We start from the raw sequence: 56,486 nt of genomic DNA, 5'->3' as shown, positions 1-56,486 counted from the left end.
ACCCGCGCGGGCTTCGAGCGCGTGTCGTTCCGCAACTATTCCGGCGGCATTGCCGCCCTGCATTCGGGCTGGAAGCTTTGAGGCACCACAGTTTGCAGCAGCAGGGTAGGCGATGAGCAGCGTCGGCGCCGCCTTTCGGCTCGCACGGGCCGGCTGGGTGCTGGTTCGCGAAGGCGTGATCGCAGCATTGCCTGGCGACGAACTCGGCGGCCTGCCGAAATTCGGCTGGCGCATGGCCCGGCTCTTCACCCGCCGCCGCGCGCTCACTTATGAGCGCAGCGACCGGCTGGCCAAGGCGGTGGTCCGGCTCGGACCCTCCTACGTCAAGCTCGGCCAGTTCCTGGCGACGCGGCCTGATGTCGTCGGCAACGACATGGCGCTCGACCTCGCCATGCTGCAGGACAAGATGCACACTTTTTCGCAGGCGGAAGCGGTGGCGGCGATCGAGGGCTCGCTCGGGCGCAAGATCGGCGAACTCTATACGCAGTTCGGCGGGCCGGTCGCGGCGGCCTCCATCGCCCAGGTTCATCCCGCGCAAGCCATGCATGACGGTGTCGATACCAAGGTGGCGGTGAAGGTGATCCGGCCTGGCGTGCGCCGCCGCTTCTTCCAGGATCTCGAAAGCTATTTCCTCGCCGCTCGGCTGCAGGAGAAATACATCCCGTCGTCGCGCCGGCTGCGGCCGGTCGAGGTGACCGAGACGCTGGCGCAGACCACCAAGATCGAGATGGATCTTCGCCTCGAGGCGGCCGCACTTTCGGAACTGGGCGAAAACACCAAGGACGATCCGGGCTTCCGCGTGCCGTCGGTCGACTGGGAGCGCACCGGGCGCGATGTGCTGACCATGGAATGGGTCGACGGCGTCAAGATGAACGACATCGCCGGCCTCGCGGCGGCGGGGCACGATCTGAAGGCGATCGCCACCAACCTGATCCAGTCGTTCCTGCGTCACACGCTGCGCGACGGCTTCTTCCATGCCGACATGCATCCAGGCAATCTGTTCGTCGAGGCCAATGGCAATATCGTCGCCGTCGATCTCGGCATTGCCGGACGGCTCGGCAAGAAGGAGCGCCGGTTCCTCGCCGAAATCCTCTACGGCTTCATCACGCGCGACTATCTGCGCGTCGCCGAGGTGCATTTCGAGGCCGGCTACGTGCCGCGTCAGCACAATGTCGCGGCTTTCGCGCAGGCCATTCGCGCGATCGGCGAGCCGATCCATGGCCAGCCGGCTGAAACCATCTCGATGGCGAAGCTTCTGACGCTGCTCTTCGAGGTCACCGAACTGTTCGATATGGCCACGCGGTCGGAACTGATCCTGTTGCAGAAGACCATGGTGGTGGTCGAAGGCGTCGCGCGCACGCTCGACCCGGCCTTCAACATGTGGAAGACGGCCGAGCCGGTGGTCGGCCAGTGGATCGCCGGCAATCTCGGCCCGAGCGGCCTGCTGATGGACGCGCGCGACGGCGCCAAGGCGCTGCTGGCGCTGGCCCGCCAAGCGCCCGATCTTGCCGCCCGCACCGAACGGCTGTCGCGCGAGATCGATTTTATGGCCGAACACGGCCTGCGCTTCGACGAAGCGACATCGCGCGCCATCGGTAAGGCCGAAGCGCGCTACACCCGCTCCGGCCGCATGGCGCTGTGGGTCATCGCGCTGACGCTGGTGTATATCGCGTGGAAGCTGCTCTGATCGCTTGCAACGCTAGCAACTGTGGTGCTAGCGTTGCAGTCGCGCTATTGATGTCGCGGAGCAAGTCATGGGCACCATTACTGTCCGCAATCTAGCTGACGACGTGAAGCAGAAATTGCGTGAGCGCGCTGCGGCGCGCGGGGTGTCGATGGAGGAAGAGGCGCGTGATGCGCTTGCCAAAAGCGTGCTGTCGGCGGAAGCCGGCATGCCCGAGAGCGAAACCCTCCATGCAACAATCCGCCGCCTGGTTGAGCCTCATGGAGGTTTTGACAACGATCTGTCCCAGCGAGGTCAATCCACAAAAACGCACAGCACCCTCGACGGCAAGCGCATCCTGCTGATCATCGGCGGCGGCATCGCCGCCTACAAGGCGCTGGACCTGATCCGCCGGCTGCGCGAGCGCGGTGCGGCGGTGCGCGTCGTGATGACATCGGCGGCGCAGGAGTTCGTCACCACGCTTTCGGTCGGCGCGCTTTCGGCCGACCATGTCTTCACCGAACTGTTCGACCGCAGTGACGAGCACGATGTCGGCCATATCAGGCTGTCGCGCGAGGCCGACCTTCTGGTGGTGGCGCCGGCCACCGCCGACCTGATGGCCAAGCTCGCCAACGGCCATGCCAACGATCTGGCCTCGACGGTGCTGCTCGCCACCGACAAGAAGGTGCTGATGGCGCCGGCGATGAACCCGAAAATGTGGTCGCATGCCGCGACGAGCCGCAACCGGGCGACGCTCGCCAAGGATGGCATCGCCTTCGTCGGCCCGGCCAAGGGCGAGATGGCGGAAAGCAACGAGGCGGGCGAGGGCCGCATGGCCGAGCCGCTGGAGATCGTGGCAGTGATCGAGGCACTGCTCGACAGCAGGCCGAAGCCGCTGGCCGGCCGCAGGATCATCGTCACCTCGGGGCCGACGCATGAGCCGATCGACCCGGTGCGCTACATCGCCAACCGCTCTTCGGGCAAGCAGGGCCATGCGATTGCGGCAGCGCTGGCAAGACTGGGCGCGGATGTACGCCTGATCTCCGGTCCGGTCAGTATTGCCGATCCGGCCGGCGTTGTGACGACACATGTCGAGACCGCGGCCGAGATGAAGGCGGCCGTCGAACAGTTGTTGCCGGCGGACGCCGCGGTCTTCGTAGCTGCCGTCGCCGACTGGCGCACCGCTGGCACGGCCGGCGAGAAGATCAAGAAGGTGGCGGGCCAGGGCCCACCGGCGCTGCAAATGGTCGAAAACCCCGACATTCTCGCCAGTGTCGGTCATCACGGGCAACGGCCGGGGCTGGTTGTCGGCTTCGCCGCCGAGACGCAGGACCTGATTGCGAATGCCGAGGCCAAGCTGAAGAAGAAGGGCGCCGATTTCATTGTCGCCAACGATGTCTCGCATGAAAGCGGCGTCGGCCCCACCGGCGTCATGGGCGGCGACCGCAATAAGGTGCGCATCGTCTCGAAGGACGGTGTCGAGGAATGGCCTGAGATGGGCAAGGGCGAGGTGGCGGCGCGGCTCGCCGCGCTCATCGCCGAGCGTTTGCAAGCCTGAGCGGCCGCCGGTTCCGCAATCGGGCAGGCCATGGTCTTGCAAGCAGCCTTGTGGCCGAGGGCATTTGACGCCGACAGCGCCGGCGGAATGCTGTCGCCAAATTCTCGATCGGCCGTGCCCTCAGCCTGGCGCCAGTTGCGGCCGGCGTGCCGCCAAAGCCATCTTCAACGCCGCCAGGCAACCGACAATGCCGAGTGGCACGAAGGCCAGGTACAGCCAGCCGGCGACGTGCGCTGCTGCCTCGCGGTTCAGTCCGTCCGAAAAGCCGCTGGCATTGGCGATGATGCCGGCCATGGCGGCGCCCACGGCGTAGCCGATGCGCTGCATGGTCGGCACGGCGGCCGAGGCGATCGTCTGCTCGCCGTCGCGGGCCGAGGCGACGATGATGCGGGTCAGGAAGGGCCATGACACGCCGAAGCCACCGCCTTGCAACAAAGCGCAGAGCAGGATCAGCGGGATCGAGCCGGCGGGGATGGCATAGGCGAAACCCGCGAGGCCGGCTGCAATCATCAGCGCGCCGATGACGAGGATCTGCCGTTCGCGCTGCAGCGGCGCATTGGCGACGGCGATCGACAGGATCGACCAGGCGATCGATTCGGCGGCGATGATGTAGCCTGTGGTCAGGATCGGGATGCCGTGCAGCGTGGTAAGCAGAAGCGGCCCGTAGATGGAAAAAGAGACTGTCGCCACCGAGAAGGCGGCAACCATGGTCATGCCGCTGCCGACCGGCGAGCGCCATGAGAACAGGCCCGACGGGAACAGTCGCGATTGCGGCTTCATGGCGTCGACGAAAACGAACAGCGCCAGGCCGGCGAGGCCGAGGGCCAGCAGCAGCGACGAGCGCAGCAAGGCGACGTCGACGCCTGCGGTGGCGATCAGCACGACGGCGATGGCGAGGCAGCCAAGTGCTGCATAGGGGAAGGGCGGCGATGTGCCGGCGGCGGCCTGCGGCTTCGCCGCTTCCGGCGTGTTCAGGACGATGAAGCTTGCCGATGCCATGGCAATGCCACCCAGCACGAAGACGCCGAAGGCCCAGCGCCAGGACAGGAGCTCGACCATGATCGCGCCGAGCATCGGGCCGCTGAATGCGGCGACGCCCCAGATCGCCGACATTATGCCGAACAGCTGTGGCCAGATGCTGCGGTTAAACAGCCGCTCGACCGAGACGAAGGCCAGCGACACCAGCGCACCGCCGCCGAGACCCTCGACCAGACGGCCGCCAAGAAACACCGGCATGGACGGCGCGGTGGCGCAGATCAGTGCGCCCACGGCATAGAGCAGGGCGGCGACCGTGACGTTGGAGCGTAGAGCGACATAGCTGACCAGCCGCCCGGCCGCTGCGCCGGCGACAATGGCGCCGAGCTCGTAGACGGCCAGCGACCAGCCGACGAACTGCACACCGGCGAGGTCCCCGACCATGGCCGGCATGACCGTCGCCACCATCGTCTCGTTGGTGGCGTGCAGCAGGATGCCGAGGCTGATGAAGCAGAAGCGCGCGAGGTCGCCGCTTGCCCACAATGCCCGCCAGTCGACCTTGTTGCTGGTGATTCCAGTCATTCTTTTACCCTGCCTTTGCATATCTCGATGCCGGCGCATGGCGCCAGAAGCCAGTCAGGCTTTCCGGCGGGGCCATGCGCGCTGTTTCAGTCAGGCGAGTTGTAAAACCTCAAGCGCAGTTGAGCTCAAGTGGCTTTTTATCGAAGTGCAAACGGTCGAGATTGGCCGGAAGCCTCTCCGCTTGATGCGCCGGTCAGTTCTCAATGCTGCGCAGCTGAAACTGGCTGACGCCGATCGCAATGTTGATACCGGTCTGCGTCTGCAGGCTGAGCGGCTGCAGGGTGAAGGCCTGCGAGGAGCCGCCGACCAGGAGATTGGCGCCGGCGCCGACCGCCGCGGTCACTTCGGCGCTGGCGCCGATATAGTCGCCGGCCAACGCGCCGGGCGCATAGATGTTCCTCAGCGGCGTCAGCACCAGCCATTGCATGACGGTCTGCTTGGTGGTGCCGATGTCGAGCCCGTATTTGTTGACGGCGCCGAAATAGGCTTCCGGCGAAAAGCTCTTGTCGGCCGGCGTGAAGGTGCAGCTCAGATCCTTGCTGGAGCCGAAGATGAAGCCGGTGCCGCCGCCGATGGCGCAATCGAGCACACCGAGTTCGATACCCTGGCCTTGCGCTTGGGCCTGGGCGGTACAGATGATGGTGATAGCGGCGGCGATGGCTGGTTTCAGCACGGCGGATCCCCCAAAAAGCATGCGGCGCGAAACAGTAACCTGTTCCGCGCCGCGCGTAGAGGGATCAGTCGATCCTTATTTGCCCATGCTTATTTGAACGAGTGGATCAGCTCCAGGGAGGTCACGGCGACCGCTACATTGACGCCGGTCTGCGCCTGGACGCTGAGCGGCTCCAGCACAAAGGCGCCGTCCAGCCCGCCGACCAGCAGATTGCCGCCGCCGCCGGTCACCACGCTCGCCTCGGCGTTGACGCCGTAATAATGGCCGGCAAGGTCGCCCTCGTCATGGCCGCGGGTGGCGGCCAGAACCGCCCACACCAGCTGGCCCTGATGCGTCTGGCCGAGATCGACGCCGAGCTTGGAGATCATCCCCGTGTATTTCTCGGACGGCCCATGGTGATAAGGGCGGAACGTGCAGTCGACGCCCTTGTTCGACGTGATGACGTAACCGACGCCGCCGTCGATGGTGCAATCGAGCGTGCCGAGCTGAAGCTTGCCGGCGCTGGCGGGAACGGCAAGCAGCGTCGTGGCAAGTGCCGCGGCACAGATGATTTTCTTGATCATGGGTCAGTCCTTTCGAAAATGCCTTCAACAACGGTTGAATGGCCCGGAGCGTTCCGCTGAAAACTTGGCGCGATCAAGGCAGGGGTTAACGCTTTGCCCCTGGTGGTTAAGATTGGGTGATAGTGGGGTTTTCTGGATACGCAATCTCAAGGGGAAGCGCTCTGCGCTTTCCCTTGGGAGAAACCGCTCACGCGGCGCACTGCATCAGGAATAGAACGTTGTTATAAAAGGCCGCCGATGGCGGCGCGCCGGCTGCATCTCAGCCGGCGGTGGCGCCCGATGTGCGCGACAGGCCGTCCTTGGCCGGCTGGTAGGTCGGGTCGAGATGGACGGCTTCGCGGTAGGCCTTCGAGGCCTTGACCTTGTCGCCGCGGCGCTCGTAGATCAGCGCCTGGTTGGACCAGGCTTCGGCGTTCTTGCCGTCGAGCTTGATGGCCATGTTGAAGTCGGAGAAGGCGTTGTCCTCGTCATTCATGGCGAGATAGGAGAGGCCGCGGCCGTTATAGGGTTCGGCCGCGTCCGGCGCCAGGGAGATGGCGGTCGAGAAATCCTCGATGGCAAACTTGTGCTGGCCCTGGCTTTGATAGATCAGGCCGCGATTGTGATAGGCGCGGGCATCCGTGGTGTCGAGCTGGATCGCCTTCTGGAAATCGTTGAAGGCCTGCTGGGTCTGGCCGGCCTTGCGATAGAGGTTGCCGCGGCCGATATAGGCGGCGTCATAATTTGCATTGATCTGGATCGAGCGGTTGTAGTCGGCAAGGGCGGCCGCCTGGTTGCCGAGGAAGCGCTGGATCAGTGCCCGGTTCGAATAGGCCTGGTAGAAATTCGGGTTGAGCTGGATGGCGGTGTCGAAATCCTTCAGCGCCGCCTGGTACTGGCCGCCACGGCCATAGGCCGAGCCGCGCACATTGTAGCCTTCCGGATCCTGCGGATTGCGCTGGATCACCGCCGACAGCGAGGAGATGTTCTCGCTTGAGCCTTGCGCCTTGTCGATGTTGTTGAATTCGCCGGTCGGAACGCTCTGGCAACCGGCAAGCACCAGGCCGGACATCAGGGCTGCCGCCAGGGCCAAACCGCGCATTGTGGTTTTGCGCTCTACGCCGATTGCGTTCATGTCTGCCCTGTCCTCACTTCAGCCGCGCCGTCCAGGTCCCCCTCCGGGCCGGGTCACAGATTGTCGTAACAAAATCTAGAACGCCGTTTGCGCGTTCAAGGGAACGGCCTCCAACAGAATGGCGGCGCTCCAAACAAAAAGGTGGCGGCGATTCCGCATCGCGCCACCTCAGAGTATCCTTCGAAAAGGACGAAAAATTGGCGTCAGAACCGCGGCGGACGCGGAGCACCACCAGGACCACCGGCGGCGCCGGCAGCAACCGGGCGCGGCGTCATCGGCAGCAGGCCTTCGCGCTGGGCGCGCTTGCGGGCCAGCTTGCGGGCGCGGCGAACGGCTTCGGCCTTTTCACGGGCGCGCTTCTCGGAAGGCTTCTCGTAATGGCCGCGCATCTTCATTTCGCGGAAAATGCCTTCGCGCTGCATCTTCTTTTTGAGAGCGCGAAGCGCCTGATCAACGTTATTGTCGCGGACGAGTACCTGCACGGGCAATCCTGTCTTTCGGGTTTGATATCAACAGGCAAGTGACCATAGCCACATGCCTCCGCGGCGCTTTACACCACGAATTGTGGCGGCTGATAGCAGAATCAGGCCGCGCTGTCCACACTGGAAATGAAGGACAACCGCCAATTTGCCACGGCAGCCCCGAGATAGGGCGCCAACTAGGCGCTGGCCAGATGGAGCCGTGCGAAATCCTCGAAGAATTCGCCGTAATCGCAGGTAATTTCCTCGCCGGCTGATATATCTCGAGTGGCGGTGGCGCCGCCATATTGCGAAAAATCCGTGTTCGGCCGCTCGGCGTGGTTCATGAAGCGGCCATTATCGACTTCATAGACCATGAAGCCGGGACGGTCGGGGCTCGGATAGGCATAGCGGTCGAGCAATTCCTTGAGGTGCGGCGGCGCCGCCTCGTATTTGTCCGTCGGGATCAGCCGGTCGAAATCCGGATCGAGCCGCCAGATCGAGGCGCCCTTCCTGATCGGCTCGGCGGCGAACACGCCGACGCCTTCGATTGCGCTCTGGGCGACATAGGTCCTGATCAGCAGCATGTCCGTCCTCCTCACCCGAAACCGAATCGCCAAATCGCGTGGAAAAAGCAAGTCCGGTTTCGGGTTCTATGGCTGATCGGCGCGGGCGATGACCCGCGAAATGCTTCACGTCCGGGTGATCGAGACGCCGCCATCGGCAAACAGCGCCGATCCTGTGGTGAAGCTCGACGCATCCGATGCCAGGAAGAGCGCAGCGCGGGCGATCTCTTCAGGCACAGCGACACGTTTCAAGGCATGCAGGTTTTCCACGAAAGCGCGTGATTCCGGCGTCTTGAATGTTGCCGACGGGGTGTCGGTGCCACCCGGCATCAGCGCGTTGACCCGCACGCCCCTGGGGCCGTATTCGGCGGCCAGTACCTGCGTCAGGCCGATCAGTCCGGCCTTGCTCGCGGCATAGCTGGTCATGCCCGGCATGCCGACTGTGTGACCGACGAAGGTCGAGGTGAAGATCAGCGATCCGCCGCCGCGTTCGACCATCGCCGGCACCTGGTATTTCGCGCCGAGAAAGGCGCTGGTCAGATTGGCGTCGAGCGTCTCGCGCCATCCGTCCAGCGACAGTTCCGAAATCGGACCCATCGTTCCGACGGAGCCGACATTGTTGAAGGCGATATCGAGCCCGCCGAATTTTTCGACGGCGAGATCGACGAGGGCTTTTGCATAGGCTTCGTCGCGGACATCGCCGGCAAGCGCGACTGCCGTGCCGTCGGCGTCCTCGATTTCGACGACCAGCGCATCGAGTTCGGCCTGGCGGCGGGCGGCGATGACGACCCTGGCGCCTTCTTCGGCGAAGAGTTTTGCGGTGGCGCGGCCGATGCCGGAACTGGCGCCGGTGACGATCGCTATTTTATTGGTGAGTGCGAACATTTTTTGCATCCTTTCATCGCGCCGGCTGTGCCGGCACCCGGGATGTTGATCGCAGTTCGGGACGGTGCTAGCCACCCGATACGTGCTCGACTTGCTGAATGGCTTCGCAGCGGCACAAGCGCCGCGCGCCGGACTATTGCTTCAGCAGCCAGCCGAGGCGATCGAGCGAAAATGCGTAGCTGATGGCGATGAGCAGCGTGATGACAACGCCCGTGGTTGTGTGACCGGCGGCATAGAATCCGGCTGCACCGCCAAACAGGATGGCCAGTTCAAGCACCAGCCTGACTGCGCCTGGTACAGGAACCGGCGCGCGTCCGGACCGGCTCGGATCGCCGCGCACCGCGAAGGTTCCCCACAGCGCAGCTGCAATGAACGGCAAGGCCAAGGCGAAGAGCCAGCGCCACCATCCGCCGGAGAGGCTCCAGCCGGCAAAGCCGAGGCCAAGCAAGGCGGCAAGTTCCAGCAGGAAACGCAAGGTTAGATTCCACCAGGCGTTGCCCATATCCGTCCTCCAGAGTCTCGCGATCGCCAGTGTGTCCGAACGCAGCCATGCCTGCCAGCCCGGGCAGGTCTTTTCCACCGCGGCGCAAAACGGCAAGCGCCGTCGCAAACAGCGCAAGGGTGGAAGCGCCGTTTCGCTAGTGATACACCTCGCGCGCCGGGGCTGCGTAAAATACCCCATCGCCATTTGCGAGGCTGGAACGTTGAAAAAATATTCGGTATTCGCCATCGCCCGCGAGGCCATGCGCGGCCACAAGGGCTGGGAGGAACAATGGTCCTCGCCGGAGCCGAAGAAGGAATATGACGTCATCATCGTCGGCGCCGGCGGTCATGGCCTGGCCACCGCCTACTATCTCGCCACCGTGCACGGCATCACCAATGTCGCGGTGCTGGAAAAGGGCTGGCTAGGCGGCGGCAACACCGGGCGCAACACCACCATCATCCGCTCCAACTACCTTTACGACGAGAGCGCCGGCATTTACGACCATGCGCTGAAGCTGTGGGATGGGCTCTCCCAGGAACTCAACTACAACGTCATGTATTCGGCGCGCGGCGTCATGATGCTGGCGCACAATGTGCACGACATCCAGGTGCTGAAGCGCCATGTCCATGCCAACCGTCTCAACGGCATCGACAATGAATGGCTGACGCCTGAGCAGGCGAAGGAATTCTGCCCGCCGCTCAACATTTCCAGGCAGGCGCGCTATCCCGTCGTCGGCGCCGCCTTGCAGCGGCGAGGCGGCACGGCGCGTCACGATGCGGTGGCCTGGGGCTATGCGCGCGGCGCTTCGGCGCGCGGCGTGCACATCATCCAGAATTGCGAGGTCACCGGCGTCAAGCGGGCGGCCAATGGCGCGGTCATGGGCGTCGACACGACGCGCGGCTTCATCGGCGCCAAGAAGGTCGGCGTGGTGGCTGCAGGCCACTCCTCGGTGATCATGAACATGGCGGGCGTGCGCATGCCGCTGGAAAGCTATCCGCTGCAGGCGCTGGTGTCGGAGCCGGTCAAGCCGGTGGTGCCTTGCGTGGTGATGTCGAACACGGTGCACGCCTACATCTCGCAGTCCGACAAGGGCGAGCTGGTGATCGGCGCCGGCACCGACCAGTATGTCTCCTATTCGCAGACCGGCGGCCTGCACATTTTGCAGCATACGCTGGACGCCATCTGCGAGATGTTCCCGATCTTCACCCGCATGAAGATGCTGCGCTCGTGGGGCGGCATCGTCGACGTGACGCCCGACCGTTCGCCGATCCTGGCCAAGACGCCGGTATCAGGCCTCTATGTCAATTGCGGCTGGGGCACGGGCGGCTTCAAGGCAACGCCCGGCTCAGGCCATGTCTTTGCCCACACGATTGCCAAGGACGATCCGCATCCGATCAACGCGCCCTTCACCATCGAGCGCTTCCGCACCGGGCGCCTCATCGACGAGGCAGCAGCGGCGGCGGTGGCGCACTGATGATGGTGGAACTGGCTGTAGCGGTGCCGCTGGTGCTGGCGGGGGAGCAGGACCTGTTCCATTTTCCGTCACCGGACGAGGTGCGGACGCAGCCGATCAGCCGCGCCGGCAACGAAGCCAATTGGCCGTTTTCGATCGACGCCGGCATTCTGGCATGCGTGTGGAGCGGTGGCCAGAAGGTGGTCATCTTCATGGAGAACAGGCCCTCCGATCTCGGCGAGGACGACACATTCGATGCGCGCAGCGTCATCGTAACGACCGATCCGTTTCAGCTCACGATCGGCAACATGGCGTATCGCGAGCTGTTTCGCCCCGCCGCAAGTGTAGAGGAGCGCATTCGGCTCGTCGCGCCTTTTGCGGCGATGGGCCAGAGGCTTTGCAACCAACCGGCCGGCGCGCATGTCGGCCACGGCGAATTGTAGGAACGAACGATAATGCTTCTCATCCGCTGCCCCTATTGCGAGGAAGAGCGCCCGGAGCTCGAGTTCCGTAACGCCGGCGAGGCGCATATTGCGCGTTCGGCCAACATGGCGGGCGAGAGCGACGACGACTTCGAAAAGTTCTTCTTCATCCGCTCGAACCCCAAGGGCATCATCTATGAGCGCTGGCGCCACATCCATGGCTGCGCGCGTTTCTTCAACGCGGTGCGCGACACCGTCACCGACAAGTTCGTCATGACTTACAAAGCCGGCGAGCCGAAACCGTCCAAGCTGCCCAAAAACTCCAACGAAATGGCTTCCAAATGAGCGGCGCGTTCCGCATTCCGAGCGCCGGCCGTCTCAGCCAGGCCAAGACCGCGCGGTTCTCTTTCGACGGCCAGTCTTACACCGGCATCGAAGGCGACACGCTGGCCTCGGCGCTGCTTGCCAATGGCGTGCATCTGGTGGGACGTTCGTTCAAGTATCACCGTCCGCGCGGCTTCCTGTCGGCCGGAGCGGAAGAGCCAAATGCGCTGGTCGAGGTCAAGCGCGACGCGGCACGCAAGGCGCCCAACATCCGCGCCACGGTGCAGGAGCTCTATGACGGGCTCGTCGCCAACTCGCAAAACCGCTGGCCGTCGCTCGCCTTCGACGTCGGCGCGGTCAACGATCTGGCATCGCCGCTGTTTTCGGCCGGTTTCTACTACAAGACCTTCATGTGGCCGAAGGCGGCCTGGAAGAGTCTCTACGAGCCGAAGATCCGCGCCGCGGCGGGTCTCGGCGTTTCGCCCGACAAGCCAGATCCCGACCATTATTCCTCGCGCTATGCGCATTGCGACGTGCTGGTGCTGGGCGGCGGTGCGGCCGGCATCGCGGCAGCGCTTGCCGCTGCCGAAACCGGCGCGCGTGTCATCCTCGTCGACGAGCAGGCCGGCTTCGGCGGCAGCCTGCGTTTCGAGAGCGGCGCCAGGATAGACGGCCATGACGGCTTTGGCTGGGCGCAAGCAGCGGTAGCCAAGCTTGCCGCCATGGACAATGTCCGTGTGCTCTCGCGCACGACGGCGTTCGGCTATTACGCGCAGAATTTCGTCGGCCTGGTCGAGCGGGTCAGCGACCATCTGCAAAACCCCGGCCACGATTTGCCGCGCGAGCGCCTATGGCAGGTACGCGCCAAGCGCGTGGTGCTGGCGACCGGCGCCATCGAACGCCATATGGTGTTTGCCGACAATGACCGGCCCGGCATCATGCTGGCCTCGGCGGCGCGGACTTATCTCAACCAGTACGGTGTCGCGGTCGGCAAAAATGTCGGCGTCTACACCGCCAATGACTCGGCCTACTCCGCCGCGATCGACCTGAAGAAGGCCGGCGTCAACGTGGCGGCGATCGTTGACCTGCGCGACCATCCGACCGGACCTGTGATCGACGAGGCGAGGGCGCTCGGGATCGAGGTCAATTTCGGCCGCGCGGTGATCCGCGCCGGCGGCAAGTTGCGCGTGACCTCGATGACGGTGCAGCCGAAGAATGGGGGCGGCGAGCGCACCATTCCGGTCGACGCCATCCTGATGTCGGCCGGCTGGACGCCGTCGGTGCATTTGTTCTCACAGTCGCGCGGCAAGGTCGCCTTCAATGACGAGACCAAGCGCTTCGTGCCGGGCATCTATGCGCAGGACTGCGTTTCGGTCGGCGCCTGCAACGGTACGGATGGGCTCTCGGCGTCGATCGACGAAGCCTATGCGGCCGGCGCCAAGGCGGCGAAGGATGCGGGCGGCAAAGTGGCCAAGGGCGTTAAGCCGAAGGTCGACGCGTCGGAAAGCTGGTCGCGCGGCATGCTGGGCGCGGCGCCCGGCGCCGGGCCGGACAAGACGGTCAAGGCCTTCGTCGATTTCCAGAACGACGTCACCGCCAAGGACATCCGCCAGGCGGTGCATGAAGGCATGCGCTCGATCGAGCACGTCAAGCGCTTCACCACCAACGGCATGGCGACCGACCAGGGCAAGACCTCCAACATGCACGGCCTGGCGATTGCCGCCGAGACGCTGGGCAAGCCGATCCCCGAGGTCGGGCTGACCACGTTCCGCGCACCCTATACGCCTGTCACTTTCGGCGCGATCGTCAGCCATTCGCGCGGTCCGCTGTTCGACCCGACACGCAAGACCGCGATCCATCCCTGGGCGGAAGCTCAAGGCGCGGTGTTCGAGGATGTCGGCCAGTGGAAGCGCGCCTGGTATTTCCCCAAACCCGGCGAGGACATGCACAAGGCGGTCGACCGCGAATGCGTCGCTGTGCGCAGCAATGCCGGCCTGTTCGATGCCTCGACGCTGGGCAAGATCGAAGTGGTCGGACCGGATGCGGCCAGGTTCATGGAACTGCTCTACACCAATCCATGGGAGAAGCTGGAACGCGGCCGCTGCCGCTATGGCATCATGCTGCGCGAGGACGGCTTCATCTATGATGACGGCGTCGTCGGCCGACTGGCGCCGGATCGTTTCCATGTGACGACGACAACCGGCGGCGCGCCGCGCGTCATGAACCACATGGAGGACTATCTCCAGACCGAGTTCCCGCATCTCAATGTCTGGCTGACGTCGATCACCGAACAATGGGCGGTCATCGCCGTGCAGGGGCCGAAGTCGCGCGACATCATTGCACCGCTGGTCGAAGGCGTCGACATGTCGGACGAGGCGCTGCCGCATATGTCGGTGCGCGAAGGCAAGATCTGCGGCGTGCCGACCAGGCTGTTTCGCATGTCGTTCACCGGCGAGCGCGGTTTTGAAGTCAACGTGCCGGCCGATCACGGCCAGGCCGTCTGGGAAGCGCTGTGGGCCGAGGGCCAAAAGCATGGCGCGACTGCCTACGGCACCGAGGCGATGCACGTGCTGCGCGCCGAAAAGGGCTACATCATCGTCGGGCAGGACACGGACGGTACGGTGACGCCGAACGATGCCGGGCTCGACTGGGCGGTCGGCAAGAAGAAGACCGATTTCGTCGGCATTCGCGGCCTGACGCGGCCCGATCTGGTCGCCAAGGGCCGCAAGCAGCTGGTCGGCTTGAAGACCAAGGACCCGAAAGTGGTGCTTGAGGAAGGCGCGCAGATCGTCGCCGACCCGAAGCAGGCGATCCCGATGAAGATGATCGGTCACGTCACATCCAGCTACTGGTCGGAAAATTGCGGTCGCTCGATCGCGCTGGCGCTGGTTGCCGGCGGGCGCGACCGGATGGGCGACACGCTCTATGTGCCGATGCCGAACGGGATGATCGAAGTGGAGGTTACCGGCATGGTGTTCTTCGACGAGACGGGAGGGCGCCTCAATGGCTAAGGCTGCTGCAAAGAAGACGGCCCCAGCTGCAGCGCCGTCGGTCGAGCGCCGCCCGGCCCTGGCTGAACGCGTCGTTTCCGCAACGGATGTCAAGGTCGAGGTGCTGCCGCCGGCGGAGCGCATGTCGCTGCGCGCGCCGGAGGCTTCCGTCGCGGCGCTGTCGAAGGCGCTCGGCCTGACCTTGCCGAAGCAGCCGAAAACTTCGGCGTCGAAGACAGGGCGCACGGCGCTGTGGCTTGGCCCTGACGAGTGGCTGGTTATCGATGAGGCTGGCAAGGATCCGCTGGCCGATCGTGCTGGGGTTGCCGCATTGCATTCGGCGGTCGGCATCTCGCACCGCAACGTCGCCTTCGCCGTCACCGGCCCGGCGGCTGCCGCCGCGATCAATGCAGGCTGCCCGCAGGATTTGTCGCTCGAGGCTTTTCCGGTGGGCGCGGCGTCGCGCACCATTCTCGGCAAGTGCGAAATCCTGCTGTTGCGCACGGCAGCCGACGCTTTCCGGGTCGAGTGCTGGCGTTCCTTCTCGGACTATGTCTTTACTTTCCTGTCGGAAGCAGCCAGCGACGCGGCGGCGTAGGAACGTTTGACGGGTCAAGCCGTTCTGCTTCCCCCATCAGGGAGAACATACGATGCCGTCGAAAGCGCCGCCGAAGTCAGCTGGCAAGACGTCCGCCGTGCGCTCACTCGAACATGAGCAGCATCACGAGGTGACTGCCGAAGAAGAGGAACTCGAGGAAGGCCTCGAGGACACGTTTCCGGCCAGCGATCCGGTGTCGATCACCTCGACCGCCATCCCAGGCGCGCCGGCAAGACCCGGCAAGGCCAAGACGGTGCCGGGTCGCAAACCGCGCAAGAAATAACCCGTTCGGCTACGCCAGGTTTGAACTCAGGAAAAGCCGGCTTGCGCTGAGGAAATGGGGGCGCTGAGGAAAAAACGGGCGGCCGGGATTATCCTGCCGCCCTTAAATTAATCGTTGTGCTGTGGTCGAGCCCGATCAACTTAGAACGTGCTCGGCACGATCCATGGGTTGATCTCGATGCCGAGACGCGGGCTCTTGGCCTTGACGTCGGACTTTTCGACCGAGCCGGTCACGGCGCAATCGAGCTTGGCATTGGTCGTGGTGTCGACGCAGGTGGCGGCGGGGGCCTGCTTGGTCGAGTGTGTGTTGTTGGCGGCGAAAGCCGAGCCGGAGAGAGCCAGCACGGTGGCGAGAGCGAGAAGGGTCTTGTTCATGTCTGTCTCCATCGGTTAAATTCTTTTCGTACATGTACGATACAACGTACACATACGCCCACCGAGATGGGTTTTCAAGTCGAAAAGCGTACGCGTACGACAAATTTTTTTGAATGCCGAAAATTGCGGCGCACTGACACAGCCGAAGCTGTCAGGCCGGACGTTGAATTGGAGGGGCGGGGATGCTCAGCAGTCGACCGGGGTCTCGGTCAGCGGCGGCACATTCTGAGTGCTGAGCGTGGCGAGTGTGAAATCGCACATCCGCGTCACGAAAGCCTGCGGATCCCCGAAGGGGTAGAACGGGAACGTGATCAAAAGCGAGATGGTGCCGTGGCCGACTGCCCAAAGCATGGTGGCGATGGCGCGCGGATCGCCCTGCAGCTTGCCTGCAGCAACGCAGGCCTCGACCCTGGATATCAGCGCTTTCATCGCCGGGTTGGCCTCTTCCATGTCCTCATAGCTTCTGCCTTCCGGCAGCTTGGTCTTTTCGGTCATGAACACGGTGCGGTATTCGTTGGGGTTGCCGAGCCCGAAGGCGGCATATTCGGTCATCACCGCACGCAAGGCCTCGATCGGATCGTCGGAAGGATGCTCCTCGATGCGGCGGGCAAGTGTTTCGAAGGCATCCTCGGCCAGCGCAAACAGGATGTCTTGCTTGTCGGCGAAGTAGGAATAGACCGACATCGGAGCATAGCCGACCCGCTTGGCCAACTTGCGGATGGTCAGGCCTTCATAGCCCTCTTCCTTGACGAGCTTGTGGGCTGCGTCGAGCAGTTCGGAACGCAGTTCGGCCTTTTGTTTCTCGCGGCGTTTCTGAACGCTCAGTGGCAAGATCCGGTGCCTTTGGTTGGTTGTGCATGACTGAATATATACGCTGTACGGAAACGGGCAAGGGCGCTGTCAGGGACATCAAAAAGCGACCTCAAGCTTTCTCTCGAATAGTCGTGCCCGTCTGGTCCATTTCGCCGGCATCTATGTCACAGCATGTGTAACCTGGGCGCACGCAGGCAACATCGGACTGTTACAAACAAAGCCTATTTGGCGGCTCTGCAAGAAATTTCGGTTTTCGGGGGCCTCTATGGCTGCGATAGAGCTTTCGTCCGGGCTGCCGGGCGCACATCCACTTTCTCATGGCGCAAGGCTGGCGCTCAGGCGAGTCGTGATAGTCGCATGGCTGGCGATCGCAATCGGCTTCGCCATGGAAGCGCTTATTCTGACTGCCGGATTTGCGGCAGGTTCGCACCCGGCCCCGACCCAGGTTCTGATAGACTTGGCGCAAGGCGTGACCTGGTCATTCTTCGTCTGCGCCGGCGTCAGCCTCGGCACGGCGATCACCAAGGTGCGAGCCTCGCTTGGCGGCCTTATCGCCATGATCTCGGGGCCGCTGGCCATGGGCATCGCCAAAGGTACGCAAAAGGTGATGGTGAGCGCGCTTGATGTATCGGCAAAGCCCGTGATCCTGTCGCTCACCACGCTCGGTATGTTGCGGGCGATCGAGTATGGCTTGCTGGGCTGGATGCTGGCTTCGCTGGCATCCAAGGAAAAACCTCGCTCGCTGCATTTCATGCTGGCGGGTGCCTTGGCCGGCGCGGTGTTCGGCGGCGGGATCACGGCGCTGACGATCGAGACCGCCGCAGCCAAGGACATTGCGCTGGCATTGCCGCAGGCTGTCGCCACCGGCCTCATTGAGATCGTGTTTCCGATCGGATGCTCGCTGGTCGTCTACATCGCCCTGCAAGTCAGCCGGCACATGAAGTTCATTTCCAGCGATGCGCGCAGAGCCGGATGATTTCAGGTCGAATTGACCTGAATCTGAATCCGGCTCTAAATCAAATAGATAGAGCATGATGTCGTCCGAAAACCGCTTCACACTTTTCGGCATCATGCTCTGTCTACAGACGGTGATCGGTTTGCGTCCTGTTTCCAGGCCGGTTGCCACCGCCTCCGTGTGGGCTTGCTCCCCGGTCGGGGAACGGAACTGATCCGATCTGTCATCAAATCGCGCCGACCACACTATCTCATTGTCTACTCAGGTTCGGTCGATCAGCTTGGCGGCAAGGTGCGACAGCAGCTTCACCGCTTCGCCATAGGTCCTGGCCTTTTCGGGATTGGAGGCGTTGCCGTCGAGCGCCCGTTTGTAGACGCCCTGACAGATGGCCGCCAAGCGGAAGAAGGAGAAGGCGAGGAAGAAGCTCCAATTGTCGATGCCGCCCAGCCCGCGCCGCCGGCAATAGGCGGCGACGTACGCGTCCTCGGAAGGAAGGCCGAGGGCGGCGCGGTCGACGCCGCCAAGACCGCGAAAGCCCGAGGCGTGCGGCAGGCGCCATTGCATGCATTGATAGGCGATGTCGGCGAAGGGATCGCCGAGTGTCGACAGTTCCCAGTCGAGCACGGCCAGCACTTTCGGCTCATTGTGCGCGAAGATCATGTTGTCCAGCCGGTAGTCGCCATGCACGAGAGATTTTCGGCCGTCATCGGCCGGAATATGCGTCTCCAGCCACGCGATCAGCAGGTCCATGTCGGCGACCGTGCCGGTCTCCGAGGCGCGGTACTGGCTGGTCCAGCGTGCCAGCTGGCGTTCGAAGTAATTGCCGGGTTTGCCGAAATCGCCGAGCCCGACCGCCTCGACATCGACGTCGTGCAGGGCGGCCAGGGTGGCGTTCATGGCATCGTAGAGGGCGGCGCGCTCATCGTTGCCAGCGGCCTCCGGCACTGCCGGATCCCAGAAGATGCGGCCGTCGAGAAAATCCATGACGTAGAACATGCGGCCGATCGGCGTCGCCTCCGCCGACAGATGCAGCATCGCCGGCACCGGCACGGCGGTGCCGGCCAGCGCCTTCATGACCGTGAATTCGCGGTCGACCTGATGCGCCGATTTCAGCAACTGGCCCGGCGGCTTGGCGCGCAGGACATAGCGGCCGCTGGCCGCGGTCAGCAGATAGGTCGGGTTCGACTGGCCGGATTTGAATTTTTCGATTGCGGAAAGCCGTGCAAAACCAGGGATGTGCGCCTCGAGGTAAGGGGCTAGCGCTGTCTGGTCGAGCGTATTGGCGTCGCTCATGCGGTCTCCGGCTCACGCTCGATCAGCGTCAGCGTCAGCCAGCGCGCGGTCAGCGCCGGCTTCTTCGAGCCTTCGATCTCGATGGTCACGTCATGCGCCGTCTGCACCCAGCCCGACGGCCTGACCTTGACGTCGGCCAGCACGAAGCGGGTGCGGATGCGCGCGCCGGTCTTCACCGGCGCCAGGAAGCGCAGCGAATCGAAACCGTGGTTGACGCCCATCTTGCCCTTTTCCAGCGGCGGCATGGTCTCGAAGGTCATCGCCGAGAGCAGCGACAACGACAGGAAGCCATGCGCGATGGTGCCGCCGAACGGCGTCTCGTTTTTGGCCCGCTCGGGGTCGCAATGGATGAACTGGTGGTCGTCGGTGGCGTCGGCGAACTGGTCGATCATGGTCTGTGTGACCTCGCGCCATGGCGAGACGCCGACTTCCTTGCCGACGCTGGCCAGAAGCACATCGAGACTGATCGGTTCCACTGCGGTGTCCTCCCCTTGCCGCCGACCGCGGCTCATTCCTTGAACAGTGTCAGCCCATGCTGCACCGACTGCCCGCCGTCGATCGGCAGGATGGCGCCGGTGACATAGGAGCCGGCGCGGCTGCACAAATAGAGCGTTGCGCCGCCGATGTCATCCGCCACGCCGATACGTCCGATCGGCACATGGCTGCCGACATGTCTGGCCTTTTCTTCGGTGCCGGTGGCAAAGGCGGTCATCCGGCTCTGGAAGGGGCCGGGCGCGAAGGCGTTGACGGTGATGCGCCGCGCCGCGAGCTCGATCGCCAGCGTGCGCGTCAGGTGGTGAACGGCGCCTTTGGACGCGGTATAGGAATAGGCGTCGTCGGCCAGCGGCTGCGTGCCCATCACCGAGCCCAGATTGATGACGCGGGCCGGATCGGCATCGCTCGCGGCGGCTTCCAGCAGCGGCAGCAATTCGCGCGTCAGATGGAAGACGGCGGTGACGTTGACGGCGAACACCTTGGCCCAGCCGCTATAGGGAAAATCCTCCAGGGAGGCACCCCAGGATATGCCGGCATTGTTGACCAGAATGTGCAGCTTCTCGGTGCGCGCCTTGACCTCGCTGACCAGCGCGGCAATGCCGGCTTCGCTCGAGACGTCACCGGCGAAACCTTCGGCACTGCCGGAGCCGCCGAGCCCGTTCAACTCAGCGGCGACCTTGATGCAATCCTTGCCCTTGCGCGAGGCGATCATCACGGTAGCGCCGGCCTGGACCAAAGCGGTCGCAACCATGCGGCCGATGCCGGTCGCGGCTCCCGTTACCAGCGCGGTCTTACCCGCGACTGAGAACAGTTCTTCCAGATAGCTCATCGCAATTCCTCCGCGCCTTTCTGCTCACGGTCCGGGGCGAAAGGGCTCGCGTTGACAAGGCTAACCGAAGTACGGTCATCCTTGCCACGGGTAAAGTGCCTGGATGCGTGAAAGGGTTGGAGACCGATGGCGGACATCAATCTCGGCATGACCGAGCGGCTGAAGCCGATCCACGCCCGCGTCGCCGCTATGGTGCGCGACGAGATCATGCCGCTCGATCATGAGTTTTTGAGCGAGGTCGGCAAGGGCGGCGACCGCTGGGTCTATACCGCGCGGCAGACCGAAATCCTCGAAGGGTTGAAGAAAACGGCCAAGGATCGCGGCCTGTGGAATTTCTGGCTGACCGGCTCCGAGCGCGGCTATGGGCTGTCAACCGTCGAATATGCCTATCTGGCCGAGGAGATGGGCAAGGCGCATCTCGGCGCGGAGACCTTCAATTGCTCAGCGCCCGACACCGGCAATATGGAGGTGCTGGAGCGCTATGGCTCGGAGGACCACAAGCAGGCATGGCTGGCGCCGCTGCTCGAGGGGAAAATCCGCTCGGCCTATCTGATGACGGAGCCGGATGTCGCCTCCTCCGACGCCACCAACATCGCCATGCGCTGCGAAAAGCAAGGCGGCGACTATGTACTCAACGGCGAGAAATGGTGGGCGTCGGGGGCCGGGGACCCGCGCTGCGCCATCTACATTGTCATGGTTCGCACCGGCGAAGCCGAGACGCAGCACCGCCGCCATTCGATGATCCTGGTGCCGTCCGGCACCAAGGGCGTGACCAAGCTGCGGCCGATGCAGGTCTATGGCGACGACGACGCGCCGCATGGCCACATGCATCTTCGCTTCGACAATGTCAGGGTGCCGGCCGGAAACCTGATCCTCGGCGAGGGCAGGGGGTTCGAGATCGCCCAGGGGCGGCTTGGCCCCGGCCGCATCCACCATTGCATGCGCGCCATCGGCCAGGCCGAAATGGCGCTGGAGCTGCTGTGCCAGCGCTCGGTGCGCCGCGAGGCCTTCGGCCAGCCCTTGGCCAAGCTCGGCGCCAATTTCGACATCATCGCCGAATGCCGCATGGAGATCGAGATGGCGCGGCTGCTCTGCCTCAAGGCGGCGTGGATGATCGACCAAGGCGATGCGCGCGCAGCCGCGCCCTGGATCAGCCAGATCAAGGTCATCGCACCGCGCGTCGCGCTCAAGGTCACCGACGAGGCCGTGCAGATGTTCGGGGCGCAAGGCATCAGCCAGGACACGCCGCTGGCACGCTCATGGACGCATCTGCGAACCCTGCGCCTCGCCGACGGGCCGGACGCCGTGCACCGCCGGCAGGTGGCGCGTACGGAGCTCAGGAAATACACGCAGGAAAAGGTCTGAGCGGATGAAGGCCATTATCGCCCGCGATTTCGCGCCGCTCGGCCAGCTCGTCCATGCCGACAATCTGAAGGAACTGGTCGGCTGGCATCTCGCCGGCAAGGTTCGGCCGGTCATCGAAGGCACTTATCCGCTGGCCGATGCCGCCGCCGTGCTGACGCGCGTGCTTGGCCGTGGCGCATCCGGCAAGCTCATCCTCAAACGTTAAGGAGCCCCGCCATGGCGATACCTTCAGACATGAGAGCACTGCTGCTGATCGGCGACGGCTACACCAGGACGCCCTCCGGCAGCGTGCTGGAGGCGATGGAGCCGTATCTCACGCTGGGCAGCATCGGCGTGCCGACGCCCGGACCGAGCCAGGTGCTGATCAAGGTCAGCCTCGCCTCGATCAACCCGTCCGACGTCATGTTCATCAAGGGCCAGTACGGTCAGCCGCGCGCCAAGGGCCAGCCGGCCGGCTTCGAGGGTGTCGGCACGGTCGTTGCCAGCGGCGACGAGCCCTATGCGAAAAGCCTGATCGGCAAGCGCATCGCCTTCACCACCGGCGTCACCAATTGGGGCGCGTGGGCGGACTATGCAGTTGCCGAAGCTGCCGGCTGCATTCCGCTGCTCGACACGGTCCGCGACGAGGATGGCGCGGCGATGATCGTCAACCCGCTCACGGCGCTCGCCATGTTCGACATCGTCAAGCAGACGGGCGAAAAAGCCTTCATCATGACCGCCGGCGCCAGCCAGCTTTGCAAGCTGATCGCGGGTCTCGCCAAGGAGGCTGGGTTCCGGCCGATCGTCACCGTGCGCCGCGACGAGCAGATTCCGCTGTTGAAGGAGATCGGGGCTGCCCATGTGCTCAACGAGAAGGCGCCGGATTTCAAGGCAGCACTACGCGATGTGGTCAAGGCCGAGCAGCCGCGCATCTTCCTCGATGCCGTGACCGGGCCGGTGGCCTCGGCGATCTTCGACGCCATGCCGAAGCGCTCGCGCTGGATCATCTATGGACGGCTCGATCCGGACACCACTGTCATCCGTGAGCCCGGCCAGATGATCTTCCAACACAAGCACATTGAAGGCTTCTGGCTGGTCGAATGGATGCGCCAGTTCCGCGACAAGCGCGGCCCGGCGATCATGGAAGCACAGAAGCGCTTTTCGGATGGGCGCTGGTCAACCGACGTGACGGCGGTGCTACCGCTGGATGAGGCGATGGCGAAGGCCCCGGCGGAGCTGGCCAAGCCGAACGGGAAGGTGTTTATTAGGCCGTGACTTTCTACCCTCCCCCTTGTGGGGAGGGTCGACGAAAGAGCAATTTTGCTCGTTCGTCGGGGTGGGGGTCTTGGCTCCACCTCTGTTATTCGCGGGAGCGCTGGACCGACGTTAGTTGGCGCTGCACCCCCACCCCGGACCTGCGGTCCGACCCTCCCCACAAGGGGGAGGGTAAGCGGAGCTACTCCGCCGGCTCGACATTGGCGTACGCCGCTTCCTCAAGCTCCCGCTTCAGCCTCGCTTCCTCATGCGTCTTCGGCGTGACGAAGCGGCCGAGCAGGAGGTAGGCGACCGGGGTCAGGAACAGCGTCGAGACGGTGGCGAGACCCAGCCCGCCGACGATGACCCAGCCGAGCGCGATGCGCGCTTCGGCACCGGCGCCGGCGGCCAGCACCAGCGGGACCCCGCCGAGGATGGTGCAGATCATCGTCATCATCACCGGCCGCAGGCGGATGATCGAGGCCTGCTCGATCGCCTCGCGCACGCCGAGGCCGCGGTCGCGCAGCTGGTTGGCGAATTCGACGATGAGGATGCCGTTCTTGGCCATGACGCCGACCAGAAGCACGAGGCCGATCTGGCTGTAGGCATTGAGGCTGGTGCCTGACAAAAGCAGCGCAAAGATTGCGCAGGCAAGGCCGAGGGGGACCGTCGCCATGATGATGACGGCGCTGACGAAGCTTTCGAACTGGGCGGCGAGCACCAGGAGGATGATGACCAGCGCGAAGCCGAAAATGGTGATCATGGCGCTGTTGGTCTCGCCGAGCGTCGCGGCTTCGGCCAGCGGCAGGACGCGGCTGCCCGGCGGCAGCAGCGGGGCGGCGATCTGCTCGGCAACGCCGAGCGCGTCACCCAGTGCGAAATTGCCGTTCAGGTTCGAGGTGATCGCCACCGAAGGCTGCTGCTGTTCGCGGGTCAGCGACGGCGGCACGGCGCGCTCGGTCAGCGTGGCGATGGTCGACATTGGCACGAAGCGGCCGTCGGCGGTCTTCAGGAAGATGTTTTCCAGATCGGTCGGATCATTGATCGGGTTGGTGGTCGAGACCAGCTTCACGCCATAGCTGCGGTCGGCGATGTAGACATCGACGACATCGTTGCCGTCGAGCATCGCCTGCAAGGTGTTGGCGAGCCCCGATATGTCGATGCCGAGATCGGAGGCGCGCTCGCGGTCGATCGCCACCGCCAGCTGCGGCTGCGTCGGGTCGATGGAAAGCCGCGGCGTCTGGAAGCGCGGATCGGCCTGCATCCGGGCGATGATCTTCACCGCCGCGTCGCCGAGCGCCTTGCGGTCGTTGCCGACCAGCGCGAATTGCAGGCCGTTGCCGGCGCCGCGAATGCCGAGGCTATTGGCCTGCACCGGGAAGATGCGCACGGATGGCACCTGCCGGGTCAGCTGGCTTATCTGCGCCATGATCTCCTGCTGGCTGCGCGTGCGCTCGTCCCACGGCGCCAGCGTCATCACCATGAAGCCGGAATTGTAGGCGCCGTTCTGGCCGGCGTTTTCGAAGGTCGAGACGATCTCGCCGGAATCGCGCAGCGGCTGGATCAGCCTCTCGATCTTCTGCATCTGCTGCGTGGTGTAATCGAGGCTGACGCCTTGCGGCGCGTTGATGCGCAACAGCACGACGGCGCGGTCCTCGCTCGGCGTCAGTTCCTGGCGGATGGTGCCGAACAGGCTGAAGGCGACGCCCGCAAACAGCACCGCAACCAGCAGCACGATCCACGGCGCGCCGAGGCAGGCATGCAGGGCGCGCTTGTAGGCCGCGTTCAGCGCGCCACCGACGCGCGCGCCAATGCCGTGACCGCCTTCATGGTGGAGCGATGCGCCGGTCAACATGCGCGAGGCCAGCATCGGGCACAGCGTCAGCGCCACCACGCAGGAGAGCAGCACCGACATGGCGAGGACGAAGCCGAATTCGCGAAACAGGCCGCCGGTCTGTCCCGGCAGGAAGGAGATCGGCACGAAAACGGCAACGAGCGTCAGCGTCGTGGCGATGACTGCGAAGAACACTTCTTGGGCGCCGAGCACGGCGGCGGCACGAGGCCCCATGCCTTCGTTGCGCCGTCGCACGATGTTTTCCAGAACGACGATGGCGTCGTCGACGACAAGGCCGGTTGCCAGCACCAGCGCCAGAAGCGTCAGGATGTTGATGGAGAAGCCGGCGAGATAGATGGCGGCGATGGTGCCAATCATGGCGACCGGCATTGACAGACCGGGGATCAGCGTCGCGCGCCAGTCGAGCAGGAAGATGTAGATGACGATCAGCACCATGGAGATCGACAGGCCGAGCGCGATCTCGACCTCGTGCACGGCGCCGTTGACGAAGACGGCGTCGTCGCTGGTGATCTTGATCGACATGCCCTTGGGCAGGTTTTCCTGCAGCTTGGCGACGGCTGCCTTCACTCCGGTGGAAATATCCAGCGTGTTCGATTCCGCCTGGCGGATGATGCCAAGGCCAATGCCGGTCTTGCCGTCGGAGCGCAACGAGGTCTGGCCGATGTCGGGACCGAGCGTGACGGTGGCGACGTCGCGGATGCGCGTCGTGCCGCCGATGATGATGTTTTCGAATTCTTCCGGCGTCGTCACATCGGCCGTGGTGCGGACGATGAGATCCTGGTTGGTGGTGGTGATCGAACCGGCTGGTGAATCGAAAGCGACCGAGGCAAGCGCTGCCCTCAGATCGGCCACAGTGAAGCCGAGGCTGGCGAGCTTGTTCTGGTCGACATCGATGCGGAAGATCTTGTCGCGGTCGCCATAGACCTGAACGTCGGCGACGCCAGGCACGGCAGCCAGTTCGTCCTCGATCTGGTCCTGGACGATCACCGTCATGTCCTGCACCGACATGGTGTCGGAGGTGACGGCCAGTCGCATCACGGCATCGGAATTCGCATCGGCCTTGACGATGCGCGGCGGGTCGGCGGTCTCCGGTATCATGTTGGCGACACGGCCGACCGCGTCGCGCACGTCGGAGGCGGCGACGTTCAAATCGACGCCGTCGTTGAACTCGATGGTGACGCGGCTCTGGCCGAAGGAAGAGGTCGACGAGATCGACTTGACGCCGGAGACGCGGGCGACCGCGCCCTCGATGGTGTCGGTCAGTTCACGGTCGACGGTTTCGGCGGCGGCACCCTCGAAGGCCGTCGACACGGTGACCACGGCGCGGTCGACATCGGGCAGTTCGCGGATTTCGACGCCATAGAAAGCGGCAAGGCCGGCCACTGCGATCAGCGTGTTCAGCACGAAGGCCATAACCGGCCTGCGGATGAAGAGTGCGGTGAAGCCGGTTTCGCTGGCGGTGCTGACGGGTGCAGTCATGAGCCTTCGGCAGCTTCCGCGGCGCGCTGATCCTGGCCGGCGATGCGGACCGCGCCGCCTTCGCTGACGCTCTGGGTGCCTTCGGTGACGACCATGTCGCCATCCTCGATCTCGGCGTCGATCAGCACCGTCTCGGTGTTGCGCTGGATGATGCGCACGGGAACGCGCTTGGCCTTGCCGTCCTCGATCTGCCAGACATAGGCGCCGTCGGAACCCCACAGGATTGCCAGCGGGCTGACGGCCGGATAGGTGTCGCCGGGGAAGCGCATGGTGATGCCGAACGACATGCCGGCGCGCAGCGAATCCGCCGGATTGGCGATTGCAGCCTTGACCAGCAGGGTGCGGCTCTTTTCGTCGATGTGGTTGTCGATGGCCGACACAGTGCCGGTATAGGCCTTGCTCGGATTGGCGATCGGCGTCGCCGACAGTTGCGCGCCGACCTTGACGGCGGCGGCGAAGCGCTCGGGCACCAGGAAATCGACCAGGATGGAGGAGCGGTCGTCAAGCGTGGCGATCGCCGACTGGCTGGTGACGTAATTGCCGGCCGATATCGGCAGGATGCCGACCGTGCCGGCGATAGGGGCGACGATCGAACGACGCTGCAAGGCGAGTTCGGCATCCTGCAGCGCCAGTTTGGCGCCGGCCAGCACCACTTGGGCATCGGCGACGGCGACCGGGGTCGCGGCGTTGGAGGCCCTCAATGATTTCACCCGCTCGAGCTTGTCCTGGGCATCCTGCAAGGCGAGCTTGGCACGATCCTGCGAGATCACCTCGGTCTCGGAATCGAGAACAGCGATGATCTGCCCCTTGTCGACGCGGGTACCGGACTGGACGAGGAATTCAACCAGCCGGCCGGAGCTGTACGGGTTGACCGTCACCGAGGCATTGGCGCGGCCGGTGCCGATCGCCTGCAGGCGATCGTTGATGGTGGCCGTGCCCGCCGGCAAGGCAACGACATTTGCCGGCCGGCCGGCAGCGTTGCGACCGCCTGCCTGTTTCGTCGTGTCGACCGCGCCGGTTGTGGCGGGCGCCGAAGCATAGGTCCAGTCGATGCCCCAGCGTGCCAGAACCTCCGGCGCGCCCGGGAAGAATCGCGCCCAGGCGAGGACAGCCGCGACCAGGATCACAAGCGCAAAAACGATCTGTTTCCAGGCGACCATCGACACTCCGGTTGGCAAAACGTCTACGGGTTTCGCCAAGCAAAAAAACGCGCAGCGACGCACCCGGTATGTGCGAAGCCGCCGCAATATCATGGCTTTATGGCAATTCTGCCGCTTCCATGCACATTAAATCTGCGTAATTTTGCGCACCTGCGGCGGGGATTGAACGTGTCAGCGCAGGCTTTCGAGGTCGCGGATGCGCCTGGCGCTGTCGGCCTCGAGCTGCCTGGTGACGGCGCCGATCAGCGTCTCGGCGACAACGAACAGAGCGGCCGAAGAGTCCCACGCCGAAGGCACGGCGGTGCGTCCGGCAATGACATGGCGGGCGAAGCGGGCGATCGGCGATAGCCACTGGTCGGTGAACAGCACGATCTGCACGCCGCGCTGATGCGCGGTCTCGGCAAAGCGGACCAGACTGTCCTGGTAGCGCCTGATGTCGAAGATCACCAGCACGTCGCGCTTGCCCATGTCGATCAGCCGGTCGCGCCAGATGCTCTCCTGGCCGGCAAGGTGATAGACATCGGGCTGGATGATGGCGAGATGGGCGGCCATGTAGCGTGCCAATGGATCGGTGAAGCGGCCGCCGATCAGGAATGTCTTGCCGCGCCGGTCGGCAAGCCTTGCGGCGATGTCGGCAAGCTGTCTGTCGGAGAGATGCCTGAAGGTCTCGCGCATATTGTCCAGCGTCGCCTCCAGCATTGGCGATACTGCACCGCTTGGGGAGGCCGGGTTGAGCGTGCGCGATGCCGGCGACTGCAATTGCGCCGCCAGTTCGTCCTGCAGCGCCGACTGGAATTCGGGATAGTTCTGGAACCCCAGCCTGGAGACAAAGCGCAGGATGGTCGGCGACGATACGCCGGCGGCGGTCGAGAACTCGGCGACCGTCTTCAGCCCGATCAGCGGATAGTTCGCAATCAGCGTTTGCGCGGCGCGGCGCTCGCCAGCCGGCATCGTGCCGATGCGGTCCGAAATCAGTTCGGCAATGCTGGAAATCATCGTTTTCCCCACCCCTGAGCCCGTCCAGACCGCTTCCCCGAAATCGCGTTTGACAAAGCCGGACAAACTGTATGAAATCATCCAGAGGGACGCAATGAGGCAAAATACGTAACATAAGATACAGCGCTCCCCAGGGGACGGCAGATTATGGAGAGAGCACGGCCCGCCAGCCTTGCATCGTCTGATACCGTAGGGGTGACGAACCCCGGCGGGTCCAGCCCTTTCGTGCTGACCTGCGACCACGCTTCCAACTTCCTGCCGTCGGCATTCGGCACGCTTGGCCTGCCGGCCGAGGACCTCTCCCGCCACATCGCCTGGGACCCCGGCGCGCTGCCGGTGGCCCGCCGCATGGCGGCAGCGCTCGATGCGACGCTGGTCGAAACCCGCATCTCGCGCCTGATCATCGACTGCAACCGTCCGCTCGACGCACCGGACCTGGTGCCGCCCGTCAGCGAGACGACGGCCATTCCGGGCAATGCCGGCCTGTCGGACAGTGAGCGCGCCGAGCGCATCGCTTTGTCGTGGCGGCCGTTCCACGACACGATCGCATCGATCATCGACGACCGGCAGGCGCGTGGGCAGGAGACCCGTCTGGTGTCGGTGCATTCCTTCACCCCCGTCTACAAGGGCAAGAACCGGCCCTGGCATATCGGCATCATCCATGATGACGACCGCCGGCTGGCGTCGCCGCTGATAGCGGCGCTGCAGCGGCTCTCCGGCGTCAGTGTCGGCATCAACGAGCCCTATTCGCCGGCCGACCGCGTCTATTTCACTTTGGAGCGCCATGCACGCTCGCGCGGCCTTGCCTGCGCAATGATCGAAATCCGCAACGACGAGATCTCCGGCGAGACCGGGCAGCGGAAATGGGCGGATCTGCTCACAGGCATTTTTTCTGACCTGGAACCCGAGGAGGCCAAGGGTTCCCGGCGACACGCAGTGGGAAAGTCAGTTCAATCGGCCAGCTAGAAAACAGGGGACGAAAATGGCAGGACCGGACAAATCAGACGCTGAAAGATCGGAGGATGTAAAAACCCTCCATAGCATGGGCTATGCCCAGGAGTTGGCTCGCCGCATGAGCGGCTTCTCGAACTTCGCAATTTCCTTCTCGATCATTTGCATTCTTGCAGGCGGCATCACGTCCTTCCCGCTGGCCATGGCGACCGGCAGCGGCTTCGAGGCGACTGTCGGCTGGGTCATCGGCGGCGTCTTTGCACTTGTCGTTGCCGCGTCCCTTGGCCAGATCGGCTCGGCCTACCCAACGGCCGGCGGTCTCTACCACTGGTCGTCAATTCTCGGCGGGCGCGGCTGGGGCTGGGCCACGGCCTGGATCAACCTGCTCGGCCTGGTCTTCGTCGTCGCCTCGGTCAATGTCGGCGTTTATGCGCTGTTCAAGGACCTTGTCTGGTCCGGCGTGTTCGGTCACGACGTATCCGCGTGGGGCTATCAGGAGCAGGTGATCGGCGTTGTGATCATCACGGTCGCGCAGGCGCTGATCAACCATTTCGGTATCAGGCTCACCACCATGCTGACGGATTTCTCGGGCTACCTCATTCTGGTCGTCGCCGTCGTGTTGACCGCGATGTTCCTGATCTGGGGCGCAAGCTGGGATTTCTCGCGGCTCACCACCTTCGTCAACAACACCGGTGATCCAGGCGCAGGCTACGTTCCGACCGCACGGACGGCACTCGTCGCCTTCCTGATCGGCCTGCTCTACCCACTCTACACCATCACCGGCTTCGACGCTTCGGCCCACACGTCCGAAGAGACCCACAATGCCCGCGTGGCGGTGCCGCGCGGCATGATCCATTCGGTCCTGTGGTCGCTGGTGTTCGGCTTCGTCATGGCCGTTTCGTTCGTACTGGCCAGCCCCGATCTGGCAGCGACGGCCAAGGATGGCGCCAATGCCTGGTTCAATCTCTTCAACAACCTGCCGGCACCATTCCTGCTGAAGAGCATCATTGCCATCGCAATCGTGCTGGCGAACTTCATCTGCGCTCTCGCCGGACTGACGTCGACCTCGCGCATGATCTTTGCCTTCGCGCGTGACGGCGGCCTGCCCGGTTCGTCGGTGTGGAAAACCGTCAGCCCGACATGGCGCACGCCGGTGGCGGCAATCTGGCTCGGAGCGGTGCTCGCGGTCGCAGCGACATTGTACTCGCCGGCTTTTGCCGCACTGGCGGCCGGCTGTGCATTGTTCCTCTACGTGTCCTACGCCATGCCCGTGGCCGCCGGCCTGCTTGCCGAGGGCAAGAGCTGGACCGAATTCGGCCCGTTCCGCCTCGGCATCTGGTCCAAGCCGTTCGCCGTCATCACGGTGCTTGGCGTTCTGGTGCTGATGTATGCCGGCATCCAGCCGCCCTTCGACATCCTGATCAACTATGCCATCGGCCTGATCGTTCTGCTCGTGGTGCTGTGGTTCGGCATCGAATCGCGCCGCTTCAAGGGCCCGCCGATCGGCGCCGACATTGCTCGCCGCGCTTCCGAGATCGCGGCCGCGGAAGCAGCCGTCGGCCAGACGGCAGGCTAACAGCAAAGACTAGATGCTCCGGCCGGCGCAAGCCGACCGGGGCAGGGCCGGCCAGTTAAGAATGCAAAGGGGACTACAATGGCAGCACCGGGTTATTCAGACACAGACAAGGCGGAAGACGTAAAGCACCTCCATTCCATGGGCTACGCCCAGGAACTTGAGCGGCGGCTAAGCCGCTTCTCCAACTTCGCCGTTTCCTTCTCCATCATCTGCATCCTGTCGGGCGGCATCAATTCGCTGGCGCAGGCAACGTCGGGCGCCGGTGGCATCGGCATCGGCATCGGCTGGCTGGTCGGCTGCTTCGTCTCGCTCACCTTCGCGGTCGCCATGTCGCAGATCAGCTCGGCCTATCCGACGGCCGGCGGCCTCTATCACTGGGGTTCGATCCTCGGCAATCGCGGCACCGGCTGGGTGACGGCCTGGCTCAACCTGCTCGGCCTGATCACCGTGCTCGGCGCCATCAATGTCGGCACCTGGACGTTCTTCATCGGCGCCTTCGGGCCGACGCTCGGCATCGAGGGTACGCTGACCAATCAGATGATCTTCCTGGTCATCATCACCGGCGCCCAGGCCCTGATCAACCATCTCGGCATCAAGCTGACTGCGAAGTTGACCGACTTTTCGGGCTACCTGATCTTCTTCGGCTCGATCCTGATTGCTGTCGTCTGCCTGTTCTCCGCCGAGACCTGGGATTTCAGCCGGCTCTTCACCTTCCACAACTACTCGGGTGAGGCCGGCGCCAGCGTCTGGCCGTCCGTCTCGAACGCCTGGGTGTTCGCTCTCGGCCTTCTGCTGCCGATCTACACCATCACCGGCTACGATGCTTCGGCACACACTTCCGAGGAAACCATCAAGGCGGCCTCATCGGTGCCGCGTGCGATGGTGATGTCGGTTATCTGGTCGGCGGTCTTCGGCTATTTGTTCCTGGCCGCCTTCGTACTGATGATCCCCAACATGGACGACGCCGCCAAGCAGGGTTGGAACGTGTTCTTCTGGGCCTTCGACCAGCGCGTCAGTCCCGGCCTCAAGGAGTTCGTCTACCTCGTCGTGTTCATCGCCCAGCTGTTGTGCGGCCTCGCAACCGTCACCTCGGCTTCGCGCATGATCTTTGCCTTCTCGCGTGACGGCGGCCTGCCGGGCTCGTCTGCACTGGCCAAGGTCAGCCCGACCTATCGCACGCCGGTGGCGGCGATCTGGACGGCGTCGGTCCTGTCGGTGCTGTTCGTCTGGGGTTCGACGCTGGTTTCGGTCGCCGGCACCTCGGCCTACACCATCGTCGTGTCCTGCACCGTCATCTTCCTGTTCCTGTCCTTCACCGTGCCGATCGTGCTCGGCATGGTGGCCTGGGGAACGCCGAAGTGGGACAAGATGGGACCGTGGAACCTGGGCCGTGGCATCTTCATGCTGTTCGGCGTTCTCTCGATCGTGTCGATGATCCTGATCTTCATCATCGGCATCCAGCCGCCGAACGACTGGGCGCTGTACATCACCGTCGGCTTCTTCATCCTGACGGCGATTGTCTGGTTCGCCTTCGAGCGCAATCGCTTCCAGGGCCCGCCGCTGGGGGACATCATCGCGGCACGTCAGGCAGCGATCAAGGCCGCCGAACAGGCGGTCGGCGAAACCGGCCACTGACGTCACCATCATGGCCATGGCCGGCGTGCAGCCGGCTATGGTTTCGTCCTCAACGACCAAGCACTGGAGTGCCAAAGGAAATGGCCGGAAATTTCTCGTTCGATCAGTTGAAGAAAGCGGTCTCCAGTGGCGAGATCGACACGGTGCTGGCCTGCATCGTCGACATGCAGGGGCGGCTCGCGGGAAAGCGTTTCCTGGCGCAGTACTTTGTGGATTCTGCTCATGACGAGACGCATGGCTGCAACTATCTGCTCGCCGCCGACATCGATATGGAGCCGGTGCCGGGCTACAAGGCGGCAAGCTGGTCGAAGGGCTATGGCGACTTCGTCATGAAGCCGGACCTTGCGACGCTGCGGCGGATTCCGTGGCTGGAAAAGACCGCGCTGGTGATCTGCGACGTGCTCGACCACCACACCCATGACGACCTTCCGCATTCGCCGCGCGCGATGCTGAAAAAGCAGGTCAAGCGGCTCACCGAACGCGGCTATATCGGCTACTTCGCCTCCGAGCTCGAATTCTACCTGTTCAACGAGACCTACGATTCCGCCCGCAAGAAGCACTGGCAGGGGCTCGACACCGCGTCGCCTTATATCGGCGACTACCAGATCGGCATCACCACCAAGGAAGAAGGCGTCATGCGCCGGCTTCGCAACGAGATGGAAGCGGCGGGCATCCCGATCGAAAACTCCAAGGGCGAATGGGGCCCGGGCCAGGAAGAGATCAATGTGCGCTATGCCGAGGCGCTCGACATGGCGGACCGCCACGTCATCCTGAAGAACGGCGCCAAGGAGATTGCCGAGTCCGAAGGCAAGTCGATTTCCTTCATGTCGAAATACAATTACGGGCTCGCGGGCAACTCCAGCCACATCCACAATTCGCTGTGGAGCGCCGATGGCAAGACGCCATTGTTCTTCGACAAGAAGGCGGACTGGACTTTGTCCACGCTTGGCCAGCAATGGGCGGCTGGGCAGCTCAAATACGCCAGGGAGTTTACCTGGTTCCTGGCGCCCTACATCAACTCCTACAAGCGCTTCCAGGCCGGCACCTTCGCACCGACCAAGATCATGTGGAGCGAGGACAACCGCACCGCCGGCTTCCGCCTGTGCGGTGAGGGCACCAAGGGCATCCGCATGGAATGCCGCATCGGCGGCGCCGACCTAAACCCCTATCTCGCTTTCGCGGCGCTGATCGCCGCCGGCCTTGCCGGCATCGACGAGAAGCTCGAACTGCAGAAGCCGTTCGTCGGCGATGCCTACCAGGCCTCGCGCCTGCCGGAGATCCCGAAAACGCTGCGTGACGCCACCGAGACGCTGGCCAAGTCGAAGATGCTGAAGCAGGCGCTCGGCGACGATGTGCTCGAACATTATGTCCACACCGCAAAGTGGGAGCAGTTCGAATACGACCGCCGCATTACGGATTGGGAACTGCACAGAGGGTTCGAGCGGTACTAAAACTTTATACAGCTTTAATGTTGACAATGTGGTGAAGTTAGTACCATATGGTACCTGTAAACTGCAGTGCGCTACATTGAGGAGTTTGCAATGTCCAAATATGCGCCGCTCAAGGACTTTCTCATTGCCCAGAATGTCGATCGCGTTCCGATGTCGTTCGCCGAAATCGAGAGAGTGCTCAATCTGCCGCTGCCCGCATCGAAGCAATACCCTGCATGGTGGAGCAACAATCCGAGCAACAATCCCATGACAAGGGAGTGGCTTGAGGCTGGGTTCGAGACCGAATCCGTCAATATAGGGAGTGGGAAACTGGTATTTCGCCGCGTTCGCAAAGAGCCCATTTCGGCGCCGCCCAGTGGTAGCGTGCCTGCCGCGCCAAAGGAGGCGCGCGCGGATCGCCACCCCGGTTTTGGTTTCATGAAGGGCCTAATAACGATCGAAGCCGGATTTGATATCACCAAACCTTTCGATGACGAGCCATGGGACCGGGGCTATCTGGGCGGTGAGGCTGACGCGCGTGACGGCAAACTTGCGGTGCGTAAATGAGCGAAGGGCCAAACCTGCTTCTGGATACATGTGCGGTGATCTTTGTCGCCAACGATAGTCTGATCGATCCGCACGCAAGCCGGGAGATTTCGGAAGCGGCCTATGACGGCCGTCTGTATCTTTCACCGATGTCGGCATGGGAGATCGGAATCGGCGTAGCCAAGGGTCGGCTCAATCTGCCATTGGCACCACTCGACTTCGTGGAGCGATTCATCGAGCGAATGTCGGCAAAGCTCAGCGCTATCTCACCAGCCATTCTGATTGCGTCATCCAACCTGCCTGGTCCGCCTCATGGTGATCCCATCGATCGGATACTGATGGCAAGTGCGAGAGCGTTGGACATGGTTCTGGTGACGCGTGACGAGCCCATCCTTCGCTATGGCCGCAATGGCCATCTGCGCACCCTAGCCTGCTAACTTGGAGTATCCTTTGGAAACCGTAAAACTCAAATCGCCCATCGATGGTTCGATTTACGCCGAGCGGCCGATCGCGACCGACCAGGCGATCAATGCCGCGGTCGAGCGCGCCAAGGCGGCGCAGGAGAAGTGGGCGCTGACACCGATCGTCGAGCGCGGCAAATTTATGCTGGCGATGCTCGAAGCGCTGGTCGCGATGACCGACGAGATCGTGCCGGAGATCGCCTGGCAGATGGGGCGACCGGTGCGCTATGGCGGCGAGTTCGGCGGCGTCAGGGAACGCACCAATTACATGGTCGAGATCGCTGAAGCCGCGCTGAAATCCGTGCCGGCATCCAACCCGAAGGACGGCTTCCGACGCTATGTGAAGAAGGATCCGCTCGGCGTCGTCATGGTGATCGCGCCGTGGAACTATCCCTATCTGACCGCCGTCAACACCATCGTGCCGGCACTGATGGCCGGCAATACCGTTATCCTCAAACATGCGGCGCAGACGCTGCTGGTCGGCGAACGGTTCCAGCAGGCGTTCGACAAGGTTGGGCTGCCCAAGGGCGTGTTCCAGAATGTCGTGCTGAACCATGCCCAGACCGAGAAGCTGCTCGGCTCGGGCAAGATCGACCATGTCAATTTCACCGGTTCGGTCGGCGGCGGCCGCGCCATCGAGAAGGCGGCGGCCGGCACCTTCATGACGCTCGGGCTCGAACTCGGCGGCAAGGATCCGGCCTATGTGCTGCCCGACGCCAAGCTCGACCATGCGGTGGCCAATCTGGTCGACGGCGCCTTCTACAATTCCGGCCAGTGCTGCTGCGGCATCGAGCGCGTCTATGTGCATGAGAAGGTCTACGACCAGTTCGTCGAAGGTTTCATCGCCGAGACGAAGAATTATGTCGTCGGCAATCCGCTGGAACAGGAGACGACAATGGGGCCGATGGCGCAGGCGCGCTTTGCCGACCTGATCCGCGAGCAGAAGGCCGAGGCGCTGCGCAAGGGTGCAATCGCACACATCAATATGAAGGTGGCTAACGACAAGGCCGGCTCGCCCTATCTGGCGCCGGAAGTGCTGACCGGCGTCGACCACCAGATGAGCGTCATGCGCGAGGAAAGTTTTGGCCCGATCGTCGGCATCATGAAGGTGCGTAACGACGAGGAGGCGATCGCGCTGATGAACGACAGCCCCTACGGGCTGACCGCTTCGATCTGGACCGGCGATATCGAGCATGCGGTGGCGATCGGCGACCGCGTCGAGACCGGCACCGTGTTCATGAACCGCTGCGACTACCTCGATCCGGCGCTGGTCTGGACCGGCGTCAAGGACACCGGCAAAGGCGTCGCCCTTTCGGCGCTCGGCTACGACAATCTGACCCGGCCGAAATCCTTCCATCTGCGCGAAGCCATCTGATTTTTTGAAAGACAAGACATGTCCAAGCTGATCTCCAAATGGAACTACCCGACCACCGTCCGCTTCGGTGCCGGGCGCATCAAGGAACTGCCTGAGGTGCTCGCGGCCACCGGCATTAAGCGGCCGCTTTTCGTCACCGATCCGGGGTTGGCGAAACTGCCGGTCGTCGCTTCGACGCTGAAAATCCTCGACGACGCCAAGGTATCCTATGGCGTGTTCTCCGAGGTGAAGCCGAACCCGGTCGATTCCAACCTCACCGCCGGGATCGCCGTGTTCAAGAAGGGCAAGCATGACGGCGTCATCGCCTTCGGCGGCGGTTCAGCGCTCGATCTCGGCAAGCTGATCGCGTTCCAGGCTGGCCAGACGCGGCCGATCTGGGACTTTGAGGATGTCGGCGACTGGTGGACGCGCGCCAATTCGGATGCCATCGCGCCGATCATAGCCGTGCCGACCACTGCCGGCACAGGCTCGGAAGTCGGGCGTGCCGGCGTCATCACCAATGAGGCGACGCACACCAAGAAGGTGATCTTCCATCCGAAGCTTTTGCCGGCAATCGTCATTGCCGATCCGGAACTGTCGGTCGGCATGCCCGGCTTCATCACCGCCGGCACCGGCATGGATGCGCTGGCGCACTGCCTCGAAGCCTATTGCGCGCCGGGCTATCACCCGATGGCCGACGGCATTGCGGTGGAAGGTGTGCGCCTGGTGTTCGAGAACCTGCCCAAGGCCTACGCCAACGGCAAGGACCTTGTCGCGCGCGCCCACATGATGAGTGCGGCCGCCATGGGTGCTGCCGCCTTCCAGAAGGGTCTTGGCGCCATCCACTCGCTGTCGCATCCGATCGGCGCGCTCTACGACACCCATCACGGCATGACGAATGCGGTGTTCATGCCCTATGTCTTGGCCTTCAATCGCGACTCCATCGAGGAGCGGATTGCCCGGCTCGCTGCCTATTGCGGCATCAAGGGTGGCTTCGACGGCTTTGCCAAAGCGATCATCAAGCTGCGCAAGGAATTGAAGGTGCCGCATGCGCTGCCCGATCTGATCAAGGGGCTCGACATGGACAAGAAGCGCAAAGGGCTGATCGCCGACATGGCGGTGGTCGATCCGACCGCCGGCGGCAACCCGGTCAGGCTGACCAAAAAGGCGGCGCTGACGCTGCTCGAGAACACTATCGCCGGCACTGTCTGAGGCGGTTTCTGCGCCGGACGTGATCTAAAAACGAAGGGAAAGGAAGGGCAAGGGGGCAAAAAGCAAGGCTATAAACCATTAGCCGGGAAATTAAGTGCAGGCTAATTGCTACAGCCTGTTAAAAAGAGTTAACTTTTCGTGCCGCCGGGCGCCTGTTTCAAAAAGCTTTCATCTGGCTGTCACACGAAATCGATACCGCATCGCAGGCGTCCAGGACGCCAGTTCAACGGAGAGAACACATGTTCAAGTTTACAGGGAAAGTGCTTTCCCTTTCGGCCGTCGCCCTCATGGCGACTTCTGCTATCTCGTCGGCCCAGTCCATGGACGAACTGGTTGCCGCTGCGAAGAAGGAAGGCCAGCTCACCACCATCGCGCTGCCGCATGACTGGTGCGGCTACGGCGCCGTCATCGACGGGTTCAAGGCGAAGTATCCTGAGATCACCATCAACGAACTCAACCCCGATGCCGGCTCCGGCGACGAGGTAGAGGCGATCAAGGCCAACAAGGACAACAAGGGCCCGCAGGCGCCCGACGTCATCGACGTCGGCCTGTCCTTCGGTCCGACCGCCAAGGCGGATGGGCTGCTGATGCCCTACAAGGTGTCGACGTGGGACTCGATCCCGGACAGCGCCAAGGATGCCGATGGTTACTGGACCGGCGACTACTATGGCGTGCTATCCTTCCTGGTGAACAAGGACCTCGTCAAGGAAGCGCCTGCTGACTGGGCTGACCTGCTGAAGCCGGAATTCGCCAACACCGTGGCGCTTGCCGGCGACCCGCGCGCCTCGAACCAGGCCATCCAGGCCGTCTACGCGGCCGGCATTTCCGGTGGTGCGGCTGCCGGCGAAGCTGCTGGCACTGCTGGTCTCGACTTCTTCAAGAAGCTTAACGCCGCCGGCAATTTCGTGCCGGTCATCGGCAAACCGGCGACCCTGGCACAAGGCCAGACGCCGATCCTGGTGACCTGGGATTACAATGCACTTGCCGGTCGCGACACGCTGAAGGGCAATCCGCCCGTCGACGTCGTCGTGCCCAAGACCGGTGTCGTTGCCGGCGTCTATGTGCAGGCGATCAGTGCTTTCGCACCGCATCCGAACGCTGCCAAGCTCTGGCTGGAGTATCTCTACTCCGACGAAGGCCAGATCGGCTGGCTGAAGGGCTATTGCCACCCGATCCGCTTCAACGATCTTGCCAAGAACGGCAAGCTCCCGGCGGACGTGATGGCCAAGCTGCCGCCGGCCGAGGCTTACGCTGCCGCGGTGTTCCCGACGCTGGACGAGCAGGGCAAGGCAAAGGAAGCCGTCACCAAGAACTGGGATGCCGTCGTCGGCGCCAACGTCAAGTAAGGCTTGAAACCAACCGGGCGGCCTCGCGGCCGCCCGGTGTTCCTCGGAGACGGTAGCCGGCGCATGACAGATATCTCGCTTTCCGATCACGCAGTTGCCGGGAAGACCGCGCCCCCCAGCGAGGCGCGTGCAATGCGACTGCCGACGCAATGGCTCGGCGTTGCGCCATTCTTCATCTTCGCCATCATGTTCCTGATCCTACCCACGCTCTATCTGATGCTGGGTGCATTCCAGAACGATGCCGGCGAATTCACGTTCGAAAACATAGCAGCACTGGCGCAGCCATCGATTGTCGCCGCCTACTGGATCTCGCTCAAGGTCAGCCTTTCCTCGTCGCTGATCGGCGCCTTCGCAGGTCTCGGCATCGCCATCGCCATCGTGCGCGGCGGCCTGCCGGAGTGGATACGTTCGGCGACGCTGACATTCTCCGGCGTGGCTTCCAATTTCGCCGGCGTACCGCTGGCCTTCGCCTTCATCGCCACGCTCGGACGCCTCGGTCTCGCCACGGTGCTGCTCAACACCGTGTTCGGCCTCAACATTTATGCGCACGGCTTCAACATCCTATCGTTCTGGGGCCTGACGCTGACCTATGTCTATTTCCAGATTCCCCTAATGGTGGTCATCATCACGCCGGCGATCGACGGCTTGAAGAAGGAGTGGGGCGAGGCTGCGGCGACGCTTGGCGCCACCCAGACGCAATACTGGCGCATGGTGGTCATCCCGGTGATCTGGCCGAGTTTCCTCGGCACGGTCATCCTGCTCTTCGCCAATGCCTTCGGCGCCATCGCCACCGCCTATGCGCTGACCGGCTCTTCACTCAACATCGTGCCGATCCTGCTCTATGCGCAGATACGCGGTGACGTGCTGCACAATGCCCATCTCGGCTATGCGATCGCCTTCGGCATGATCGTCATCACCGGGCTGGCCAATGTCTTCTACATTTGGTTCCGGACGCGCTCGGAGAGGTGGCTGAAATGAAGTCCGGAAAATTCTGGGCCTGGGTCGTCTTCGGGCTGGGCGCGGCCTATTTCTTCATTCCGCTGATCGCGACGGTGGAATTTTCCTTGCGCATGCGGCGCGGCGCTTATTCCTTCGACGCCTATCAGATCGTGCTTGGCGACCCTCGTTTTCAGGCGACCTTTGGCTACTCAGTGCTTGCCGCCATCTTCACCATCATTCTGGGCGTGTTGATCGTGGTGCCCGCCGCCTACTGGATTCGACTGCGCCTGCCGCAACTGCGGCCGATCGTAGAGTTCATCACGCTGCTGCCGCTGGTCATTCCCGCCATCGTCATCGTCTTCGGCTATATCAGGATGTACGGTTCGAATTCGCCGCTGCCGTTCCTGGCCACCGACATGGGCACAAATGCCTTGCTGGTCATCGGCTATGCAATGCTGGCGCTGCCCTACATGTATCGCGCGGTCGATACCGGACTGCGCACCATCGACGTCAGGACGCTGACCGAAGCGGCGCAGATCCTTGGCGCCGGTTGGGGCACGATCATTGGTCGTGTGATCCTGCCCAATGTGCTGATCGCCGTGCTGTCGGGCGCCTTCCTTACCTTCGCCATCGTCATTGGCGAATTCACCATGGCCAGCTTGCTCAACCGGCCCGCCTTCGGCCCCTATCTGCAAAACGTTGGCGCCAACCGCGCCTATGAGCCGGCGGCGCTTGCCATCATCGCCTTCGCCATCACCTGGGGCTGTATGTCGCTGATCCAGATCCTGTCCCGTTTCGCGCCGAGATCGGCGAACCGCCCGAACTGATCGACAAAGTACTGATCGAAAGAAAAAGCCATGGCCGAACCATTCCTCTCCATCCAGCATGTGCGAAAATCCTTCGGCGCCACCACCGTGGTCGAAGATTTCAATCTTGATGTCGAGCCGGGCGAGTTCGTTTCCTTCCTTGGGCCATCGGGTTGCGGCAAGACCACCGTGCTGCGCATGGTCGCCGGTTTCGAAGAGCCGTCGGCGGGCAAGATCGTCGTCGCAGGCAAGGACATCACGAGGCTAAAGCCCAACCAGCGCAATGTCGGCATGGTGTTCCAAGCCTATGCGCTGTTCCCCAACCTGACGGTGGCGCAAAACATCGGCTTTGGCCTGAAGGTCGCCGGCATGCCCAAGGCGGACATCGACAGACGCGTGGCCGAGATGCTCGACATCATCAAGCTGCCGCAGATGGCCGACCGCTATCCCTACCAGCTCTCCGGCGGCCAGCAACAGCGCATCGCGCTGGCCCGCGCCATCGCGCCGAAGCCGAAGCTGCTTTTGCTCGACGAGCCGCTGTCGGCGCTCGACGCCAAGGTGCGCGTCTCGCTGCGCGAGGAAATCCGCTCGATCCAGAAGAAGCTCGGCATCACTACCATCTTCGTCACACATGACCAGGAAGAGGCGCTGTCGATCTCGGACCGCATCGCGGTGATGTATGGCGGCAAGGCCGAGCAGGTCGGCACCCCGTTCGAGATCTACAACCGGCCGGCGACCAAGTTCGTCGCCAATTTCGTCGGCACGCTGAACGTGCTCGAAGGCACTGTCACCGATGCCGCGTCCGGCAAGGTGCGCGTCAACACGCAGGAAGTCTCGCTAATGGGCAAGCTCAACGGCTCGAAGTCCGGTGACACGCTGTCGCTGGCGCTGCGACCGGAGGCGATTTCGCTCGGACGCCAACCCGGGCGCGATTCAAGCCTGTCGGGCGAAATCTCCGAAGTGCACTTCCTCGGCTCAGTCATTCGCGTTCGCGTCGGCATCGGCGGCAACACGGTGTCGCTCGACACCTTCAACAGCCCGGCAACGCCACCGCCCGCGGTCGGCGAGAAGGCCGACATATCGTTCTCATCAAGCGATATGCTGGTGCTGCACTAGCAAGCAGCATTTTGGCGCGACCGAGGCGGTCGATTCGAGCTGGCGCGATGAACGGCCGTATCATTGCCGGACCCCGAGTGCTGGATAATCAACAGCATCTTGCCATCCAGCCACTGCCCATGATGCCGCTTCGCCGCTACGATAGGCCATGGCGCTATTCGAACTTACCCTCATCCTGCTTCTGGCTGCCGTCGCGCTGACGGCGCTGTCGCGGCGGCTGGAAATTCCCTATCCGTCCCTGCTGGCTCTGGCCGGGGTCGCGATCGCCTTCGTACCCGGTGCGCCGACGATCGAGATCGATCCGGAACTGGCGCTTGCCCTGTTCATCGCGCCGGTGCTTCTCGACGCCGCCTATGACACGTCGCTGCGCGACCTCAAGCGCTACCGGCTGTCGCTCGCGCTGCTGGCGCTAGGCGCAGTCGTCTTCACCACCGTGGTGGTTGCCTTCGTCGGCTGGAAGATGGCCGGCCTGCCGATCGCGGCGGCAATCGCGCTTGGCGCCATCGTCGCGCCGCCGGATGCGGTGGCCGCATCCGCCGTGCTCAGCCAGTTCAAGGTACCGCACCGCATCACCGCCATCCTGCAGGGCGAGAGCCTGCTCAACGATGCCACGGCGCTGCTGATCTACCGGCTGGCGGTTTCGGCGGCGCTTGGCACGATCATGCTCAGCAACGCCGTTCCGGTGATCCTGCTGGCAACGATCGGCAGTGTGATCGCGGGCTATCTGTTTGGCCGCGTCTCGCTGCTGGCGCTCGGCCGCATCGAGGATGCGGCGAGCAGCACGGTGGTGCAGTTTGCCGGAACCTTCGCCGTGTGGATCATCGCCGACAGGCTGGGCCTTTCCGCCATCATCACCATCGTCGTCTATGCCATGACCATTGCGCGCAGGGCGCCGCGCCAGTCGTCGGCGAGACGCCGCGTCAGCACCTATTCGGTCTGGGAGTCGGCCGTGTTCGTGCTCAACGTGCTGGCTTTCGTGCTGATGGGCCTGCAGGCACGCACGATCGTTGGCAGGCTGGCCGGCGACGGGCAAGGCGAAGCATTCCTTTTCGCCGCAACGGTGCTGGTCGTCGTTATCGTCGCGCGCCTTGTCTGGGTGGCGAGTTACGTCGCGATCATCCGGTGGCTTGCCCGCTTCGGCAGCCAAGAGGCAAGGCGGGAATTGCCGACGTTCGGCGGCGCCGTCATTGTCGGCTGGTGCGGCATGCGTGGGTTGGTGACGCTGGTGGTGGCCATTGCGCTGCCGGCCGATTTTCCCGGCCGCGACCCGATCGTGCTTGCCGCCTTCGCGGTGGTGCTGGGCACGCTGGTACTGCAAGGCATGACGCTGAAGCCGCTGCTGCGCTGGATCAACTTCGACCCCGATAGAACCGTCGACAATGAGGTGGCGCAGGCGCGCGTCGCCATCATGCAGGCAGCACTGGACGTGCTGAGCCGCAAGACATCTGCGGCCGCCGCCGTCGTGCGCGAACAGTATGAAGCGCAGCGCCTGATTGCGGAAAACCCGGAGGACGCTCAGGCCGCGACCGAATACGACCGGCTGCGCCTCTATGCCATCAACCGCCAGCGCGACACGCTCGAGGAGTTGCGCAGCAACGGCACGATCGGCGACGAAGCCTACCACCGGCTGGAGGAAGAGATCGACTGGGCCGAACTGGCGGCATCGCCGGCGGGCCGGTTCCAGCCGCTGACCACATCATAGACGCTGGCCCAGTTCCGCCGTCGTGCCGGTACATTGCAACCCATCTGCCGAACCGCTACTGCCAAAGCGAAATTGAGCCGGATAAGCAATGAAGCTGGTCAGCTACAACATCCAGTACGGGTTCGGCGGTGATGGCCGTTACGATCTTTCGCGCTGCACCAAGCTGGTCGACGGCGCCGATATCATCGCGCTGCAGGAGGTCGAGCGGCATTGGCAGCGCACCAATGAGGACGACCAGCCGGAGGTCCTGTCCAAGCTGCTGCCTAGCTATTACTGGGTCTATGGCCCGGCCTTCGACATGGACGCCAGTGAGCGGCGCGACGGCCGGGTCGTCAACCGCCGCCGCCAGTTCGGCACCATGCTGCTGTCGAAGCTGCCGATCGCCTGGTCGCGGCTGTACGCGCTGCCCATGCGCCGCACGCTCAAGCCGCTCAACACCCGCAATGCGGCGCTCGAATGCATGATCCGCACACCCGCCGGACCGGTAAGGGTGCTGTCGCTGCACCTCGCCCATGTCGCGGCGGAGGAGCGGCTGGAGCAGATCGACTATCTCTTGGCCGAGCATCGCCGCGCGCCGTCCGAGGGCGGCCCGTGGAGCGGCGCGGACGATGAGCCTTCGCGCAACTGGACCAGCGGCGAGGCCGAGCCGGAGAACCCGACAGCTGCGATCTGGATGGGCGATTTCAACATGGAGCCGGGCAGCGCCGAATACAGCCGCATCGTCGGCAGCACGCCCTATCATCGCGGGGCAGCTTATCTCGACGGATTTGTTGATGCCGCTGCCGTCGCTAGCGAGCCGGCTGCCGATTTCCACACCCATGTGAAAACGATCGACGGGAAAGTGGCAAAACGCCGGCTCGACCATTGCTTCGTCGGCGGTATGTTCGCGGACCGTGTGCGCTCGGTCAGTGCCGATATAGGCGAGATCGCTTCAGACCATTTTCCGGTCCGGATCGATATCGATCTCGAAACGCCTTTGAGCTCGGGAGATCGGTGAGCCCTCGATGACGCTTTTCGTCTTTTTCGCGGTGCTTGCCGCCGCCGCCATGCACGCGATCTGGAACGCGCTGGTCAAGGTGCATCTCGATCGCTTCCTGTCGATCACGCTGATGACGCTGGGCATGGGTTTTGCCGCACTGTTCGTGCTGCCCTTCGTCGAGTTTCCAAAGGCCGCGGTATGGCCCTTTATCATCGCCTCGGTGCTCTTTCACATGGGCTACCGGACCTTCCTGATCGGCGCCTACAAGGCCGGCGATTTCGCCCAGACCTATCCGCTGGCGCGCGGCACGGCGCCGCTTTTGACCGCCCTCGGCGGCGTTGTCGTGGTGCAGGAGATGCCGGCGCCGTTCGCCATCCTCGGCATCCTGCTGCTGTCGGCCGGCACGCTGGTGATGTCGTTTCGCGGCGGCGCGCATCTGGAGCGGATCAATGTGCGGGCGGTCGGCTTTGCGCTCGGCACTTCGATCTTCATATCCAGCTATACGCTCTCCGACGGCAGCGGCGCGCGGCTGGCCGCAACGGCAACGAGCTATGCCGCATGGCTGTTCATCTGCGATGCCACGTGGGCGCTGGTGCTGTGCCTCATCTTTCGCGGGCCCAAGGCGCTGCCCGTGCTGGCGCGTGACTGGAAGGCAGGCCTGTTCACCGGCGTGCTCAGCGGCGCGGCCTACTGGATCGTCATGTGGGCGATGACCAAGGCGCCGATCGCCTCGGTGGCGTCGTTGCGCGAGACGTCGATCCTGTTTGCCATGATGATCTCGGTTTTCGCGCTCGGCGAGAAGATGACAGGCTGGCGCGGCGCCGCCGCGCTCGGCATCGTCGCCGGTGTCGTGGCCCTCAGGCTGGGCTGAGATTCTGATACTTCAGCCGAGCACCGTCATCACCTGTCCGCGCCGTTCCGGACTGAAGCGGATGACGAGGATGATGCAGACGGCGACCACGCCGGCAAACAGCGCCAGCGCGTAGCCACGAGATTGGGCGAGAAGGCAGCCAGCGCGCCGATCACCGAATAGCTGACGATGTTGAGCATCAGAATGGGCTTGCGCCCATATTTGTCGGCCAGCCTGCCGAAGAAGAAGGCGCCGATGAAGCGTGTCGCCAGCGTCAGGAACAACGCTTTGGAGACTGCCGGAACGTCAGTGTTGAATCAGGTTGCGATATCGGTGAGCAGGAACGTCAGAAGGAAGAAATCAAAAGCGTCGAGCGTCCAGCGGAGGAAGGAGGCAAGGACGGTTTTCTTCTGCTGCGCGGTGAGAGCCACGACGTTCCTCCTAAACGCCCCCGGGGAACGATATGTTCCTTGGGGCGCAAAAGAGAACAGGCGTCAGCCGGCTTTCGAAAGAAAAGCGGTCACTTTTTCGTAATGTCGAGATCGAACACCATCAGCCCGTCGGTGCCGCCTTCGAGCGCTGCGACCAATCGGGCGCCGGCGCGCTGATGCGCTTCATGCACGAGATAGGCGTCGCGGGCGGCGGCATCGCGGAAGTCGATGGTGAAGGCATGGCTGAAGCCGCGCGCGAACGGCTCCGGGCTGACATTGGTGCTGAAATGGACCGTGTCCATGCCGTCGACGACGGAGCGCAGTGCTTCGAGATCGGCGTGGATTGCCGTGCGCTCGGTGGCGGGCACATCGCCGCGGAAGCGTACGAAGACGCAGTGTCTGATCATTGGTTCGTTCTCCTAAGTGGCTATGCGGCCCGATTGCCGGAGAACACCGCCGGCGGAAGCGGCTCGCGGCCGAGGATGATGTCGGCGCCTTTTTCGCCGACCATGATGGTCGGCGCATTGGTGTTGGAGGAAGGCACGCGCGGCATCACCGAGGCATCGCAGACGCGCAGGCCCTCGATGCCGCGCAGGCGCAGGTCCGGTGTGACCACCGCCATATCGTCATGGCCCATGCGGCAGGTGCCCACGGGGTGATGGTCGGTCTTGGCGGTGCGGCAGGCATAGTCGATCAGCTCGTCGTCGCTGGCGAGCGATGGTCCGGGCAGCACCTCGCGCAACACGTAAGGTGCAAGCGCCTTCTGCCGCATGATCTCGCGCGCAAGCCTGAGGCCCTTGATCGACATGGCGCGGTCATAAGGGTCCGACCAATAGTTGGGATCGATCAGCGGGTGGTCGGCCGGGTCGGCGCTGCTCAGCCGCACCGTGCCGCGCGAGCGCGGGCGCAGGAAGGCCGAGTTCAAGGTCACGCCGGGGTTCTTCAACCTCTCGACGCCGGCCTCGATGCCGGAGCCCAGTCCCAGATGGAACTGGATGTCGGGCGAGGCGGCGGTCGGATCGGCGTACCAGAAGCCGCCGGTCTCGAACAGGCTGGAGGCGACCGGCCCTTTCTTCAGCAGTAGATACTGCAAGCCGGCCCACGCGGTGCGGTGCAGCTTGGCGTAGTTGTCATAGGTGTGGTCGCCGGTGCATTCGGCGATGACGAACAAATCGAGATGGTCCTGCATGTTGGAGCCGACACCGGGCAGATCATGCACCGGCGTCACGCCGACCGATTTCAGGTGATCAGCCGGGCCGATGCCCGACTGCATCAACAGCTTCGGCGAACCGATGGCGCCGGACGAGACGATCACTTCGCGCTCGGCGCGCATGATGGTCTTCTCGCCGCCGGGTTTGTCGACGATCTCGACGCCAATGGCGCGGCCTTTCTCGACGACGATGCGGGTGACCAGCACATCGGTTCGGACCGTCAGGTTCTTGCGGGCGCGGATGGGCTTCAAATAGGCGACCGAAGCGGATGAGCGCCGGGCGTCCTTCTGGGTCAGCTGGTAGTAGCCGACGCCTTCCTGGCTAGCGCCGTTGAAATCCGGGTTGAAGGGGATGCCCATCTCTTGGCCGGCGCGGAAATAGGCCTCGCAAATCGGCAGCGGCGAAATCGGGTTCGACACGCCGAGCGGCCCCTGGTCGCCGTGAAAATCGTTGGCGAAGCGCTGGTTGTTCTCGGCGCGCTTGAAATAGGGCAGCACGTCGCGATAGCCCCAGCCCGCGAGGCCCTCTTCCTTCTCCCATGCGTCGTAGTCGCGAGCGTTGCCGCGCGTGTATATCTGGGCATTGATGGACGAGCCGCCGCCGACCACCTTCGCCTGCGTATACCAGAAGACGCGGTCCTGCATGTGCCTCTGCGGCACAGTCGACCAGCCCCAGGAAGCGATTCCCTTGGTCATCTTGGCAAAGCCCGCCGGCATGTGGATGTAGGGGTGCCAGTCCTTGCCGCCGGCCTCGAGCAGCAGCACGGAATTCGCTGAATCCTCGCTCAGCCGGTTGGCCAGAACGCAGCCGGCCGGGCCGGCACCTACGATGATGTAGTCGGTCATAACTCTATCCACCTACAGTCGAGGCACGGAGAGCGCGCCGTCGACATTGATAATCGAGCCTGTGGAAAAGCCGAGCTTGCCGGCGGCAAGCGTCGCCACCACGGCGCCGATGTCCGATGCTTCGCCCCAGCGTTTTGCCGGCACCAGGCCGCTGTCGATAAGCGCGTCGTATTTGGCTGATACGCTCGCGGTCATGTCGGTGCGAATGATGCCCGGCCGCAGTTCGAACACGCCGATGTTTTCCGGCGCAAGCCGTAGCGCCAGGTTCTTCACCCACATCGAAAGGCCGGCTTTCGAGATGCAGTAGTCGGCGCGTTCCGGCGAGGCCATATCGGCGCTGACCGAGGTGATGGTGATGATCGAGCGCGGATGATTGCTGGGAGCCGCCAGCATCGCCTTGGCGACGGCCTGGCTAAGGAATACGGTGCCGCGCAGATTGATGCCGAGCGCACGGTCGAAGTTTTCGGGCGTCAGTTCCAGCAGGTCGCCGCGCACCATGGCGCCGACGCCGGCATTGTTGACAAGGCAGTCGATTCGGCCGAACTCATGCGTGGCGGCGTCGATAAGCGATGCGTGATCGGGAAGGCTGGCAATGTCGCATCGGTGGTAAGCGAACTTTGCGCGGCGCGCGATGATGTTTTCAACAAGCCGTTTGGCGGGGTCGTTGGCCAGGTCAGCGACGAGAATGTCGAAGCCTGCATCGGCCAGCGCCTCGGCGCAGGCCAGTCCAATGCCGCGCGCGCCGCCGGTGACGATGGCTGCGGGGCGGGTCATGCCGCGAGGTCCGTTCGGCGAATATGCTCGGCCACGCGCAACGCCTGGGCGGCAATCGACAGCGCCGGATTCACGGCTGCGGAGTTCGGCAGAAAACTGGCGTCGACGACGAACAGGTTCGGGTGGTCGAAGGCGCGGCAGAAGGGGTCGAGCGGCGACGTCGCCGGGTCATCGCCCATTTTCACCGTGCCGCACTGGTGCGAGGGCGTGCGCTTGTCGAAGGGACGCGACAGCACGATGGGATAACCGCAGGCGCGGAAGTTCTCACGCATCACCTTGGTCAGCCCGTCCAGCGACTGCATGTTGGAGCGCCGCCATTGCATGACGATGTCCTTGCCGTCGACCATGATGCGGCTTTCCGGATCGGGCAGATCCTCGCACATCAGATACCAGTCGACGGCGCGACCGGCCATGTAATCGAGCGCGAATTTCGGCACGCGTTTGACGTTGGCCTTCAACATGTTGCCGTCGATCTTGCCGAGCAGTTGGACGTTGCCGAGCGGCTTGCCGCCTTTGCCGTCGGAGAGATAGTAGTCATTCAGCATCAGCGTCTTCTGGTAGACGCTGTCGTTCCTGCGGCGCGGATCGATCGCCAGCATGGCGCTCGAATTATGGTTCATGAAATTGCGGCCGACCTGGTCGGAGCGGTTGGCGAAGCCTTTGCCATCTGGTGAAGGCGAGCGCAGCAGGATGACGGCGGAATTGACCGCGCCGGCGGACAGGATGACCAGCTTCGGCGCGACTTTCTTCAGCTCGCCATTCTGACGGTAGTGAACGGCAGCGATGCTTTTGCCGTCGGACGACGCTTCGAGATATTCGACATGGCAGCCGGTTTCGAGTCGGATATTGCTGTCCTTAAGTGCAGCCGTCAGCGGTCCGGTCTGCGCATCGACCTTGCCCTGGGCGGTGTTGGGGAATGCGTCCCAGCCGGTCTTGCCCTCCTTCAGCCAGGTGTCGATGTCGACGCCGAGCGGCAGCGAGGCGGGGTGCAGGCCCAGTCCCTTCAGCTCGGCGCGGGCGCGCGCAATCGGCGCTTCGTCGGGCACCGGCTTGAAGGCATAGGGGACCGAGTGGAACGGTTCGGTCGGGTCCTCGCCAAGTGAGCCGCGGACGCGAAACAGCTGCTCGGCTTTCGAATACCAAGGCTCGAATTCATCGTAGGAAAACGGCCATGCCGGCGAGACGCCACCGAAGTGCTCCACGGCGGCGAAATCCTCTTTGCGGTAGCGGATCAGCACCGCGCCGTAGAATTTCGAATTGCCGCCGACATAGTAGTAATTGCCGGGGTTGAAGGCGGCGCCGCCGGGCTCGCGCCACATCTCCTTCGGACGGTAGTGGCCGTCGACGAAGATGGAGCGCGTGTCGCGGGCATGCGGCGTTGCCGTCAAGGGCTCGCCGCGCTCCAGCATCAGGATCGAGGCGCCGCTGCCCGCCAGACCGGAGGCGATCGTAGCGCCGCCGATGCCGGAGCCGATGATGACGATATCGGGGCTGACCATCTCGATCAGCGGATGCGGTGTTCGGTCGCCGGATCGAAGAACACGGCCTTGGTCAGGTTGAAGGCGAGCGGCGTGCTGGTGCCCGGCTGGATGTTGGCGTCGGCCCGCAACCGCGCCACCACGCCCTTGCCGCCGAGATTGGTCACCGCGAAAGTATCGGACCCTGCCGGCTCGACCACTTCGATGTGCAGGTCGGCAGTGGCAATGTTGGAGGCGTTGCGTTCCGCACCTTCCGGATCGGTCAGCGCTTCCGGGCGCACGCCGAAGATGATCGGCTTGCCCTGGAATGCCGAAAGACCCGCCGGCGCGTTGGCCATCGGCAGCGTGATCGGCTCGCGCGCCTCGCGCTCCAACACGACGGACAGCGCATTTCCCGACGTGGCAATGGTCGCCGGGATCAGGTTCATCGCCGGGGAACCCATGAAGTCGGCGACGAACAAATTGGTCGGGTTGTTGTAGATCTCGGCCGGGGTGCCGAACTGCTGCACCTCGCCGTCGCGCATGACGGCGATCTTGGTAGCCAGCGTCATCGCCTCGATCTGGTCGTGGGTGACGTAGACGATGGTTGTGCCGGTGGTGGCATGCAGGCGCTTGATCTCGATGCGCATGTCAACGCGCAATTTGGCGTCGAGGTTGGACAAAGGCTCGTCGAACAGGAACAGCTTGGGGTCGCGCACCAGCGCCCGGCCCATGGCGACGCGCTGGCGCTGGCCGCCGGAAAGCTGGCTCGGCTTGCGCTGCAGGAGGTGGCCGATCTGCAGGACCTTGGCCACCTTGTCGATCGCCTTTTGGCGTTCGTCGGCCGGCACGCCGCGCATCTCCATGCCGAAGGAGATGTTTCCGGCCACCGTCATGTTCGGATAGAGCGCATAGCTCTGGAACACCATGGCGATGTCGCGCTTGGATGGGTGCAGATCGTTGATGGCGCGGCCGTCGACGCGGATTTCGCCCTCGGTGATCTGCTCCAGGCCGGCAATCGTGTTGAGCAAGGTGGACTTGCCGCAGCCGGACGGGCCGACCAGCACCAGGAAGCCGCCCTTTTCGAGCTCGACATCGATGCCCTTCAGGATCTCGACATTCCCGAAGCGCTTCTTCAGCCCATCAATTTCCAGAAAAGCCATGGTCGTTCCTTCCGAATTGATCAGCCCTTGACCGCGCCAGCCATCAGCCCGCGCACGAAATAGCGGCCGGCGACGACGTAGACGATCAGGGTGGGCAGAGCCGCGATCATCGCGGCCGCCATGTTGACGTTGTATTCGACGACGCCGGTCGAGGTGTTGACGACGTTGTTGAGCGCCACCGTCATCGGCATGGAGTCGCCTGTGCCGGCGTAAGCCGAAGCGAACAGGAAGTCGTTCCAGATGTTGGTGAACTGGTAGATGACGGTGACGACGAAGATCGGCATCGAGTTCGGCAGCATGATGCGGCGGAAGATCTGGAAGAAGGAGGCGCCGTCGACCTGTGCGGCCTTGATCAGTTCGTTCGGGAACGCCTCGTAATAGTTGCGGAAAAACAGCGTGGTGAAGCCGATGCCGTAGACGACATGGACGAAAACCAGGTTGACCGTCGGATTGCCGAGACCGAAGGTCGTACCCGTCGCATTCTGCAGCTTCACGCCGAAACGTCCCAGGCTGCCGAGGATGGTCGCCATCGGCAGCAGCACCGACTGGAACGGAATGAAGCAGGCAAACAGCATCAGCCCGAACACCAGCGTGGCGCCGCGAAAACGCCATTTGGTCAAGACGTAGCCGTTGAGCGCGCCGAGCATGGTCGAGATCAGTACGGCTGGAACCACCATCTTGATCGAGTTCCAGAAATAGCCCTTGATGCCGGCGCAGGTTAGGCCGACGCAGGTCTCGCCCCAGGCCTTCAGCCACGGGTCGAAGGTCGGCGCCTTGGGCAACGCCAGCATGTTGCCGTTCTGGATCTCGTCCATGGTCTTGAACGAGGTCACCAGCATGACGAACAGCGGCATCAGATAGAACAGCGCAAACAGCGCCAGAAGCCCGTAGATGACGATGCGGTTGAGGGTCTTGGTGCTGATGCCGCCGGAGGCCTGTCGGGAAGCAGCGGGACGGGCAGGGGTGGCGACAGCGCTCATCGCGGCTTCTCCCGCAGTTCCGAATAGAGATAAGGCACGATGATGGCGACGATGGTCATCAGCATGATCACGGCACTGGCCGAGCCGACGGCCATTTCGTTGCGCTTGAAGGTGTACTCATACATGAAGTTGGACGGCAGCCAGGCCGAGCCACCGGGGCCGCCGCTGGTCAGCGCCACCACCAGATCGTACGACTTGATGGCGAGGTGGGCGAGCACGATGAAGGCCGACAGGAAGATTGGCCGCAGCAGCGGAATGACGATGCGGCGATAGAGCTGGAAGGTGGTGGCGCCGTCGATCTGCGCCGCCTTCATGATCTCGCCGTCGATGCCGCGCAGGCCGGCCAGGAACATCGCCATGATGAAGCCGGAGGCCTGCCAGACGCCGGCAATGACCACCGTGTAGATGACGAAATCCTTGTTCTTGATCCAGTCGAAATGGAAGCTCGTCCAGCCCCACTGATGCAAGGTCTGCTCAAGACCGAGGCCGGGGTCGAGGAACCATTTCCAGGCGACGCCGGTGACGATGAAGGACAGCGCCATCGGGTAGAGATAGATCGGCCGCAACACGCCTTCGCCGCGAATCTTCTGGTCGAGCAGGATGGCCAGGAACAGGCCGAGCGCCAGGCAGATGGCGATGTAGAGAAGGCCGAAAATGCCCATATTGACGATCGACGTGTACCAGCTCGATGGCGGGTCGGAGTCGAACGTCCAGCCCCATAGCCGTAGGTAGGCGCGCGGTCCGGTGATGACATAGGACGGAAAAGTCTTGGAATTGGTGAAGGACAGATAGACCGTCCACAGGATGAAGCCATAGACGAAGACGATGGTGATGGCGAAGCTCGGCGCCAGCACGATCTTCGGCAGCGCGTCCTGCAGTCGCGCGCGCACGGAGGGGCGAGACCGCTCGGGCGTCAGCTTGATCTGGGTTGTCGCTACACTGCTCATAGGGCTCCTCCCGTTCGGGTCGTCCGTGCCTGCCGTCAGGCGGCAAGGCGGCCCCGTGCATACGGGTCTCTGGTCGGCATGGTGTTCAAGAGGGTTTCACCGTTTCACGGAAACGGCGAACCTCTCTACTCTTTCTTTTACGTAATTCCGGCCGGAAAACCGCTCACACTTTTCCTGGAATTGCGCCAGCCGGCCAATCCTGAGGCGAACCTTCCCCGCCGAAGCGGGGAAGGTGTCTTGCTGGCCAGGGCTTACTTGGCGTCGTCGATTGCCTTGACCAGTTCGGTCACGGCTTCGTCCGAGGTCTTGATCTGACCGTGGACGAACTTCGAAACGACGTCCTTGTAGGCATTGGCGACCGCCGGAGGCGCGCCATAGCCCTGGGCAAGCGAGCCGAACAGCGTGCCGCCTTCGTTGGCAGCCTTCAGGTCGGCGATGCCCTTCTTGCCGCACGCGTCGAAGTCGGTGTCGGGAACGTCGGTACGGGCGGGAACCGAACCCTTGACGACGTTGAAGGCCGACTGGAAGCTCTTCGACAGGGTGGCGGTGGCCAACGCGACCTGGGCGGCCTTGCGGTCGTCCGGAACGTTGAACATGCCGAACATGTCGGAGTTGTAGACCACCGAGCCTTCCGTGCCCGGGAAGCGATAGCACAGGAAGTCGGTGCCCGGCGTTTTCTTGGCGGCGTTGAACTCGCCCTTGGCCCAGTCACCCATCACCTGCACCAGGGCATCGCCCTTGATGACCATGGCGGTGGCAAGGTTCCAGTCGCGGCCCGAGAAGTTCGGGTCGACATAGGTGACGAGCTTGGCGAGGTTATCGAACGACTTCTTCATCGTGTCCGACTTGAGGGACTCGTCGTCGAGGTCGTTGAAGGCCTTCTTGTAGAACTCAGGTCCGCCGGTCGACAGCACAACCGAGTCGAACATGGTGGCTTCCTGCCAGTTCTGGCCGCCAAGGGCGAGCGGGATGACGCCAGCCGCCTTGGCTTTGTCGAGCAGGGCGACGAAGTCGTCGAAGGTCTTTGGCTCGGTGCCGCCGATCTTGTCCATCACCGCCTTGTTGATCCACAGCCAGTTGACGGAGTGGACGTTGACTGGAGCAGCGACCCACTTGCCGTCATAGACGGAGAACTTCTGCAGGGCTGCCGGAACCGACTTGTCCCAGCCTTCCTTCTTCGCCGTCTCGGTCAGGTCGCCCATCACGCCGGCCGCCGCATAGTCGAGCACGGTGTAGCCGAGCATCTGCGACGCGGTCGGGTAATTGCCGGCCGCGACCATCGCCTTCAGCGCAGTCATGGCGGCGTCGCCGCCACCACCGGCCACCGGCACGTCCTTCCAGGCATAGCCTTCCTTGGCAAGGTCGCCCTTGAGGACATTGAGAGCAGCCGCTTCGCCGCCCGACGTCCACCAATGCAGCATCTGCACTTCCTTGACGTCCTCGGCATGGGCCGAGAAAGCAAAGGCCGTCGCCAGAGCCGTTCCGATAAGCAGTTTGCGCAACATGTTCTACCTCCCTTGTTGCATTACACGACCGGTGGAAGCCCACCGGGTTCTTCCAAACTCAGCCGACCCACCAACCGGTGCGCTGGCCGCGATGAAACTGGATTGTCTTTTCCTCGGTATAATCCTCGACAGCGCGTTTGCCGAGTTCGCGTCCGATGCCGGACTGCTTGTAGCCCCCGAATGGCAACTCGGGAAAGCCTTCCATGAATGTGTTCACCCAAACGGTCCCCGAACGCACACCACGCGCCACCGACATACAAGTGTCGATGCTGGCGCTCCACACCCCTGCAGACAGACCATAGGGCGTGTTGTTGGCGATGTGCAACGCCTTTTCAATCGATCCAAAAGTTAGCACGGAGAGCACCGGGCCGAACACTTCCTCGCGCGCAATAGCCATGTCTTCGGTAACGCCGCGGATGATGGTCGGATCGAGGTAGTGGCCGGCATTGGACGCCAATTGGCCGCCACCGCTATAGACATTGCTGCCGTCTTTTGCTGCTGCCGCAACGTAATCCGCGACCTTGGTCAGATGGTCGGCGGAAATCATCGCGCCAACCTTGGTTCGGTCGTCGAGTGGGTCGCCGACCGTTACCTTGGCGGTCAGGGCCTTGACAGTGGCGAGGAAATCGTCGGCGATGGCTTCATGCACGATCAGCCGACTGCCGGCATTGCAGCATTCGCCAGCGTTGAAGAAGCCGCCGAACACTGCTGCGTCAGCGGCCGCCTCGAGATCGGCATCGGGGAAGACGATCTGGCCGTTCTTGCCGCCGAGCTCCATCGAGACTTTCTTCAGCGACTGCGCGGCGGAAGCCATGGTCATCTTGCCGACGCGGGTAGAGCCGGTGAACGACACCATCTCGACCAGCGGATGGCTGACCATCGGCCCCCCGACATCGGCGCCGAGGCCGGCCAGGATGTTGACGACGCCCGCGGGCAGGCCGGCCTGCATCAGGATGTCGCCGAGCACGAAGGTCGAGGCCGAGGTCATTTCGCTCGGCTTGACCACCGCGGTGCAGCCGGCGGCGAGCGCGAAGGGCAGTTTCTGGCTGACGATCAGGAACGGGAAATTCCACGGGGTGATGATCGAGACGACGCCGATCGGCTCGCGCAGGACGACGCCCAGCATGGCGTCGCCGAGATTGGCGTAGCTCTCGCCGTGCAGCGTGCGGGCGAGCGAGGCGGCATAACGCCAGATGTCGACGGCGCCGCCGATCTCGCCACGCGCCTGGGCGATCGGCTTGCCGGACTCCAGCGCATCGAGGCGGGCGATGTCTTCGAGCTGGGCCTCGATCAGGTCGGCCGTCTTGAGCAGGATGGCTGCGCGCTCGGCCGCCTTCGTGCGCGGCCACGGGCCGGTCTCGAATGCCTTGTGCGCGGCCTGCATGGCCGCCTCCACCTCGGCCTCGCTGGCCTGCGCATAGCGCGAAACGGTGAAGCCATGGCCGGGGCTGTTGCGCGCAATCGTGCGGCCGTCACGGGCATCGACATGCTTGCCGTCGATCAGGAGCTTGTAAGCCTTCGGCGCCTTGGACGCCTCGGCCGGCATGGAAATGTTGAGCGGTGCGTTCATCATGCTTTCTCTAGGATCTTGAAAAGGCCAGCTTCTGCTTGGCCTTGAAGGCGCTCACGCCGGCTTTGAGGTCGCCGGTCAGCGCAACGAAGCCGCTGGCGAGCGCCTCGGTGGCGGCCGCACTTTCCTCGCCTTCGGCGACTGCGATCATCAGCTTGGCGGCTTCGGTTGCGAGCGGCCCGCGCCCGGCGATTTTTTCGGCCCAAGTCCTGGCCTCTGCCAGCGCCTGGCCGGTCTCGACCACGCGGTCAACGACGCCGAG

55 protein-coding genes (2 of these 55 cut by a window edge) are annotated in these 56,486 nt (G+C 63.5%); 28 read left to right on the top strand and 27 right to left on the bottom strand.

What is annotated here, in order from left to right; genetic code table 11:
• From ubiE to coaBC, 3 genes are all read left to right on the top strand, one after another.
• On the top strand, positions 1-81 hold the end of the coding sequence (gene ubiE / locus NKI05_RS03280) for a bifunctional demethylmenaquinone methyltransferase/2-methoxy-6-polyprenyl-1,4-benzoquinol methylase UbiE (RefSeq protein ID WP_023747104.1). The gene continues 696 nt to the left of window position 1, outside the view; 81 of the gene's 777 nt are visible here — the last part of the coding sequence; the start codon falls outside the window, past its left edge; the stop codon is at positions 79-81.
• Positions 82-112: 31 nt separating this feature from the next.
• Entirely contained in the window at positions 113-1,687 is a 1,575-nt protein-coding gene (gene ubiB, locus NKI05_RS03275) for a 2-polyprenylphenol 6-hydroxylase (protein WP_352792172.1), read from the top strand.
• A 67-nt stretch (positions 1,688-1,754) separates the two neighbouring features.
• Positions 1,755-3,221: a bifunctional phosphopantothenoylcysteine decarboxylase/phosphopantothenate--cysteine ligase CoaBC gene (gene coaBC, locus NKI05_RS03270; protein WP_023814647.1), complete on the top strand. Its 1,467-nt coding sequence runs from the start codon at positions 1,755-1,757 to the stop codon at positions 3,219-3,221.
• 120 nt (positions 3,222-3,341) lie between these two features.
• Here coaBC and NKI05_RS03265 read toward each other — a convergent pair whose 3' ends face one another.
• The 8 genes from NKI05_RS03265 to NKI05_RS03230 all read right to left on the bottom strand — a co-directional run bounded on the left by NKI05_RS03265 (position 3,342) and on the right by NKI05_RS03230 (position 9,539).
• Positions 3,342-4,778, bottom strand: a complete 1,437-nt coding sequence (locus tag NKI05_RS03265; RefSeq protein ID WP_023686463.1) for an MFS transporter — start codon at positions 4,776-4,778, stop codon at positions 3,342-3,344.
• A gap of 193 nt (positions 4,779-4,971) precedes the next feature.
• Entirely contained in the window at positions 4,972-5,451 is a 480-nt protein-coding gene (locus NKI05_RS03260) for a DUF992 domain-containing protein (RefSeq protein ID WP_023671135.1), read from the bottom strand.
• Between the two features lie 89 nt (positions 5,452-5,540).
• Positions 5,541-6,014 (bottom strand): DUF992 domain-containing protein, encoded by a 474-nt coding sequence (locus tag NKI05_RS03255; RefSeq protein ID WP_023814645.1) that lies wholly within the window; start codon positions 6,012-6,014, stop codon positions 5,541-5,543.
• A gap of 259 nt (positions 6,015-6,273) precedes the next feature.
• Positions 6,274-7,128 (bottom strand): tetratricopeptide repeat protein, encoded by an 855-nt coding sequence (locus tag NKI05_RS03250; RefSeq protein WP_023686462.1) that lies wholly within the window; start codon positions 7,126-7,128, stop codon positions 6,274-6,276.
• A gap of 203 nt (positions 7,129-7,331) precedes the next feature.
• Entirely contained in the window at positions 7,332-7,610 is a 279-nt protein-coding gene (rpsU, locus tag NKI05_RS03245) for a 30S ribosomal protein S21 (RefSeq protein ID WP_023671138.1), read from the bottom strand.
• A 176-nt stretch (positions 7,611-7,786) separates the two neighbouring features.
• The gene (locus NKI05_RS03240) at positions 7,787-8,173 is read right to left on the bottom strand and encodes an SET domain-containing protein (RefSeq protein ID WP_023686461.1); all 387 of its coding nucleotides are present in this window, start codon (positions 8,171-8,173) and stop codon (positions 7,787-7,789) included.
• A 105-nt stretch (positions 8,174-8,278) separates the two neighbouring features.
• The gene (locus NKI05_RS03235) at positions 8,279-9,037 is read right to left on the bottom strand and encodes an SDR family oxidoreductase (protein ID WP_023671140.1); all 759 of its coding nucleotides are present in this window, start codon (positions 9,035-9,037) and stop codon (positions 8,279-8,281) included.
• A gap of 133 nt (positions 9,038-9,170) precedes the next feature.
• Entirely contained in the window at positions 9,171-9,539 is a 369-nt protein-coding gene (locus tag NKI05_RS03230; RefSeq protein WP_023671141.1) for a YrdB family protein, read from the bottom strand.
• Positions 9,540-9,741: 202 nt separating this feature from the next.
• Between NKI05_RS03230 and NKI05_RS03225 the strand changes: the two genes are divergently transcribed.
• The 6 genes from NKI05_RS03225 to NKI05_RS03200 are packed head-to-tail and all read left to right on the top strand — an operon-like array spanning position 9,742 to position 15,591.
• A complete protein-coding gene (locus tag NKI05_RS03225; RefSeq protein ID WP_023686460.1) occupies positions 9,742-10,995 on the top strand; it encodes a sarcosine oxidase subunit beta in 1,254 nt (417 codons plus the stop codon).
• On the top strand, positions 10,995-11,417 hold the full coding sequence (locus tag NKI05_RS03220; protein ID WP_023686459.1) for a hypothetical protein: 423 nt from the start codon (positions 10,995-10,997) through the stop codon (positions 11,415-11,417). Before NKI05_RS03225 ends, NKI05_RS03220 begins: the two co-directional genes overlap by 1 nt.
• 12 nt (positions 11,418-11,429) lie before the next feature.
• Positions 11,430-11,741: a sarcosine oxidase subunit delta gene (locus tag NKI05_RS03215; protein ID WP_023683197.1), complete on the top strand. Its 312-nt coding sequence runs from the start codon at positions 11,430-11,432 to the stop codon at positions 11,739-11,741.
• Positions 11,738-14,731: a sarcosine oxidase subunit alpha gene (locus NKI05_RS03210; protein WP_023814643.1), complete on the top strand. Its 2,994-nt coding sequence runs from the start codon at positions 11,738-11,740 to the stop codon at positions 14,729-14,731. The genes NKI05_RS03215 and NKI05_RS03210 overlap by 4 nt, the downstream gene beginning before the upstream one ends.
• Positions 14,724-15,308, top strand: coding sequence for a sarcosine oxidase subunit gamma (locus tag NKI05_RS03205; RefSeq protein WP_023691852.1), 585 nt, complete (start codon positions 14,724-14,726; stop codon positions 15,306-15,308). The genes NKI05_RS03210 and NKI05_RS03205 overlap by 8 nt, the downstream gene beginning before the upstream one ends.
• Before the next feature lie 52 nt (positions 15,309-15,360).
• Positions 15,361-15,591 (top strand): hypothetical protein, encoded by a 231-nt coding sequence (locus NKI05_RS03200; RefSeq protein WP_023691851.1) that lies wholly within the window; start codon positions 15,361-15,363, stop codon positions 15,589-15,591.
• Positions 15,592-15,731: 140 nt separating this feature from the next.
• On the opposite strand, the gene NKI05_RS03195 is transcribed toward NKI05_RS03200, so the two are convergent.
• A complete protein-coding gene (locus tag NKI05_RS03195) occupies positions 15,732-15,965 on the bottom strand; it encodes a DUF680 domain-containing protein (RefSeq protein WP_023671148.1) in 234 nt (77 codons plus the stop codon).
• A gap of 186 nt (positions 15,966-16,151) precedes the next feature.
• Positions 16,152-16,796, bottom strand: a complete 645-nt coding sequence (locus tag NKI05_RS03190; RefSeq protein ID WP_023671149.1) for a TetR/AcrR family transcriptional regulator — start codon at positions 16,794-16,796, stop codon at positions 16,152-16,154.
• Between the two features lie 328 nt (positions 16,797-17,124).
• Between NKI05_RS03190 and NKI05_RS03185 the strand changes: the two genes are divergently transcribed.
• Positions 17,125-17,754, top strand: a complete 630-nt coding sequence (locus NKI05_RS03185) for a hypothetical protein (protein WP_155929513.1) — start codon at positions 17,125-17,127, stop codon at positions 17,752-17,754.
• 240 nt (positions 17,755-17,994) lie between these two features.
• Here the strand turns inward: NKI05_RS03185 and NKI05_RS03180 are convergent, their stop codons facing one another.
• Genes NKI05_RS03180 through NKI05_RS03170 form a run of 3 tightly spaced genes read right to left on the bottom strand, consistent with a single transcriptional unit; the run spans position 17,995 to position 20,350 of the window.
• Positions 17,995-19,026, bottom strand: a complete 1,032-nt coding sequence (locus tag NKI05_RS03180; protein WP_023728438.1) for a phosphotransferase family protein — start codon at positions 19,024-19,026, stop codon at positions 17,995-17,997.
• Positions 19,023-19,538, bottom strand: coding sequence for a MaoC family dehydratase (locus NKI05_RS03175; protein WP_280790513.1), 516 nt, complete (start codon positions 19,536-19,538; stop codon positions 19,023-19,025). Before NKI05_RS03175 ends, NKI05_RS03180 begins: the two co-directional genes overlap by 4 nt.
• Positions 19,535-20,350 carry an SDR family oxidoreductase gene (locus NKI05_RS03170; protein WP_023695624.1) on the bottom strand — a complete coding sequence of 272 codons (816 nt, stop codon included), beginning with the start codon at positions 20,348-20,350 and terminating at the stop codon, positions 19,535-19,537. The genes NKI05_RS03175 and NKI05_RS03170 overlap by 4 nt, the downstream gene beginning before the upstream one ends.
• 126 nt (positions 20,351-20,476) lie before the next feature.
• Here NKI05_RS03170 and NKI05_RS03165 point away from each other — a divergent pair, with 126 nt between their 5' ends.
• Genes NKI05_RS03165 through NKI05_RS03155 form a run of 3 tightly spaced genes read left to right on the top strand, consistent with a single transcriptional unit; the run spans position 20,477 to position 22,969 of the window.
• Positions 20,477-21,715 (top strand): acyl-CoA dehydrogenase family protein, encoded by a 1,239-nt coding sequence (locus NKI05_RS03165; protein ID WP_023686451.1) that lies wholly within the window; start codon positions 20,477-20,479, stop codon positions 21,713-21,715.
• Positions 21,618-21,920, top strand: a complete 303-nt coding sequence (locus tag NKI05_RS03160) for a zinc-binding dehydrogenase (protein WP_081727281.1) — start codon at positions 21,618-21,620, stop codon at positions 21,918-21,920. Before NKI05_RS03165 ends, NKI05_RS03160 begins: the two co-directional genes overlap by 98 nt.
• Before the next feature lie 11 nt (positions 21,921-21,931).
• Positions 21,932-22,969: a zinc-binding dehydrogenase gene (locus NKI05_RS03155; RefSeq protein ID WP_023814639.1), complete on the top strand. Its 1,038-nt coding sequence runs from the start codon at positions 21,932-21,934 to the stop codon at positions 22,967-22,969.
• A gap of 181 nt (positions 22,970-23,150) precedes the next feature.
• Here NKI05_RS03155 and NKI05_RS03150 read toward each other — a convergent pair whose 3' ends face one another.
• From NKI05_RS03150 to NKI05_RS03140, 3 genes are all read right to left on the bottom strand, one after another.
• Positions 23,151-26,282, bottom strand: coding sequence for an efflux RND transporter permease subunit (locus NKI05_RS03150; RefSeq protein ID WP_023704042.1), 3,132 nt, complete (start codon positions 26,280-26,282; stop codon positions 23,151-23,153).
• Positions 26,279-27,442 carry an efflux RND transporter periplasmic adaptor subunit gene (locus tag NKI05_RS03145; protein WP_352792171.1) on the bottom strand — a complete coding sequence of 388 codons (1,164 nt, stop codon included), beginning with the start codon at positions 27,440-27,442 and terminating at the stop codon, positions 26,279-26,281. Before NKI05_RS03145 ends, NKI05_RS03150 begins: the two co-directional genes overlap by 4 nt.
• Before the next feature lie 171 nt (positions 27,443-27,613).
• Positions 27,614-28,438 (bottom strand): MurR/RpiR family transcriptional regulator, encoded by an 825-nt coding sequence (locus tag NKI05_RS03140; RefSeq protein WP_023814637.1) that lies wholly within the window; start codon positions 28,436-28,438, stop codon positions 27,614-27,616.
• 147 nt (positions 28,439-28,585) lie between these two features.
• Here NKI05_RS03140 and NKI05_RS03135 point away from each other — a divergent pair, with 147 nt between their 5' ends.
• The 15 genes from NKI05_RS03135 (at position 28,586) to NKI05_RS03065 (ending at position 45,362) form a co-directional block, all read left to right on the top strand.
• Positions 28,586-29,404 carry an N-formylglutamate amidohydrolase gene (locus NKI05_RS03135; protein ID WP_023814636.1) on the top strand — a complete coding sequence of 273 codons (819 nt, stop codon included), beginning with the start codon at positions 28,586-28,588 and terminating at the stop codon, positions 29,402-29,404.
• 16 nt (positions 29,405-29,420) lie between these two features.
• Positions 29,421-30,965 (top strand): amino acid permease, encoded by a 1,545-nt coding sequence (locus NKI05_RS03130; protein ID WP_023686444.1) that lies wholly within the window; start codon positions 29,421-29,423, stop codon positions 30,963-30,965.
• Positions 30,966-31,043: 78 nt separating this feature from the next.
• Entirely contained in the window at positions 31,044-32,600 is a 1,557-nt protein-coding gene (locus NKI05_RS03125; RefSeq protein WP_023691841.1) for an amino acid permease, read from the top strand.
• 80 nt (positions 32,601-32,680) lie between these two features.
• Positions 32,681-34,051 carry a glutamine synthetase family protein gene (locus NKI05_RS03120; protein WP_023701008.1) on the top strand — a complete coding sequence of 457 codons (1,371 nt, stop codon included), beginning with the start codon at positions 32,681-32,683 and terminating at the stop codon, positions 34,049-34,051.
• 90 nt (positions 34,052-34,141) lie between these two features.
• Positions 34,142-34,597: a DUF7662 domain-containing protein gene (locus NKI05_RS03115; protein ID WP_023671165.1), complete on the top strand. Its 456-nt coding sequence runs from the start codon at positions 34,142-34,144 to the stop codon at positions 34,595-34,597.
• Positions 34,594-35,013, top strand: coding sequence for a type II toxin-antitoxin system VapC family toxin (locus NKI05_RS03110; protein ID WP_027049802.1), 420 nt, complete (start codon positions 34,594-34,596; stop codon positions 35,011-35,013). The genes NKI05_RS03115 and NKI05_RS03110 overlap by 4 nt, the downstream gene beginning before the upstream one ends.
• A 13-nt stretch (positions 35,014-35,026) precedes the next feature.
• The gene (locus NKI05_RS03105; RefSeq protein ID WP_023756310.1) at positions 35,027-36,412 is read left to right on the top strand and encodes an aldehyde dehydrogenase family protein; all 1,386 of its coding nucleotides are present in this window, start codon (positions 35,027-35,029) and stop codon (positions 36,410-36,412) included.
• An 18-nt stretch (positions 36,413-36,430) separates the two neighbouring features.
• Positions 36,431-37,603: an iron-containing alcohol dehydrogenase gene (locus NKI05_RS03100; protein WP_023683212.1), complete on the top strand. Its 1,173-nt coding sequence runs from the start codon at positions 36,431-36,433 to the stop codon at positions 37,601-37,603.
• A 239-nt stretch (positions 37,604-37,842) separates the two neighbouring features.
• The gene (locus NKI05_RS03095; protein ID WP_023814634.1) at positions 37,843-38,949 is read left to right on the top strand and encodes an ABC transporter substrate-binding protein; all 1,107 of its coding nucleotides are present in this window, start codon (positions 37,843-37,845) and stop codon (positions 38,947-38,949) included.
• A gap of 63 nt (positions 38,950-39,012) precedes the next feature.
• Positions 39,013-39,927 carry an ABC transporter permease gene (locus NKI05_RS03090; protein WP_023671170.1) on the top strand — a complete coding sequence of 305 codons (915 nt, stop codon included), beginning with the start codon at positions 39,013-39,015 and terminating at the stop codon, positions 39,925-39,927.
• Entirely contained in the window at positions 39,924-40,715 is a 792-nt protein-coding gene (locus NKI05_RS03085) for an ABC transporter permease (protein WP_023671171.1), read from the top strand. Before NKI05_RS03090 ends, NKI05_RS03085 begins: the two co-directional genes overlap by 4 nt.
• 30 nt (positions 40,716-40,745) lie before the next feature.
• On the top strand, positions 40,746-41,810 hold the full coding sequence (locus NKI05_RS03080; RefSeq protein WP_023701013.1) for an ABC transporter ATP-binding protein: 1,065 nt from the start codon (positions 40,746-40,748) through the stop codon (positions 41,808-41,810).
• Between the two features lie 148 nt (positions 41,811-41,958).
• Positions 41,959-43,512, top strand: a complete 1,554-nt coding sequence (locus tag NKI05_RS03075) for a cation:proton antiporter (RefSeq protein ID WP_023814633.1) — start codon at positions 41,959-41,961, stop codon at positions 43,510-43,512.
• Positions 43,513-43,600: 88 nt separating this feature from the next.
• A complete protein-coding gene (locus NKI05_RS03070; protein WP_023814632.1) occupies positions 43,601-44,509 on the top strand; it encodes an endonuclease/exonuclease/phosphatase family protein in 909 nt (302 codons plus the stop codon).
• Between the two features lie 7 nt (positions 44,510-44,516).
• Entirely contained in the window at positions 44,517-45,362 is an 846-nt protein-coding gene (locus NKI05_RS03065; protein WP_023686436.1) for an EamA family transporter, read from the top strand.
• A gap of 29 nt (positions 45,363-45,391) precedes the next feature.
• Here NKI05_RS03065 and NKI05_RS03060 read toward each other — a convergent pair whose 3' ends face one another.
• The 11 genes from NKI05_RS03060 to NKI05_RS03010 all read right to left on the bottom strand — a co-directional run.
• Positions 45,392-45,625, bottom strand: coding sequence for an MFS transporter (locus NKI05_RS03060; RefSeq protein WP_023686435.1), 234 nt, complete (start codon positions 45,623-45,625; stop codon positions 45,392-45,394).
• Between the two features lie 236 nt (positions 45,626-45,861).
• Positions 45,862-46,179: a Dabb family protein gene (locus tag NKI05_RS03055; protein ID WP_023814631.1), complete on the bottom strand. Its 318-nt coding sequence runs from the start codon at positions 46,177-46,179 to the stop codon at positions 45,862-45,864.
• Between the two features lie 20 nt (positions 46,180-46,199).
• A complete protein-coding gene (locus NKI05_RS03050; protein WP_023814630.1) occupies positions 46,200-47,828 on the bottom strand; it encodes a GMC family oxidoreductase in 1,629 nt (542 codons plus the stop codon).
• A 12-nt stretch (positions 47,829-47,840) separates the two neighbouring features.
• Positions 47,841-48,602, bottom strand: a complete 762-nt coding sequence (locus NKI05_RS03045) for a 3-ketoacyl-ACP reductase (RefSeq protein ID WP_023814629.1) — start codon at positions 48,600-48,602, stop codon at positions 47,841-47,843.
• Positions 48,599-50,101 (bottom strand): GMC oxidoreductase, encoded by a 1,503-nt coding sequence (locus NKI05_RS03040; RefSeq protein ID WP_023814628.1) that lies wholly within the window; start codon positions 50,099-50,101, stop codon positions 48,599-48,601. Before NKI05_RS03040 ends, NKI05_RS03045 begins: the two co-directional genes overlap by 4 nt.
• A gap of 5 nt (positions 50,102-50,106) precedes the next feature.
• On the bottom strand, positions 50,107-51,222 hold the full coding sequence (locus NKI05_RS03035) for an ABC transporter ATP-binding protein (RefSeq protein ID WP_023671180.1): 1,116 nt from the start codon (positions 51,220-51,222) through the stop codon (positions 50,107-50,109).
• Positions 51,223-51,242: 20 nt separating this feature from the next.
• Complete coding sequence (locus NKI05_RS03030; protein WP_023814627.1) at positions 51,243-52,202, bottom strand: carbohydrate ABC transporter permease; 960 nt, start codon at positions 52,200-52,202, stop codon at positions 51,243-51,245.
• Entirely contained in the window at positions 52,199-53,149 is a 951-nt protein-coding gene (locus tag NKI05_RS03025) for a carbohydrate ABC transporter permease (protein ID WP_023814626.1), read from the bottom strand. Before NKI05_RS03025 ends, NKI05_RS03030 begins: the two co-directional genes overlap by 4 nt.
• A 251-nt stretch (positions 53,150-53,400) precedes the next feature.
• Positions 53,401-54,654, bottom strand: a complete 1,254-nt coding sequence (locus NKI05_RS03020) for an ABC transporter substrate-binding protein (protein ID WP_027049809.1) — start codon at positions 54,652-54,654, stop codon at positions 53,401-53,403.
• A gap of 58 nt (positions 54,655-54,712) precedes the next feature.
• A complete protein-coding gene (locus tag NKI05_RS03015) occupies positions 54,713-56,224 on the bottom strand; it encodes an aldehyde dehydrogenase family protein (RefSeq protein WP_023814625.1) in 1,512 nt (503 codons plus the stop codon).
• Positions 56,225-56,234: 10 nt separating this feature from the next.
• A protein-coding gene (locus NKI05_RS03010) for an enoyl-CoA hydratase/isomerase family protein (protein ID WP_023814624.1) crosses the window boundary here: on the bottom strand, positions 56,235-56,486 show its final stretch. Its footprint extends 525 nt past the window's final position; only the last 252 of its 777 coding nucleotides appear in the window; the start codon falls outside the window, past its right edge; the stop codon is at positions 56,235-56,237.

Source organism: Mesorhizobium sp. M0771 (assembly GCF_040320155.1).
GTDB lineage: Bacteria > Pseudomonadota > Alphaproteobacteria > Rhizobiales > Rhizobiaceae > Mesorhizobium.
The sequence above is the reverse complement of the archived record's forward strand: the minus strand, read 5'-3'. Positions and strand labels throughout refer to the sequence as shown.

What these genes read in the sequence shown, in the direction of transcription:
- NKI05_RS03120 (WP_023701008.1), top strand. Translation starts at nt 32,681, where the DNA reads ATGGCCGGAAATTTCTCGTTCGATCAGTTGAAGAAAGCGGTCTCCAGT.
- NKI05_RS03085 (WP_023671171.1), top strand. Translation starts at nt 39,924, where the DNA reads ATGAAGTCCGGAAAATTCTGGGCCTGGGTCGTCTTCGGGCTGGGCGCG.
- ubiB (WP_352792172.1), top strand. Translation starts at nt 113, where the DNA reads ATGAGCAGCGTCGGCGCCGCCTTTCGGCTCGCACGGGCCGGCTGGGTG.
- NKI05_RS03115 (WP_023671165.1), top strand. Translation starts at nt 34,142, where the DNA reads ATGTCCAAATATGCGCCGCTCAAGGACTTTCTCATTGCCCAGAATGTC.
- NKI05_RS03235 (WP_023671140.1), bottom strand. Translation starts at nt 9,037, where the DNA reads ATGTTCGCACTCACCAATAAAATAGCGATCGTCACCGGCGCCAGTTCC.
- NKI05_RS03255 (WP_023814645.1), bottom strand. Translation starts at nt 6,014, where the DNA reads ATGATCAAGAAAATCATCTGTGCCGCGGCACTTGCCACGACGCTGCTT.
- NKI05_RS03075 (WP_023814633.1), top strand. Translation starts at nt 41,959, where the DNA reads ATGGCGCTATTCGAACTTACCCTCATCCTGCTTCTGGCTGCCGTCGCG.
- NKI05_RS03265 (WP_023686463.1), bottom strand. Translation starts at nt 4,778, where the DNA reads ATGACTGGAATCACCAGCAACAAGGTCGACTGGCGGGCATTGTGGGCA.
- NKI05_RS03170 (WP_023695624.1), bottom strand. Translation starts at nt 20,350, where the DNA reads ATGAGCTATCTGGAAGAACTGTTCTCAGTCGCGGGTAAGACCGCGCTG.
- NKI05_RS03210 (WP_023814643.1), top strand. Translation starts at nt 11,738, where the DNA reads ATGAGCGGCGCGTTCCGCATTCCGAGCGCCGGCCGTCTCAGCCAGGCC.
- NKI05_RS03195 (WP_023671148.1), bottom strand. Translation starts at nt 15,965, where the DNA reads ATGAACAAGACCCTTCTCGCTCTCGCCACCGTGCTGGCTCTCTCCGGC.
- NKI05_RS03030 (WP_023814627.1), bottom strand. Translation starts at nt 52,202, where the DNA reads ATGAGCGCTGTCGCCACCCCTGCCCGTCCCGCTGCTTCCCGACAGGCC.
- NKI05_RS03205 (WP_023691852.1), top strand. Translation starts at nt 14,724, where the DNA reads ATGGCTAAGGCTGCTGCAAAGAAGACGGCCCCAGCTGCAGCGCCGTCG.
- NKI05_RS03135 (WP_023814636.1), top strand. Translation starts at nt 28,586, where the DNA reads ATGGAGAGAGCACGGCCCGCCAGCCTTGCATCGTCTGATACCGTAGGG.
- NKI05_RS03055 (WP_023814631.1), bottom strand. Translation starts at nt 46,179, where the DNA reads ATGATCAGACACTGCGTCTTCGTACGCTTCCGCGGCGATGTGCCCGCC.
- NKI05_RS03155 (WP_023814639.1), top strand. Translation starts at nt 21,932, where the DNA reads ATGGCGATACCTTCAGACATGAGAGCACTGCTGCTGATCGGCGACGGC.
- NKI05_RS03145 (WP_352792171.1), bottom strand. Translation starts at nt 27,442, where the DNA reads ATGGTCGCCTGGAAACAGATCGTTTTTGCGCTTGTGATCCTGGTCGCG.
- NKI05_RS03140 (WP_023814637.1), bottom strand. Translation starts at nt 28,438, where the DNA reads ATGATTTCCAGCATTGCCGAACTGATTTCGGACCGCATCGGCACGATG.
- NKI05_RS03095 (WP_023814634.1), top strand. Translation starts at nt 37,843, where the DNA reads ATGTTCAAGTTTACAGGGAAAGTGCTTTCCCTTTCGGCCGTCGCCCTC.
- NKI05_RS03215 (WP_023683197.1), top strand. Translation starts at nt 11,430, where the DNA reads ATGCTTCTCATCCGCTGCCCCTATTGCGAGGAAGAGCGCCCGGAGCTC.
- NKI05_RS03050 (WP_023814630.1), bottom strand. Translation starts at nt 47,828, where the DNA reads ATGACCGACTACATCATCGTAGGTGCCGGCCCGGCCGGCTGCGTTCTG.
- coaBC (WP_023814647.1), top strand. Translation starts at nt 1,755, where the DNA reads ATGGGCACCATTACTGTCCGCAATCTAGCTGACGACGTGAAGCAGAAA.
- NKI05_RS03015 (WP_023814625.1), bottom strand. Translation starts at nt 56,224, where the DNA reads ATGAACGCACCGCTCAACATTTCCATGCCGGCCGAGGCGTCCAAGGCG.
- NKI05_RS03130 (WP_023686444.1), top strand. Translation starts at nt 29,421, where the DNA reads ATGGCAGGACCGGACAAATCAGACGCTGAAAGATCGGAGGATGTAAAA.
- NKI05_RS03020 (WP_027049809.1), bottom strand. Translation starts at nt 54,654, where the DNA reads ATGTTGCGCAAACTGCTTATCGGAACGGCTCTGGCGACGGCCTTTGCT.
- NKI05_RS03110 (WP_027049802.1), top strand. Translation starts at nt 34,594, where the DNA reads ATGAGCGAAGGGCCAAACCTGCTTCTGGATACATGTGCGGTGATCTTT.
- NKI05_RS03090 (WP_023671170.1), top strand. Translation starts at nt 39,013, where the DNA reads ATGACAGATATCTCGCTTTCCGATCACGCAGTTGCCGGGAAGACCGCG.
- NKI05_RS03240 (WP_023686461.1), bottom strand. Translation starts at nt 8,173, where the DNA reads ATGCTGCTGATCAGGACCTATGTCGCCCAGAGCGCAATCGAAGGCGTC.
- NKI05_RS03250 (WP_023686462.1), bottom strand. Translation starts at nt 7,128, where the DNA reads ATGAACGCAATCGGCGTAGAGCGCAAAACCACAATGCGCGGTTTGGCC.
- NKI05_RS03100 (WP_023683212.1), top strand. Translation starts at nt 36,431, where the DNA reads ATGTCCAAGCTGATCTCCAAATGGAACTACCCGACCACCGTCCGCTTC.
- NKI05_RS03175 (WP_280790513.1), bottom strand. Translation starts at nt 19,538, where the DNA reads ATGAGCCGCGGTCGGCGGCAAGGGGAGGACACCGCAGTGGAACCGATC.
- NKI05_RS03035 (WP_023671180.1), bottom strand. Translation starts at nt 51,222, where the DNA reads ATGGCTTTTCTGGAAATTGATGGGCTGAAGAAGCGCTTCGGGAATGTC.
- NKI05_RS03220 (WP_023686459.1), top strand. Translation starts at nt 10,995, where the DNA reads ATGATGGTGGAACTGGCTGTAGCGGTGCCGCTGGTGCTGGCGGGGGAG.
- NKI05_RS03045 (WP_023814629.1), bottom strand. Translation starts at nt 48,602, where the DNA reads ATGACCCGCCCCGCAGCCATCGTCACCGGCGGCGCGCGCGGCATTGGA.
- NKI05_RS03230 (WP_023671141.1), bottom strand. Translation starts at nt 9,539, where the DNA reads ATGGGCAACGCCTGGTGGAATCTAACCTTGCGTTTCCTGCTGGAACTT.
- NKI05_RS03125 (WP_023691841.1), top strand. Translation starts at nt 31,044, where the DNA reads ATGGCAGCACCGGGTTATTCAGACACAGACAAGGCGGAAGACGTAAAG.
- NKI05_RS03080 (WP_023701013.1), top strand. Translation starts at nt 40,746, where the DNA reads ATGGCCGAACCATTCCTCTCCATCCAGCATGTGCGAAAATCCTTCGGC.
- NKI05_RS03165 (WP_023686451.1), top strand. Translation starts at nt 20,477, where the DNA reads ATGGCGGACATCAATCTCGGCATGACCGAGCGGCTGAAGCCGATCCAC.
- NKI05_RS03200 (WP_023691851.1), top strand. Translation starts at nt 15,361, where the DNA reads ATGCCGTCGAAAGCGCCGCCGAAGTCAGCTGGCAAGACGTCCGCCGTG.
- NKI05_RS03065 (WP_023686436.1), top strand. Translation starts at nt 44,517, where the DNA reads ATGACGCTTTTCGTCTTTTTCGCGGTGCTTGCCGCCGCCGCCATGCAC.
- NKI05_RS03150 (WP_023704042.1), bottom strand. Translation starts at nt 26,282, where the DNA reads ATGACTGCACCCGTCAGCACCGCCAGCGAAACCGGCTTCACCGCACTC.
- NKI05_RS03180 (WP_023728438.1), bottom strand. Translation starts at nt 19,026, where the DNA reads ATGAGCGACGCCAATACGCTCGACCAGACAGCGCTAGCCCCTTACCTC.
- NKI05_RS03025 (WP_023814626.1), bottom strand. Translation starts at nt 53,149, where the DNA reads ATGAGCAGTGTAGCGACAACCCAGATCAAGCTGACGCCCGAGCGGTCT.
- NKI05_RS03040 (WP_023814628.1), bottom strand. Translation starts at nt 50,101, where the DNA reads ATGGTCAGCCCCGATATCGTCATCATCGGCTCCGGCATCGGCGGCGCT.
- NKI05_RS03070 (WP_023814632.1), top strand. Translation starts at nt 43,601, where the DNA reads ATGAAGCTGGTCAGCTACAACATCCAGTACGGGTTCGGCGGTGATGGC.